Here is a 57,671-nt window from a genome sequence, read left to right on the forward strand (position 1 = left end):
ATGGCTGGAGTGGTGGACCTTCATGTTGCAAGCCAGGAATCCCGATTCGACGAGCACTTTCCCGCCGTAGCCGGAGGTAAGACCGGGAATCTATAGCTCAAAAAGCACACATTTTGTCGCTTAACCCGCAGGTCAAGACTCAGTAAATATTGCATGAGTGAATCTTAAGTGTATCCTTAGGCGTAAAAGTTGGCATACGCCTGTCTACGGCATTATTGTCAATAGAGAATAAATGGAGAGTTTTCCCAGCTCTCGTAAAGGCCTCAAGTACTTACTCACGTATTGGAGAGAACTATGCGCGGAAACAACAAGCCTGCACGCGGGCTGTTTTCCGGAATGAAAAGGACCGTCGTTGCCTCGGCGACGGCCCTTTCGCTTGCCGTCGGCGGTATGGCCGTCCCGGCGATCCCGACCCCCGCGGGAGACAGCCTGTTGCCGACGGCTTCGGCGCAGTGGACTGACGCTGACGTGCCCGATCTCGTAGATCCTTTGAAGGAATTGAACAAAACGCAAACTAAAGGGGTCGCGGGAAACACCTCTGCGTCTTTCGAAAATGCGGACCCTCTCACAAATTACGGAGAGAATTGGGCTCAGGCCCCAGAAGTATTGCGTGAGCTTTCTCAAAATGGGCAGACCGGGTATCGAGTTGAGATACTTGGAAGGGACGATAAAGAAATCCGTTTGCACGGCGTTGAGCTTTACGGCCCGTTAGAACTAAAAAAGGACGAATACAAAAGGGATTACTACGGGCCAGAGCAACAGAGTCGCGCCTTTGAGGAGGGGGAATACTACGTCTGGGTTGATGAGGCTCGCGCAGGCGAATACCGCGTCCTGGGCGACGGACAAGATCGCGTGTTCAAGGTTAAGGCGACCGCCACGCAAGACGAGGAATATGGCGCCGAAGGTTACGGCAACGGGTTGCGGCTTGAATTTCCGAGGGAGTTGACGATCCCGAAGAGCGGTGGCGGTTCAAACGTTAGGCTAAACATATTCGGCCCGGGCTTAGGCGGTCCGGAGCTTCAGCGACTGAACAATTATGTTAAGCATGTGACAGAGCCTCAACGAGCTGTGATTAACGGCGTTGTCAAGGGTGTACCTGCCGACGGCGCGCGTGTCCTTGTCAATGACCAGGATATGGGCCCCGTTGCCGACGGGAAGTTCTCGATTGAAGGCCTCGAACCAGGTTCGTACAAGGTACAGATCGGTGCGACCGAAACGACCGAGGAATCTGCGGCCCAGAACATCTCCGTGAGCGCTGGAGAGACCAAGAATCCGACATTCACCGTCAACGCGAAGACCGGCACCGTTTCGGGTTCGGTGATCGCGCCGAAGAGCTTTATCGATACCGCAGAGGTCGAGCTCCTGGACCAGGACCGTAACCCGGTCGGGCAGCCGGAGAAGGGTAGCGGGTCCTTTGCCTACACCTTCAGTGATGTGCCGGTGGGCGAGTACTACGTGAAGGTCTCCACGCTGGTTGACGGGTTTTACGGCGAAACGCTGGGCCCATTCAACCTGGGGCACAACGCGGACGAAACGCGTGACCTGACCATCAAGGCGAATGCCGCCACGATTCGTGGCAAGGTCGTCGATGAAAATGGAAACACTGTTGATAATGCGACAGTGAAGCTTCGTGGTACGAACCACGAAGACACCACTGGCAGCGACGGTCTGTTCACGCTGTCGGGCATCACGGATCTCGACACTGCGAGTGGCGAGTACACGCTTGAGGTCGGTCGAACTGAGAAGACCGAAGCGGCTACGAAGACGGTCACCGTGAACGTCGGTAAGCCGACGAACGCCGGAGATATTCAGGTCGAACTGCGTAAGGGCTCGGTCTTCGGTCGAGTCACCAATGAGGCTGGGGAAGCCGTCAACGGTGCGGAGGTACGCCTTGTCGGTGCTGGTCAGGATGTGAAACCAACGTCCACAGACGCTGATGGTAACTACACCTTCGGCGACGTAACTCCGGGTAAATACGACGTGAGCGTCGAGAAGACGCCGCAGAATGGGGAGGGCGGTGCCAGCGCTGTGGTGAGCCCGAACCAGGATGTCGAAGCAAACGTTGTGGTCTCGCGGAACAAGGGGTCCGTCTCCGGCACTGCAAAGTACGAAGGAACCAACGAAACTGCCTCTGACATCCCAGTTGTGCTGTACCGGGGTGCTGATGTAGTGAAGCGCACCACCACTGGTGCGGACGGTACCTTCAATCTCTCTGGCCTGGACGCGGGAGCTTATGACATTGAGTTCGAAGCAACTGAGTCCACGAAGAGCACGGGTAGGGGAGGCCTGACCGTTCCCGCAGGCTCCGGAACGAACGTCGATGCGACTATTCCGTACAAGCCAGCGAAGATTGGTGGCCAGGTCAACCTGGACGGCCTTCCCCTTAAAGGCGTCACGGTGACGGTCAAGGGTAACGGCGAAACTTTCACGGCGGAGACCGATGCTCAAGGTTTCTACGAGGTGCCGGATCCGAAACTCGGCGACGAGAGGGTTCTGAAACACGGCGACTACACGGCCTCGATCGCGGGGACCGATACCTACGACGGTATTACCGTCCGCCCGGAGTACGCAGGCCCGGGCAAGACTCTTGTTTTGAACCTCGACGCGGTTTCCCTGCCTGGCACCATCACCGGCACGGTTGTTGATGACGCGGGTAAGCCAGTCGAAGGCGCCAAGGTTTCCGCGGGCGGCAAGAAGGCCACGACGGACGCCGACGGCAAGTACACTATCCCCGGCGTCGTCCCTGGCGAGAAGACCGTGACCGTCAAAGACGGCGACAACTTCACTGGTAACTCCACCGACGTCACCGTGAAGCCGAATGAAACCACCCCGGCAAAAGACATCACGGTGACCCGAGCAAACGGCTCTATTGTGGGCAAAATTGTCGACGACGCCGGTAACCCCGTCTCCCCGGATAACGTCACTGTGACGCGACCGGATGGAACGAGAGTCCCCGCATCGGTGGTAAACGGCGAGTTCGAGCTCAAGGATCAGAAGCCGGGTCAGTACGAGATTCAGGTCGGTAAGACGAAACTGACGAAGCCGCACACCGAGAAGGTGAGTGTAGAGCCGAACAAGACGGCTACGCCCACGATCACGGTTGAGCGGTTTAACCCTGGATACACGGTCACCGTGCTCAATGATCTCGGCGAACCCGTGGAAAATGCCGAGGTAATCCTTTCTCGCGACGGCCGGGAGCTCGAGCGCAAGCCGGCAGACGCGAATGGCAATGTTGATTTCCCGAACCAGGCCCCTGGAGCCGGCTACTCTGTCGCCGTTGTTCCAGGCGAGGACTATGTAAACGTCAAGGACAACAAGCTGCCTGACCTGGTGGAGGACGCCAACGTCACCTGGAAGATCAGCGTGGCACCGCAGCCCGGGTCCGTTACCGGCACGATCACCGATGACGCTGGTAACCCGGTCACGGGAGCAACGGTTGTCATCGACGGTGAGCGTCGCGCCAAGGACGCGCCTGACGCCGAATTCAAGACCTCGACCACGACTGGCCAGGACGGTACCTACAAGTTCGCAAGCGTTCCTGCAGGTGAGTTCAGCGTTTCGGTAGAGCCCACCAACGCACGCAGCGGCGAACCCAAGGACGTCACGGTGCGCCCCAACCGTCCGTCGACCGCGGACATTCAGCTCACCCGGGCGCCGGGCAACCTCGAGGGTGTAGTCACCAACGATGCTGGCGAATCTGTCAACGACGCCAAGGTGATCCTCAAGGACGCCGACGGCAACGAGGTGGCCACCGCGCAGACGGACGCCAACGGCAAGTACCAGTTCAACGAGCAGAAGGCTGGCTCGTACACGGTTACCGTCGAGGCGGGCACCGCTCACGAGGAAAACACCGTGGACGCGACCATCACCCCTGCGAATACTGAAGTTGCTGATGTCCAGGTCAAGCGCACCAACGGCTGGGCCGAGGGCACGGTAGTGGACGAAACCGGTGCACCGGTTGAAGGTGCAACCGTCACCATTGACGGCGCTGACACCTACACCACCGATGCAAACGGCAAGTTCACCACGGATAAGTTGAACCCGGGCCCGCACGAGGCGACCGTTGCAAAGACTGACGAGTACGGCGGTTATGTCAGGGGCTTCGACGTGAACCCAGGTGTGAAGGCCGACGTCGCCCTGACGGTGAACCGTGCAACGGACACCGTCAATGGCTTCGTGAAGGACGACAGCGGCAAGCCGATCGCGGATGTGGACGTAGTGATCCAACGCGGCGGGCAGACCGTCGACACCGTCAAGGCCGATAAGGATGGCCTGTTCTCCATGGACTCCGTGACGCCGGGCGACTACACCGCGGTTGTTGCGGGCACCGACGAATACAAGGAAGGCAAGACTGCTTTCACCGTTGTCGCCGGTACCCACACCGACCCGGTTGAGGTCGAGGTGCAGCGTAACCCTGGTTCGGTCGATGGCTCCGTGAAGGACTCCACTGGTCAGCCGCTGGAAAACATCAGCCTGACGCTGACCCGTGGCGATGAAGAGCGCAACGCGGCAACCGCGAAGAACGGCTCCTTCAACTTCGATGGTGTTCCTGCAGGTCAGTGGACGCTCAGTGTCGACGCACCGAAGACTTACAAGAAGGTCTCCAACATCGTGGTGAACGTCCCGGCGAACGGGAAGGTCACTGAGGAGATCACGTTGACGTCGACAATCGGCTCCGTGCAGGGCGTAGTCACGGGCGCGAAGAACGCGCCGATCGAGGGCGCGACCGTTACTATCACGGACGTTGAGAACGGCGCAAGCTACGAATCCACCACCGACAAGGACGGTAAGTACTCGCGTGGCGACCTGTCTGTTGGTCAGTACCGCATCGAGGTCCGCGCGGCGGACTACGAGTCGCCCGAGGCGCAGGTAGTGGACGTCGCGCCGAGCGCGAACGTGCAGAAGGACTTCCAGCTGGAGAAGACGCCGGACACCCCGCAGACGGGTACCGTCAAGGGCTCCGTGCGTGACGCCGACGGCAACGCAATTGACAGCGAGGTCGCTGTCGTGCTGGAGAACGTGGACACCGGCGACGTCATCCCGGCAACGGTTGACGCCAACGGCGACTACACCGCGGCTGACGTGCCGGCCGGTAACTACAGGGCGAAGGCGAGCGCGAACGGGTACCGCCCGACCAGCGCGCCGAGCGTGACCGTCAACGTTGGCAAGACCAGCTCGGTCCAGGCGATCGAGATGGCGAAGGTCGCCGCCCAGGACGCCAAGGTGTCCGGCAAGGTCACCAACACGGCCGGCGACCCGATCGAGGGTGCCGTCGTGGAGATGGTTGATGACAACGACCCGGAGAAGTTCGTGGTGTTTGTCACCAACGAGAAGGGTGAGTTCTCCGGTGAAGCTGCCCTGGGCGCCTACACCGCGACCGTGTCCAAGGATGATGGCAACTACGTGGCCAAGAGCGGCTTGAAGTGGGACGTTACCGACGCCGACGGTCACTCCTTTAACGTCGTGCTCGACTCCAAGCCGAGCGATCACCCGAACAACACGGGTAACTTCGAGGGCGGCGTGCGTGACCAGGAGGGCAAGCCCGTCCCGGGCACCACGGCCACGGTCCGTCACCCGGACGGTTCCACCTCGGAGCTGGAGATTGACCCCACGACCGGTGACTTCACGTCGGACGACCTGGAGCCGGGCGACTACGTTGTGGTTGTGGATCCCGCCGACGGCCACCGCACCCCGCGCTACACCGAGGTGACGGTCAAGGACGGCGAGAAGGTGACGGTGCCGCGCATCATCACCCCGACGACCAAGAAACCGATCAAGGTGGACAAGGGCGAGCCCGGCACCATCAACGGCTGGCTCGTTGATGACCTGAACGAGCAGATCCCGGGTGCCAAGGTCATTGTGAAGGGCAAGGGCACGGATGCCGACGGCAACCCGACCGAGACCTTCCCGGCGGTGACCGTGGACAAGGACGGCCACTTCACCACCGACAAGCTGCCGGCCGGCGACTACGAGGTTGACCTCGAGCTGCCGGAGGGCTGGACCAAGCCGAAGGATTGGCCGAAGACGGTCAAGGTCACCGACGACAAGCCGGCGCACCAGGGCATTGTCAACGTCAAGGCACCGCGCTCTGAGATCAAGGGCCAGGTTGTTGACGGCGACGGCAAGCCGATCGACGGCGTGCTGGTCACAGTCACCGACTCCCACGGCGACACCAAGGAAGTTCCGGTGGACAAGAACGGCAACTACACCATGGATGTGGTGCCGGGCGACGCCATCGTGGAAATCTTCACGCCGGAGGGCGTGCAGAAGGTCGACCCGATGTACATCCCGGTCCGCCCGGGCAAGGATGTCGAGCTGCCGACGGTCAACCTGACCAAGAAGGCACTGAAGCTGGAGAAGCGCGTGCGCGGCTATGACGCCAACACGCCTGACGACGCTCCGGGCCTGCCCAACGACGAGGACCTCATCTACGGCTTCATTGTCACCAACGAGTCCGACGTGACGGTCCACGACATTGAGATCGAGGACCCGTTCGCGCAGGGTGCCATCAAGGCACCGAAGGGCTGGGACGGCACCCTGAAGCCGGGCGAGTACAAGGTGTTCTCCGCGGTCATGGCACCGCCGGTGGACAAGGGCGCGTTTGCCAACATCGCGGTCGCACGCGGTAAGGACGACCACGACAAGATGGTCGCCTCCACGCCGAACGAGGCCTACGTGAAGTTCATGGACATGAACATGCAGAAGAAGGTCAACGCCCGCTTTGCTACCAACGCGGACGACCCGGTCCACATGGCTGCGGACGAAGACCTCTACTTCACCTACGAGGTGGTCAACACCGGTTCCATCCGTATGGAGAACGTGACCCTGAACGACACAATCTACGAAGGTGACGAGGAGAGCTTCGACCCGAAGCACCCGGGCAAGGGCACGCCGATGGAGATCATCCCGCCGAAGGGCTTCAACGGCACCCTGATGCCGGGCGAGCGCGTCGTGTTCAAGGGCGTGCTGCCTCCGCTGGCCAAGGGCAAGCGCCACCACAACGCGGCAGAAGCCGCGGGCCAGGCCCCCGAGCCGCCGAAGCGCGCGAAGCCTGTCGACGGCGAGCCGGACTACGGCGAGGACGTCTCCGGTCTCCTGGTGATCACTCCGAAGGAGAACGTGGAGGGCAACGCCCACATCGTGGTCGAGGAAGGCGCAGCACTGCCGGCCGTGACCAACGTTGATGGCAACATTTGGGTTGACATGAACGAGGATGGCAAGCGCGATGCCAAGGACACCAACTTCGGTGGCATGGACATCACGCTGCACTCCCTCGACGGTCTGCCGGACGTGAAGACCACCAGCGACAGTGACGGCACGTTCAACTTCGCCGCCGCGCCTGCTGGCAAGTACACGCTGCAGATGCGCAACCCGGGCGGCGTCGTGCTCGCCGACCCGCTGGACCCGGACAAGAACGAGAACGGCATCGGTGCCGCGCTGGAGTCGAAGGAGTTCGAGATCACCGGCGACGAGGAGAAGATGGACGTTGACGTCCGACTCCTCGACCGCCCGATCGAGTACACCGAGACGACCACCCCGGCACCGGAGCCGGAGGGCAGCTCGCTGGGCAAGTGCCTGGCGGACACCTCCTCGGTCTCCAACCCGGCCACCTGGCTAATCCCGATCGGCATCTTGATCGCGGCCATGGGCGGTGCGGCGGTCCTGTTCGAGGACGAGTTCAACGCAGCAGTGGCGCAGTTCAACCAGGCCATGCCGAGTCTGAACATCCAGCGCCCGGAGTGGATGAACGAGATCTCCCGCCAGCTGGCGCAGATCGACCCGGCCGTCCCGGCGGGCGTCCTCGCGGCAGGCATCATCGGCCTGGGCGCGCTCGCGCTCGGCCTGACCTACGCCTCCTGCCAGTCCGGCGGAGAGATGGGCAGCAGCACGGGTGACGCGAAGGGCTCCTCCTCCAAGAAGGAAGAGAAGACCCTCACCACGGCCGCTGAGCCGACCAAGGTCAACGCCTAACGCCAGGCACCTCTGAGGCGAAAGCCCGTCGCGGAAACGCGGCGGGCTTTACGCTTATATACAGCTAAGAAACTGAGCGGCGCTGCGTATTGAGAACGCCTGCCAACACGGATACATTAGTAATGGTTTTTGGGCTGAGTGCGCCCGCAATAACGCTGAGAGGTACCACATGAATTTGAAGAAGCACACTGGCAAACTGAGCTGCGTCGCGCTCGCGGCAGCGGTCGCGGGCACGGTTGCCCTCACGCCCGTCGCGAGTGCGCAGGACCCATCGCTCGCTGCGGGTCTGGCAGACCTCGCCTCGAAGGCGAACGAGGCGCTCCCCTCCGTGCAGGAAGCGTCCGCCGGCACCGGCTCCTACCAGGCGCACTTCACCTCCGGCGGCTGGGCCTACACCGCACTCGCACTCAACCCGTTCAATGACCGGGTTTACGCGGTGTCGAAGGCCGAGCGGGGCAAGCCGGCCAACCACCTCCTGCGTATCCACCCTGTCACCGGTGAGGTGCTCGACATGGGGCCTTTGGCGCTTGACGACGCCACGTCGACCCCCACCATCACCTCCGCCGCCTTCACCCGCGCCGGTGACCTCGTGCTCAACACCGGCGACGCCATCCACACCCTGGACCTCTCACAGGATGCGGCAGGCAGCCCCCACGAAGGCGCCCTCACCTTTGACTTCCATGCACTGGAGCAGCGCGGCGAGACCGACGCGAAGGCACCGCACGCGTGGGGCTCCCTCGGGGGCGACGCAGATGCCAACACCCTCTACGCCGTCTCTACCGGCAAGGACCCCAAGACGAAGAAGGACGTCCCCTTCCTGTGGACGCTTGACGTGCGCGAGGCCACCGTCAGCGTCGAGCCGCTCGCCGTGGCGAAGGGCGTCGACGCTGCCAAGGTGGGTGACCTGAACTACGCCTACACCAACCGCGCCGGCAACCTGGTCTTCGCGGACGACAAGGCCTCAACCGTCGAGGTGAGGGACGCGGCCACCAAGCCGCTGCTCATCGCCGCGACCACCGAGGGCACCCGCGTCACCGACAACTACCTCAACCTGGCCAGCCTGCGTGCTGGGGCCTGGTACAAGCCGGTGACGGAGCCGCAGAAGCCGTCCGCAGAGCCGGCGACGCCCCGCGTCGCTACCGCTGTCCCGACGGAGCCGACCGTGAAGGCCGCCGAGCAGGCATCCCCGAGCGCGAAGGAGCCTGCTCCGGCGCCGGCCCCGGCCGTGCCTACGGAGGTGGCAGAAGTGTCGGAGCCGAGCTCGTCGGTAAGCACTGAAGCCCCGGCGCCCACCGCGGCCGAGGCGCGCGACGTGCTGGTGACCGTGATGGACGAGAACGCGCACGCGGTGGATGACTACGAAGTGATTGTGGACGAGGACCCCTCGATCTACGCCAAGACGGACCGCGAGGGTCAGGCGCGCCTGTCGCTGCCCGAGGGCATGGGCGACGTGAAGGTCGCGGCTGGTGACGAGCTGTTCCCTGTCGCTGCGGGCGAGACCTCGCTGCGCGTGCAGTTCAACGCTGGCGAGGCAGATGGGACCGCGACTGGCACCACTTCGGAGACCGCCCCGGTGACCACAACCACGACGACCGGGGCCGACCTCGAGGCGGCGAAGGTGAAGCTCACGCTGCTGGACGAGGACGACAAGCCGGTGAAGCGTGTGCATCTGGAGGACCGCAACGGCGACGATGCAGGGCGTACGAACAAAGACGGCGAGTTCACTGTCACGATTCCCGCCGGTAAGAAGAGCGTCCGCGTTCGGCTGGAAGAAGACGACGTCCCGAAGGGCTACAAGAACTCCTACTTCACCGTCGACCGCGACATGGATGGGGAGGAAATCGTCCTGAAGAAGGACTCCGCCTCTGGTGACGGCAAGTACCCGGAGAAGAACGCGCGCATCACCGTCGTGGACGAGGACGACAACCCGGTAGAGAGCGCCGTCCTGGTGTCGGGCGAGTCGATCCTCGGCGTCACCAACGCCAACGGCGTGGCCGACGTGGTGATCCCGTCCGGCGACGAGCGCTTCGTGCGCATCACCCTGGACGAGGTCCCGGACGGTTACAGCAACAAGGAGCTCGTGTTCAGCCGCGAAAACAACTCCGGCGAGATCGTGCTGAAGAAGAAGGGGAGCACCACCTCCACCAAGTCCAAGCCGAAAGAGATCCTGGAGGTCATGGATGAGGTGAAGCCGCTGCTGGCCGGAATCCTCGGCCCGGTGGGCGCCGCAGCCGGTGCGTTGGGTGGCGGCAAGGCCGGAAGCAAGACGACGGGCACCAAGTCCACCTCCACCTCCACCACCGGTACCTCCACGGAGAGCACCAGCTACTCCCGCGCGAACCTCACCGGCGGCGTGTCCACCGGGCGCACCACCAGCGTGGAGCAGAAGCAGTCCGTGGTGAAGCGCACGGTGAGCAACAAGAAGTCCGGCTCCTCCAAGGACGATTCGGACGAGACCACGAAGTCCTCCAGCCGCGATGGTGATCTGGCGGAGACCGGTACGCCGATGACCACCGTTATCACCCTCGGCCTCCTGCTGCTCCTGGCCGGTGGCGCCTACATGTACATGGGCCGCCGCCGCGAGGGCGAATAGCACCGGACGCAGAGGCGAACCCCCAGACACCGTGTCTGGGGGTTCTTCGTGTCTCAGGGCACTGCTAGAACACCTCGACGCGCCCGCCCAGGGATTCGATCTGCTGGAGCTGGCGCACCCACCCCGGCGCACCCGGGTGCAGGCGCATGACGGGCCGCGAGGAGATCTTCACCGGGGAGACGGACTCGCGGCGGGCGCCGGAGCGGGCGCTCATCCGGGTGTAGGCGCGGTGGCCGGACTCGGCGAGCTGCTTCATCGACGGCGTGGCGCCGGCGAGGTCGGCGCGTGCGGTGTGGAGGACCTCGATGTACTCGTCAAGCACGCGGACCAGGGATTCCGCGTTCGTCTCGCACATGTTGCGCACCAGGACCGGGTCGGTGCCCGCCACGCGCGTGCCGCCCTTGTAGGAGCCGGCGGCCAGCGACTGCGCGAGGGTCCCGCCCTTGTCGCCCACCAGGGCGAGCGCCTCCGCGAGCACGTGCGGCAGGTGGGAGACGCGGGCGACCGCCTCGTCGTGCGGGTTCACCCGCACCGGCACTGCCTCGGCGCCGGCGGCGGCCGCCAGCTTGCACACCTGGGCGAACAGCTGCGACCAGCACTCCGGCACGCGGTCCACTTCCAGGGCGTAGTCGTAGGTGACCACCCAGGCGGCGCGGGAGAACAGGCCCTCCTGGGACGCCACCCAGCCGGAGTGCTCGGTGCCCGCCATCGGGTGCCCGCCCACGTAGCGCTCGCCCATCCCGCGCGCGAGGACGAGGTCGTACACCGGCTTCTTCACCGAGACGACGTCCGTAAAGCCGCAGCTCGGGGCGTACTGGGCGATGGCGTCCAACACGTCGGCTACCGCCTCGAAGGGGACGGCGATGACGATGAGGGCGTCGTCGCGCTGGGCGCGCTGGAGGACGTCGATAAGCGAATTGGTTGCGTCGAACCCGTCGCGCTGCGCGGCGCGGGTGCCATTGCGGGAGTGGGTGTAGCCGTAGGCGGTGTGTCCCTGGGCTACGAGGTCGCGGAGGAGGGAGCCGCCGATGAGCCCGAGGCCGACGATGCAGACGGGCTTGAGGCGGGTGCTGGGGATCCGGGATGCGTCGCTGAGATTCACGCCCCTCATTCTAATGACAACGGCCCGCCGTGCCGACTACTGTGGGCGAACATGAGCGAGGATTACACGGGCGGCTGGGCCGTGACGGTGGCGCAGCACAACGGGGTGTGGAATGTCCGTGGGTACGCGGATGATTTTGGGGACATGGGGGCGTCGATAAGCGCGGTGCGTGCGCTGCGCAACGAGGGGCCGGCGTTTGCGATGCTCAACGTTGAGGACGATTACCTGGTGGTCGTGCGGCCCGGGCCGGTGCGCGCGCGGGTGCTGCTGTCGGACGCGACGATGGCCGTGGATGACGAGTTTGCGGAGTCCGTGCTCGCGGAGGCGGGGATCGACGCGCCCGACATCGACCCCGATGAGCTGGACATGGTCGACGCGTGGGGCGACGGTGACTTTGACATCTTTGCGGACCTCGGGGTTTCCAGCGAGCAGATCAGTGTGCTTATCGACGAAGACGCGGACCCCGAAGACCTCGCCTTCATGCTCGCCGACGAGCTCGGCTTCGGCGACGAGCTCGCGGACGCACTCGGGGATGCGGACTAGCGCACCGCAGCGCCGCGCCGAGGCCCGCATGCGCGAGGCGCTGGACCTGGCGCGCACGACCCCGGCCGGTGACGTCCCCGTCGGCGCGCTCGTCTTTGATGCGTCGGGGCGCGTCGTGGGCAGGGGAGTCAACCGCAGGGAGACGGACGGCGACCCGACCGCGCACGCCGAGGTGGAAGCGATCCGCGCCGCCGCCCGTGAGCTGGGCACGTGGCGCCTGGACGGCTGCGAGCTGGTGGTCACGCTGGAGCCGTGCACGATGTGCGCCGGTGCCATCCTCGGCGCACGCGTCGCCTCCCTGGTCTTCGGTGCGTGGGAACCCAAGACCGGGGCGGTGGGCTCGCTTTTCGACGCCCTCCGCGACCCCCACCACCTGCACACCGTCGAGGTGCGCGCGGGGGTGCTGGCGGAGGAAAACGCGGCGCTGCTGGAGGCGTTCTTCCGGGACCTTCGGTAAGCTGGGCTGCGTTAGCAACAGACTCGACCGAAAAGGAGACCGTCATGGGTTTTGAGGACAAGGCAGACCAGCTCAAGGGCAAGGCCAAGGAGGCAGCCGGCGAGGTTACGGACAACGAAAGCCTGGAGAACGAGGGCAAGGCCGACCAGCTCAAGGGCGGCGTGCGCGAGAAGCTCGAGGACGCTGGCGACGCAGTGAAGGACAAGTTCAACGAGGTCGCTGGCAAGGTCCAGGACCGCGTCGACGGCGAGAAGTAAGCCGCGGGCGGATTTGGTCTCCGGCGCACCCTACCGTTATTCTGTTTCACGGTAGCGTGTCCGAGCGGCCGAAGGTGCTCGCCTCGAAAGCGAGTGAGGGTCAAACCTCCGCGGGTTCAAATCCCGCCGCTACCGCCAAAGAAAAGTGGCGCATCCCCGGATGTTGGGGGTGCGCCACTTTTTGCGTTCGTACCTGTTTGAGCCTCTAGACTTCAATCTAGAGAGGCTAACTATATTGGCCTTACAGCGGTTCCATATCTATAGACTATGCGAAGTTTCCATAGCCAGAAATTGTGCTCACCCATAAGAACGCTGATACGACGAAAAACGCGGCGAATGTGAAGGCAAAAGCACGCCATGATCGGTCGCTAAGCCGATCCTTTTTCAACATGTAGACAGACATGGCTAATACGCCCAACACCACCAATGAAGGTAGAGGTAGCCCATAGAAAACGAAAGGTATTGGAAGCCATGTGGACAGGAGCACTCCGCCATAAAGGGTTGCGAAGCCCAAGACAATTCCAAAAAGCACTTCCGGAATGATCGTTCTTTCTTTCACAACAAATTCCTTACCAATCAGTTTATCTTGATCAGACCACCGTTCTTAGCCTGCGCATGACATTCATTGATGGCGCCTGAAGCGTCCTGGGTTTAGTTCCTACCTCTGCTAAGGAAGGATTGGCACTATACCCAGAGAGTATTCTGCCGAGCTCAAAGAGATGGCGGTCCATTGCCACTACCTGTACAAACAAAAGAGCCTGTTTGACGAGATCCCCGTGACGAGATCCGCGGTCCCTTTTCCCGCATCTTCGTCAACCAGTCCTCGTCAACTGAGTTGTGACCCCTTTGGCCCAGCGGGCCCGACCACTATGATTGGCCGAGTACTTGAAACGTACGCAAGACCTCTCTTTCCCAACACCCGAAGGGCCGTGTGATCTGTGGCGAAGCTCCTCTTCCGGCTAGGACGATGGTCCTACCTGCGCAAATGGCGGGTGATCGTGGCGTGGCTGCTCATCCTCGGCGCGACCGCGGCGGGCGCACTCTCGCTGATGCGGCCGTTTACCTCCGAGTTTTCCATCTCCGGCACACCCGCCATCTCCGCGCTGGACACGTTGGAGGAGAACTTCCCCGGGGAGGGCAACGTGGCCACCGCGCCGGGCGTCAACCTGGTGTTCGCCGCGCCCGACGGCCAGTCGCTGGACAGCCCGGAATACATGCGGGCGATGGACGACACGGTCGGCTACATCGAGGACAACCTCGAGGGGCTGAGCGGCACTGACCGCTTTGGCAACCCGGTCGAGGTCAACCGCGAGCTGCAGGACATGATCGTCACCCAGATGACGGACATGGGCCTGCCGGAAGAGACGGCGAAGGCGGACGCGCACAACCTGCGCACGGTCTCGGACGACGGCCGGATCGGCTACACCACCTTCGAGTTCGGGGCCGAGTCCTCCATGACGGTGGAGCAGGTAGACCGCGACGTGGTGAACCAGGCGATGCAGATCGGCCGCGACGCCGGCCTGGAGGTGGAGGCCGGCGGCGCCGGCTTCGGCGACCCGATCGAGATCAACACCACCTCCGAGCTCATCGGCCTCGGCGTCGCCTTCCTGGTCCTGCTCATCACGTTTGGCTCCCTCGCGGCTTCCACGATCCCACTCATCACTGCGGTGGTGGGCGTGGGCATCGGCGCGCTCGCCATCGTGCTGACCACGCACTGGGTGGACCTGAACAACGTCACCCCGGTGCTCGCCGTGATGATCGGCCTGGCGGTGGGGATTGACTACGCCCTGTTCATCCTGTCCCGCTACCGCCAGGAGCGCAGGACGCTGCCCGGGCCCGACGCGGCCGGCATGGCGGTGGGCACCGCCGGGTCCTCCGTCGTGTTCGCGGGCACGACCGTGTTCGTCGCCCTCGTCGCGCTGGTGTTGGCGGGGATCGAGTTCCTCTCCTGGATGGGCCTCGCCGCCGCGCTGACGGTGCTGGTCTCCGTGCTCGTGGCGCTCACGCTCCTGCCCGCGCTGCTCGGCCTGTGGGGCGACCGCGCGTTCGCGGGCCGCATCCCGGGCGTGGCCGGCCAGCCCGGCCCAGGGAAGCGCCCCGCGAAAGATTTGGACGAAAAGTCCATGGGCCGCACCTGGGTCAACTTCGTGCGGAAGTTCCCGGCCGTGGTCATGGCGTGCGTGGTCCTGGGCCTGGGCGCGCTGGCTTCACCGGTGCTGGACTTGGAGATGGCGCTGCCGTCGGATAGCACCTCGAACCTCGACACCACCCAGCGCAAGTCGGCGGAGCTCATGGCGGAAGGCTTCGGACCTGGCGTGAACGCGCCGTTCCTCGTCGTGGTGGACGCGCACGCGGCGAACCCAGACTCGGAGATCTTGCGGCCGTACATGGACGCGATCCCGGACGAGCAGGGCGGCGACGCTGAGAAGGCGGCGCTTGCTTCCTTCCTCTACGCCGTCGGCGAGGCCGGCACGGTCAGCGGCATCCAGCACGCGCAGCTCATCGGTGTCAACGACGACATGACCGCGGCGCAGATGGTGGCCTACCCGCAGGGCGGCCCGGAGGAGGAGTACACGCTCGAGGTCGCGCACGGCCTGCGCGAGACCCTGCACCAGGTCGAGGACGCCACCGGCGTGACCATTGGCCTGACGGGGCTCACGGCGGTGCAGATGGACATCACCGAGGAGCTCAGCGGCGCGATGCCGCTCTACCTGGCGATCGTGGTTGGGCTGGCGATCCTGCTGCTCATGATCGTGTTCCGCTCCATCCTCGTGCCCGTGGTCGCGGGCCTGGGCTTCCTGCTCTCGGTCGGCGCGGCCTTCGGCGTCACGGTCCTGTTCTGGCAGGAGGGCTTCCTGGGCCTGGTCAACACGCCGACCCCGATTCTGTCCTTCCTGCCAATCTTTCTTATCGGCGTCACCTTCGGTCTGGCCATGGACTACCAGGTCTTCCTGGTCACGCGCATCCGCGAGCACTACCTCAAGCTGCGCCGCGAGGGCGACCCCGACGCGGAAATCCACGCCGTCCAGCACTCCACCGTCGACGGCTTCGCGCAGGGCGCGCGCGTGGTCACGGCAGCCGCGATCATCATGATCGCCGTCTTCGTGGCCTTCATCAACCAGCCGCTCCCATTCATCCAGATCTTCGGCTTTGCGCTCGGCGTCGCAGTGCTTTTCGACGCTTTCTTCGTCCGGATGGCACTCGTCCCGGCCACCATGTTCATCCTCGGTCGTTCGACCTGGTGGATGCCCCGCTGGCTCGACCGGATCCTGCCGCACGTGGACGTGGAGGGCACCGGCCTGGAGCGCGAGTTTGAAGACCACCGCACCCACCCCGACACTGCAGAACTGGAGCCCGCCCGATGAACCCCACACACACCGATCTTTCCTACACCGTCGGCACTGAGCTCGAGCCCGCGCCGGGCCGCCACGGCCGCACGGGCACGATCCACACTCCGCACGGCGACATCCAGACGCCCGCGTTCATCCCCGTGGCCACGAAGGCGACGGTGAAGACGCTGACCCCGGAGCAGATCCACCAGACCGGCGCCCAGGCCATCCTGTCCAACGCCTACCACCTGTACCTGCAGCCGGGCCCGGACATCGTCGACGAGGCGGGCGGCGTGGCCGCGTTTGAGCACTGGGACGGGCCGACCTACACCGACTCCGGCGGCTTCCAGGTGATGAGCCTGGGCGTCGGCTTCAAGAAGGTGCTGGCGATGGACATCGCGGACCTGGACGAGAGCGACATCCGCGCAGCCAACAAGGACCGCATGGCGCGTGTCGACGACGACGGCGTCGACTTTAAGTCCGTCATCGACGGCTCCTCGCACCGCTTCACCCCTGAGGTGAGCATGCAGATCCAGCACCAGCTGGGCGCGGACATCATGTTCGCCTTCGACGAGCTGACCACCCTGGTGGACACCCGCGACTACCAGGAGCACTCCGTGGAGCGCACCCGCCGCTGGGCGAAGCGCTGCTTGGACGAGCACGACCGCCTCACTCTGGCGCGCGAGGGCAAGCCGCTGCAGTCGCTGTGGGGCGTGGTGCAGGGCGCGCAGTACGAAGACCTGCGCCGATCCGCGGTGCGGGGCCTGCTAGACCTGGACCGTGAGGCCCGAGAGGAGGGTAAGCGCGGGTTCGGCGGATTCGGCATCGGCGGTGCGCTGGAAAAGGAGAACCTGGGCACTATCGTCGGCTGGGTCACCGACGAGTTACCCGCCGACAAGCCCCGCCACCTGCTTGGCATCTCCGAGCCGGACGACATCTTCACCGCCGTGGAGGCGGGCGCGGACACCTTCGACTGCGTCGCGCCGACCCGCCTGGGGCGCCGCGGCGGCGTGTACACCCTGGACGGGCGCATGAACCTCACCGCGGCCCGGTTCAAGCGCGACTTCGCCGGCGTGGACGAGGAGTTCGGCGGCTACGTCTCGCAGAACTACTCCCGCGCGTACATTCACCACCTGCTCAAGGCGAAGGAGTTCCTGGCGGGCACGCTGTGCACCATGCACAACCTGGAGTTCATGATCCGGCTGGTGGACAACATTCGCGCCGCCATCGACGCCGGCGAGTACGAGGCGTACCGCGACGAGTTCATGGGGCGCTACTACGCCAAGCAGCGATAGACCAAGACAATTTCGCGGGGGGGCGATGTGGGAGAGCACACGGCAGTGGAAAATTGAGATCTACGACGGTGGAAATTTTTCCAGGTTTTTCGACCGCATAGGGGATGCAGAACGCGCAGTCGTACAGGCCGCGATCGAGCATGTTTTGAGGCGAAAAGGTATTGATATTTGTGCGGGAGAGTGGGGGAAACCTTGGACATGGACTATACGAGCCTAATGTTCACAGCTTTTTCATTCCCCATTCCCGTCCCCCACGATCAGCATCAGGAGAGGGGGGAGCGTAGCAATGGGAAATCTTTGAAGCGTGAAAGTAGTCCGTGAACGGCTTTTGCTCAAGATGCACGCATTCCTCAGAGTCCCATTCGAACGATGCCAATTCATGCCAGACCTCAAATTGTAGCCGCAAACAATGCAGATCCTTAAGGCCAAAAAAGCTGCATAGCTCTGAAATCGTAAACTCCGCAACGACTTCATCTTTGTACAGCTTAATCCGAACAACATGATGGTCAACGTCTACCGGTTCGCCACCCTCTAGGTTCCAGAGTGGGGCTTTTAACAATTTCATTAGAGCCTCCTTAATTAGACTCCCCTGTAAAGTCTCCCTGGCACCGTTCCAAGTTAAAGGAATGGGGATGGTGGTGCCACGTTATATCCAGCTCAACCTCTTGTGGCCAACACACTTCACTCACGTTCCCTTTCAATTGGGGTACGCCCCAGAGTTACATGTGATGTGCTGGCATGAATGAAACACGGCGAGTAGGAAGTCTAATTCAACCCCAACTTCTGCGGCCCGAGAATTTGGCTATCTCTCTGTTCGCACTATTTATTCCTCATTTTCCACGACTTGCAATGCGTTTTGCAGACCATCGATAAGCTGGTAAGAGCGCAGTCCGTGAATGGCTAAAGTTACTAATAGGAGAACAAAGCTCCAACTATTCTGGGAAAATGAAAGTATTAGTACGCCACAGATTTCGTGCTGCACTGAACCATCGGCGGGTGGAAAGGCGACGTTGACGATATGTGTTAAAACACATAGACCTGTGGATGTTCATAGCTGCAGGGGAGGTGCGGGTAATGCCCACAACGAAGTACGAAGAATTCATGAAGCCGTACAAAGAGCAAGCTTCGGTTGAAGCGAGGCGTGTGCACGAGGCGGCCGGAGATCGCAGCGCGTGACGCGATCGGCGCGACGCTAGCTGCCGCGCGTCAAAACAGGCGTCTTTCCCAGCAAGCGGTGGCCGACGGTGCCGGGATTCCGCAAGCCGAGTTTAGCCGGATCGAAAACGGGCTAGGGAACCCCACGGTTGATACTCTGCTTAAGATTCTCACCACGCTGGACTTGCAAATGACCCTGGAGTCGTCCTCCGTCTCTGTCTATAACCAGGGGAAATGAACTTTTTGCCGAAAAGTTAGTCGGCGATCGCGTCCAGCGGCGGGGTGGACGCGGCGCGCCGGGCGGGCCATAGCGCAGCCAGCGCGCCAACGATCACGGAGCCGCCCAAGACGGTGGCGATGAGACGGCCGGGGATGATGATCGTCGATAAGCCTTGGCTCTCCAGCACGGTCAGGAACGCCCAGCCGAGCCCCAGCCCGAGCAGGACGCCGAGGGCGGCACCGAAGACGGACATTTGCACCGACTCGAGCGTGATCATGGTGCGGATCTGGCGCCGCTGGGTGCCTACCGCGCGGAGCATGCCGATCTCCTGGCGGCGTTCGATCACCGAGAGCGTGAGCGTGTTGATGATGCCGAGGACGGCGATGATTACCGCCAGGGAGAGCAGCGCGTAGAGGATGAACAGCATCTGATCGATCAGCGTGGCGGCCTCGCCCGCGACGTCCTCGGCGGAGCGGACCTGCACTACGATGTCGTGGCGCACTGCGTCCTCCAGGTTCGAGCGCAGTTGCGTCTGGTCCACGGTGCCGTCGCCGCTTACGCCCACCATGAGGATGGTTTCCGCCTTCCACGTGGCCACCTGGGCGGCCGCCTCGCCGGAGACGACGAAGGTTTGCAGAATGTTGGAGTCCTCGAACAGGCCGCCCACGGTGACTTCGACGGTGTCGGTGGACACCCCGGGTGCTGCGAGCTCGAGGGGGTCGCCGACGTGCCAGCCGCGCTGCGCGGCGATTTCGGTAGGCGCGATGAGCGTGTTGCCGGACAGGTCGGCGGACCCTTCCACCATGTTGAGCTGCAGCAGGTCGGCGGTGTTGCCGTCGATCACGTCGGTGGCACCTGCGGGGCCGAGCTGATGGCCGTATTCGCCGTCGACGGTGACTGGGGCCTGGCTGTAGCTGGTCACGGTGCCGACGCCCGGTGTTTCGGCGAGCCGGTCCGGCAGGTCGCTGGGCACAGGGAACGAGCCGAGCTCCGGGCCGTAGAGGACGTAGTCTGCGCTGACCTCGCTCTTAGCTACGTCGTCGACGGAGTGCTTCATCGTCGCGCCGAGCATGCCAATCACCGTGACCAGGGCGATGCCCAGCATGAGCGCGAAGGCGGTGGTGGCGGTGCGTCGCGGGTTGCGGTGCGTGTTCGTGGACGCAAGCTTGCCGACGGCACCGAACGGCAGCCCGATGGCCCGTCCAAACGGCGGCACCACCGGCAGGCTGAGCGCCGGGCCGGCGAGGAACAGGCCGGTGATCGCGGCGAGCGCGGCTGCGCCTACCAGCGCGGCACGCCGCCCCGTCGAGCCGTCGTCCCACGCCATGCCCGCGGCGGCCGCGCTCACGCCGACGACGATGAGCAGCATGCCGCCGATGGTGCGCCACTTCAGCGGCTGCCGCGTGGCGGACTCGCTCGCGCGCATCGCCTCGACCGGGCGGACCTGTCCGGCGCGTCGTGCCGGCGCGAGCGCGGAGAGGACCGTCACGATGGTGCCCACGACGAGCGGTGTGGCGACGGCTTGCCAGGTTAGTCCTACGCCGGCGTCGGGAAGTTCCATGCCATTGGCGCGCATGGCGACCTTGATCGCAGCGACGAGTCCCACCCCGCCTGCGACGCCGAGTGCGGAGCCAATCACGCCTACCAGCGCGGACTCCAGTGCGACCGAGCGGGTGATTTGGCCCTTGGTTGCGCCGAGCGCGCGCAGGAGCGCGAACTCCTTGGTGCGCTGCGCCACGATCATCGAGAATGTGTTGGCGATGAGGAAGGTGCCCACAAGCAGTCCGACCAGCGCGAACGCGATGAGGAAGTAGCTGACAAAGCTTAAGGCTTCGCGGATTTTCGCGCTCGTGTCGTCCGCCACCGATTGGCCCGTGGCGATTTCCAGCTCGGGGTGCGCCGCATGCAGCTTCTCGACGATCGCGTCGTCCCCAACACCGTCCGCGGCGGCAACCGTGAGCGCGGGCACCGTGTCGCCGCGTGTGTAGAACTCGGTGTACGTCTCCGGGCTCACGCGGAAGAGGAGGGAGGATTTCTGCGCGAGCTCGTTGTCATAGAAGCCGGTGACGGTGAGCTCGTTGCGCCCGTCGCGGTCGACGGCAATGAGTCGCTCACCGAGTTCGATGCCGTAGTTTTCGGCACCGTTGGCGTTGAGCACGACCTCGCCGATCGCGTCAGGGGCGCGGCCTTCGGTGAGCTCGGTGGGCGCACCGACTGCGTCGTCCGGCCCGTAATAGAGCCCCAGGCGGGACGCACCCATCTGCATCTGGATAGCCGTTTCATCCTCGTGTGCTGCAACGATGGACTTTTCGGCGAAAATATTGGTGCGCGCCACGTCCGGGTGCGCTGCAATCTCGTCGGCATCTTCCCGTGAGATGGAGCCCTGGCCCTCGCCGGGGCGCACCACCGCGTCTGTGCCGTCAAGGACCGTGCCCACCGCCGAGTCGAAGGTGGAGGAGAGCATGGAGGTAAACATCAACGCGCCGGAGAGAAACGCGGTGCCCAGCACAACGGAAAGTACCGTGAGTGCGAGCCGGAGCTTGTGGGCGGCCACGTTTCGCAGCGACACCGTTGCCATCGGGGAGGCCATCTATCCCTCCATGGCGGACATGACCCGCAGGATCGTGTCCATGTCTGGGCGCGCCAGCGAGTCGACGATGTTGCCGTCGCGCAGGAAAATCACGCGGTCGGCGTAGGAGGCGGCCCGGGCGTCGTGGGTGACAATCACCACGGTTTGGCCGTCGCGGTCTACGGAGGTGCGCAGGATGTCCAGGACCTCGGCGGAGGAGTTGGAGTCCAGGTTGCCGGTGGGCTCGTCGCCGAAGATGATGTCGGGCCGGGAGACGAGCGCGCGGGCACAGGCGACGCGCTGCTGCTGGCCGCCGGAAAGTTCGGCGGGACGATGCGTGAGGCGTTTGGTCAGCCCGAGGCGCTGGGTGATCTCGTCGAACCACGCGCGGTCGATGGTGCGGCCCGCGATGTTGGTAGGCAGCGTGATGTTCTCCGCCGCGGTGAGGGTGGGCACGAGGTTGAAGGATTGGAAGATGAACCCGAGGCGGTCGCGTCGTAAAGCGGTGAGTGCCTTGTCGCCCAGGGCGGAGAGGTCGGTCTCGCCGATGTAGGCGGAGCCGGAGGTGGCGGTGTCCAGGCCGGCCATGACGTGCATGAGGGTGGACTTGCCGGAGCCGGAGGGGCCCATGATGGCGGTGAACTCGTCGCGACGGAACTCCACGTTGACGCCGTCGAGGGCGGTCACCTGCGCCTCCCCCTGGCCGTAGGTTTTGACCAGGTCGACGGCGCGCGCTGCTGGCGGTGTGGCCACGGTATTACGCCGCTACTACTGCGGGCGCAGCTCGAGGACGTTGATCATGCCGCGGAGCAGGATGTCCATTACTCGGGAGGTAATGCGGTAGCAGAAGTCCTGGTTGTCGTAGGTGAGGACGCCGATGGTGGCGAGCTGTGAGACGCCGTGGATGGACGCCCACAGCGCCATCATCTGGGTGTAGAGCACCCAGGTGGAGCGCGGTCCGTCGGACTGCGAGATCGCGTCGCGCACGATGTTCATCAGGAAGGTGAACGCCTTGCCCATGTCGAAGGGCTGGGCGGTCCCGCCCTCGTCGTCGAAGGAGACGGGGACGATGGAGCGGCTGGCAATCTCGATGAGGGCGACGAATCCGACCGGGTCGGTCAGCGCGTACTGCAGGTAGCCGAAGCCGGTGGCCTTGATGTAGGTCAGGCCCGGCGAGCCTTCGGAGACGAAGCTGCTCTGGCGCAGGATCGTCTGGGTGTTGGCCTCGTCGAGGTGGACCTCAAGTTCGTGAAGGAGGGCCGCGTCGCCGTCGAAAAGCTGGCGCGCGGTACTCACCGGGAGGCCGGCTTGCTCGGCGGCGGCCTCCAGGGTCATCCCGTCGACGCTGCGGGCGACGACGACCTCGGCGGCGCCGCGGAACAGGGCTTCGCGCGCCTCGTCCATGGTGTCACGCGGCATGTCCTTGGCCTTGGTGGTAAACGGCTCGAGGAGCTCGCCCTTGACGTGCTCCGGCTCGAAGGCCAGGATGTGGCCCTCCTTGATCGTGTCAGCGAGGCCGGACAGCAGAGTCTGCAGCGCCGCCTGGAAGGTCTGCCGCTTCGCAGTGGGGGAGAGGTGGCGCATGATGCCAAACGTGGCCAGGTGGGCGAGGCCGTGTATCTCCGAGAGGACCGCCATGGTCTCGCGGAGGATGAGGGCGTTGTCCACCGGCATGCCCATCTCCTCGGTGAGCTCCACCAGCAGCCGGATAATGCGCGTCGTCGCCGGCGGGAAGGTGTCCAGGTCCGCGGCGTTGTCGATCTGCTCCTCAAAGCTGGGGAACTGGTGCGCTACCTTCGAGCGGCTGTACGCGGCGAAGTAGGTGGGGTTGTCCAGTGCCTGGTTGAAGTAACCGGTGGCGTTGGCGCGCAGCTTCTGCGTGAGCGACGCGTCAGCGGGCAGCTTTGTCAGCTCTTGGTCGACGAAGCCACGGAGGCGCTCGTCAAGGAACGCGCTGACCTCGCTATACAGATCTTCGTCGGAGCTGAAGAGTGTCTTCGCTTCATCGACGGTGATGCCTGCCAGGTCAGCGGCTGCCGGGATGGTCAGCGCGTCGCGGCCCCCGCGGCCGAGGAGGCGAGTGGCGTGGTCCAACAGGTGTAGCTTGACGGAACCTGTGCGGCCTGTGGACGAGGCGGGGTGTTGTTCTGCATTCACCCTCGCCAGTGTACCTCGTCTTCGACACCTGTCCCACCAAACCGCCGCTTCTCATTCAGTGTTTATGCACAACTTATGTGTAGCTTGGGTGACTAAAGTTTCTTCATAGAAAAACGGGCCGCGCCCCGGGAAGGGGTGCGGCCCGTCAATACGGGAACCGAGGGCTACTCGGAGCCGAGCTTGCCGTCGATAGCATCGCGAGCCTGGTCGACCTTGTCGGCCTTGTCCTCGCCGAGCTTGCCCTTGGCAGCGTCCGCAGCCTTGTCCAGGCCCTTGTCGGTAGCTTCCTCGGAGTTCAGTGCATCCTTTGCCTTGTCAAAAACGCCCATTGTGCTAAATCCTTTCGTTCGGGTATTTGCTAATCCGTGGCCCCTCTCGGAACCAGTGGCACCCAACGTAGCGACCAATTGCGGACGCGTCGACCAATCTGGCGGATTTTAAGAGAATTGTTACTTCGCCGTGAGGTCCGCGTGGCCAGCATTGCGCTTCTCGACGCCACGCACCCACGCAATCGTCGGGTAGGTAATGGGCAACAGCACGACCTCCAGCAGCGTCTTCCACAGGAAGCCGACCAGGACGTAGTTGATGAAGTCGCCCGCCGTGCTGATGCCGATCACGCTCGCCGCGATCGCGCAGAACAGGAGCGTGTCCACGAACTCGCCCACGACGGTGGAGCCGATCAGGCGCGCCCACAGGTTGCCCGTGCCAAGGCGGTCCTTCATCTTCTGCAGGACCCACGCGTTGGAGAGCTGGCCCACCACGTAGCCGGCCAGCGACGCCGCCACGATCTGCGGCACGAGACCCAGCACGGAGGCGAACGTGTCCTGGGCGTCGTAGAAGTCCGCAGCGGGGAGCCAGATGGCGATGTAGAAGGAGACGACCGCGAGGATGGCGATGCCAAAGCCGGTGAACACGGCGCGGCGGGCCGCCTTGAAGCCGTAGACCTCGGCGAGGACGTCGCCGATGACGTAGGAGAGTGGGAAGAGGAAGAACGCGCCGTCGGTAAGCAATGGCCCCAACGCCACGCCCTTCTGCGCGGTGATGTTGGAGATGAGGAACACCGCGCAGAAGACGGCGAGCAGGATCGGGTATGGGGAGCGGGAAACTGGGGTATTTGGGGTTGTCACGAATGAGTATTCAACCATAAGTAGGCTCGGGGCATGTCTGCTGGGAGATACGCGCCCTCGCCGAGCGGGGACCTGCACTTTGGCAACCTGCGCACCGCTGTGCTGGCGTGGCTCTTCGCTCGCCGCACCGGCCGTGACTTCTCCCTGCGCATCGAGGACATCGACTCGGAGCGTTCCAGCGCGGAATCGGCCGCGCGGCAGATCGAGGACCTCGAGGCGCTGGGCCTGGACTTCGACCCGCCGGTGACCTACCAGTCCGACAACGGGGAGCGCTACGCCGCCGCGCTGGCCACGCTGGACACCTACGAGTGCTACTGCACCCGCCGCGACATCCGCGAGGCCGCGAGCGCCCCGCACGCCCGGCCCGGCCTCTACCCGGGCACGTGCCGCGACCTTACCGAGGCCGAGCGCGAGGCGAAGCGGGCCGAGCTGGCCGAGCAGGGGCGGATGCCGGCGCTGCGGCTGCGCGCCGGGGTCACCGAGTGGGCTGTGCGCGACTTCTATGCCGGCGAGGTCGTCGGGCCGGTCGATGACGTCATCCTGCGCCGCGGCGGCAACCTCAACCAGGCCCAGGCGGGGGATTGGGCGTACAACCTCGCCGTGGTTGTGGACGACGGTGAGCAGGGCATCGACCAAGTCGTGCGCGGCGACGATCTCACGTTCTCTGCGCCCGCGCAGGCCTACCTGGCCCACCTGCTGGGCTACGAGCAGCCCGAGTACGTGCACGTGCCGCTGGTGGTCAACGGGGAGGGTCGAAGGTTGGCAAAGCGTGACGGGGCGGTGACGCTGCGGGAGATGACGCGCGAGCGGCCGGTGGAGGCGGTGGTGGGGGAGATTGCGGCGTCGATAGGCTGCCCCGGCGTGGACAGCGTCGGGGAGCTGCTGACACAGTTCGACCCAGGGGCGCTACCGCGCGAACCCTGGGTCTGGAGGGGCTGACTACTCCTCGCCTTAATTGTCGCCGCGCTGTGCGAGCTGCTCGTCGATGCGCAGCAGCCCCGCGCCGTCATTGCCAACGAGCTCCAGCTTGTCGATGATGCCCTGCGCGCTCGACTCCTCTTCAACCTGCTCGGAGAGGAACCAGTTAATGGTGTCGCGGGACTCCAGATCCCCCACCTCGTCGGCGACGCGGGCGATGTGGCGAATCTCTGCCGTCACCTTCTGCTCGTGCTCAAGCGAAGCCTTGAAGGCTTCGAGCAGGCTCGCGATCTTTGGCGCGTCGAGCTCGATGCTGGCGAGCACCACGCGCTGCCCGCGGTCCTGGAGGTGCTTGGTGAACTTGGCGGCGTGCTCCACTTCTTCCTGCGCCTGCGCGATGAACCAGGTGGCAGCGCCGTCGAAACCGAGCTCTGTCATCTCGTTGGCCAGGTGGCGGTACAGGTACGCGGCGAGGTACTCCTCGGTGACCTGGGCGTTCATGACGTCGTAAAGCTTTGCGTCCATGGTGATTGGGCCTTCCTTCTACGGGGCTGATGTCGTGTGGCCCAGCCTAGCCGAAAACGGCGTACGAGTGCTGTGCCGCTACGCCACCTCTCGAAGACCCCCGGCGTCTTCATCAAACGGGGCTGTTGCCTGCCGGGGTGTGGGGGCTTCCGGTGTTTTTGGCTAGATGACGAGCGCAGGATGACGAGGATGCGGACCACGTCTCGCATCTTCGTCAAGGGGTTCTCGTCAAACAGGTCAGAACTCGCCCCGGCGCCCCGCCAGGCGCACGGCCCCCGGCAAAAATAAGGGGACCCCACGCACCTGCCAGAGCTCGCTGACCCTTGCTGCGTTCCCGCCCTGGGGGAGTTCACAAGATAAGCACCGCGTGGGATCCTGCCCCACACTGTAGCCAACAATTCCCGCGAGCTCCAAACCCCGCCAGAGCCCAATGCCTATCGACGCCCCGCCACACCCCTTGCCCAGCGGTTTTGGACCGGGTAGACGCATGCGCTAAAGTATTGCCACGACGCTGTGAGCGTTACTCATTGGAGGATTCGACTAGCGGCCTATGTCACACGCCTGGAACGCGTGCGGGTAGCAATACCCTCGTGGGTTCAAATCCCACATCCTCCGCCAACTCACCGGCACCCCGCAATCACGCGAGGTGCCGGTTTTGCGTTGCTGGGCGATCGCAGCCCCGTTGTAAGATCGGAGCAAAACGTTATCGCCTACCCACGATTGGATGCGTGAATCGCACATGGGACACACTCCGCTGACAGACCACACCCCGGAGCAGCTCGCTGAGCTGGCGCAAGAGGTCCGCGCGCAGTACGCCGACCTGCAGGCGAAGGGCCTGAAGCTGGATCTGACGCGCGGCAAGCCGTCGTCCGAGCAGCTGGACTTTGGTAACGAGCTCCTGGAGCTGCCGGGCAAGGACCGCTTCACGGACAGCTCCGGCGGCGACGTGCGCAATTACGGCGGCGGCGTGGGCATCCCGGACATCCGCAACCTGTGGGCGGAGGTGCTCGGTGTGGACCCGAAGCTGGTCATCGCCGGCGATTCCTCCTCGCTGAACATCATGTTTGACCTGGTGTCCTTCTCCTACATGTTTGGCAACAATGACTCCGCGCGCCCGTGGAAGGACGAGGAGCACGTCAAGTGGATCTGCCCGGTGCCGGGGTACGACCGCCACTTCTCCATCACCGAGCTGTTCGGCTTCGAGATGGTCACCGTGCCGATGCGCGACGGCGGCCCGGACATGGACAAGGTCGAGGAGCTGGCGAAGGACCCGCAGGTCAAGGGTATGTGGACCGTGCCCGTCTTCAGCAACCCCACCGGCACGGTCTACTCGCGCGAGGTGATCGACCGCCTCGCCGCGATGGAGACGGCCGCGCCTGATTTCCGCATCGTGTGGGACAACGCCTATGCCGTCCACACGCTCACCGACGAGTTCCCGGAGAACCCGAACGTGCTGGAGATCGCCGCGGCCGAGGGCAACCCGAACCGCTTCTGGTACATGAGCTCCACGTCCAAGATCACACACGCGGGCTCGGGCGTGGCTTTCTTTGCCTCTTCGGAGGAGAACCTTGCCTGGTACACCAAGATCGCCGGGGTGCGTGGCATCGGTCCCAACAAGCGGAACCAGCTCGCGCACGCCATGTACTTCCACGACGCGGAGGGCGTGCGCGTGGTGATGCGCAAGCACGCCGGTTCGCTCGGTCCGAAGTTTGAGGCGGTCGAGCGCGCGCTGGAGGAGCGCCTGGGCGGCTACGGCATCGCGGAGTGGACCAGGCCGGAGGGCGGTTACTTCGTGTCCCTGGACGTGCCGGACGGCACCGCGACCCGCGTGTGGCAGCTGGCCAAGGAGGCCGGCATCAAGCTCACGCAGGCGGGCTCCCCGTTCCCGCTGCACGACGACCCGCACGACCGCACCCTGCGCCTCGCGCCGTCGCTGCCGCCGCTCGATGAGGTCGTCGAGGCGATGGACGGCGTCGCGCTGTGCGTCCTCCTCGCCGCCATCGAGCAGCGTGAGGCCTAACCAGGCTGCCGAGTGGCTTGGGTCGTTGCTACCTCCCGAGCCCATGCTTATCGACGCCCCACCCGCCCCCTTCCCCGCCCTCGCCGCCGAGGGGATCGCCGCCACCTGCGGGTTCTCCGAGGTGGATACCGGACTCGCCCTCGAATCTGAGACGGGTACGGATGTGCGGTGCGAGATGGTGGTGCACGCGGGCGTCGATAAGCAACTGCTCGGTGCCGCACTGGGTGCCGCCGCGACGATGGTCCTGGAGCTGGGCGTGCCCGCGCAGCCCGGGGTGCTGCTGGAGCACCTGCTTGACCGGGTGGACCTGCCGGCTGGGGTGAGTGTGCGGCACGGGTGGCTGCGCGAGCCGCGCCTGTTCGAGCAGGGCACGCCCCTGGTGCGCGAGCCCGGGCGCCTGACGCTTCTGCTGGAGCTGGTGGCGCTTACGGACGACGAGTTCGCCATCGCCTCGGAGCAAGGCGGGGCCGTGCTCGAGCGGCGGATGCGGCGGCGCGGGGCCGCAATGGCCGACTGGCACCGCGATGCCTAAACTTGGGCGGCGTGGCTCTCTACCGGAAATATCGTCCCGCGACCTTTGGTGAAGTAATTGGCCAAGAGCAGGTGACAGTCCCGCTGTCGACCGCCCTGGACAACGGGCGCATCAACCACGCCTACCTGTTTTCAGGCCCGCGCGGCTGCGGCAAGACCTCGTCGGCGCGCATCCTCGCGCGCTCCCTGAACTGCGTGGAGGGGCCGACGTCCACCCCGTGCGGGGTGTGCGACTCGTGCCGCTCGCTCGCGCCGGGCGGGTCCGGCAACCTGGACGTGATGGAGCTGGACGCGGCCTCGCACGGCGGCGTCGACGACATGCGCGACCTGCGCGAGCGCGCAATGTTCGCGCCGGCGGAGTCGCGCTACCGCGTCTTCATCATCGACGAGGCGCACATGATCTCCCAGTCCGGGAACAACGCGCTGCTGAAGATCGTGGAGGAGCCGCCGGAGCACCTCATATTCATCTTCGCTACCACCGAGCCGGAGAAGATGCTGGGCACGATCCGCTCCCGCACCCACAACTACCCGTTCCGCCTGCTCACCCCGCAGGCGATGCGCGAGCTGCTCGAGCGCGTCGTGGCTGAGGAGGGCGCGCAGGTGGAGGACACCGTCTACCCGCTGGTCATTCGCGCCGGTGGCGGTTCGCCGCGCGATACCCTGTCCGTGCTGGACCAGTTACTCTCCGGCGCGGGCCCCGACGGGCTCACCTACGATCTGGCGCTGCCGCTGCTTGGCGTGACGGACCTTTCGCTTCTCGACGCCGCCGTGGACGCCCTCGCCTCCCGCGATGCCTCCGCCATCTTCCACACCATCGACAACGTCATCGAGTCCGGCCACGAGCCGCGCCGCTTCGCCCTCGACCTCCTCGATCGGCTGCGCGATCTGCTCGTGGTCCGCACCGTCCCTGACGCGTTTGGGCAGGGGCTTGTCGACGCCCCCGTGGACCGCGCCGACATCCTCCGCGCAGAAGCCGAGCAGTTCAGCCCCGCGCAGCTCTCGGCCCTAGCCACCGAGGTCAACGACCGCATCCAGGATCTGCGCGGCGCGACCTCTCCGCGCCTGCTGCTTGAGGTCATGATGGCGCACCTGCTCACCATCGATGGTGGGGCTGGGGCTCCCGCTCCCGGTTCTGCCGCCCCGGCGCAGCGGCCAGCGTCCGGCGGCTCTGCTGGTGGTGGCGCTGGTGGCGGCGCTGCGGCTGCGGCGGCGGCCGCTGCGGCGGCTGCCGGTGGGCGAGGCCAGGTGCGCAGCAAGTCCACCCCGCCGCCGCAGCGTGCCCCGCGGCCGGAGCCGCAGCAGCGCGAGCAGGCGCCGCAGGAAACTCCTCCGCAGGAAAAGCCGCAGCCCACCCCGCCCGCGGAACCCGCCAGGCCGGCTGCGCCAGCCGAGCCCACGCCGCAGGAGCCAAAGCAGCAGAAGCCCGCGCCGCAGGAGCCTGCGGCTGCTCGGACCCAGGATTCCCAGGACCCTGACGAGCTGTTCGAGCGCGTCCACCGCGATTGGACGCGGCTGCGCCAGTCCGTTGGCGAGCGCAACAAGGTCGCGGAAATCATGCTCACGGAGGCGAAGCCCCTTGGCATGGATGGTCAGACCCTCGTGATCGGCCACAACACGGGCGCGCTTGCAGAGCGCATCAACGCGGACCGCAACAACGCCGACATCGTCGCTGTATTTGAGGAGAAACTTGGACGTCGCGTGCAGGTGCGCTGCGTAGTGGGCACCGACCCGTCCGCAGCGAACCTGCGACCGCGGGCGACGCCGCGCGCGGAGCAGGTGTGGAATCCGAACCAGGGGACCTCCTCGAACGAGCCGGCACCGGAGGAGCCTGCGGGGGCGCCGACAGCACAGAAGAGCCAGAAGAACCAGAAGAACCAAAAGAACCAAAAGAACACAGCCAACGACTGGAAGGCTGCCGCGCAGGCGGCGAGCCGGAAGGCTGCGGAAAAGGCGCAGCGCGAGCGCGACGAGATCCCGCTGCCGCCCGAGCCGATGGACGACGAGCCCGACTACGACCCGTACGCCGACGGCGACGGATTGCCGCAGGACCCGGCGCAGGCTCCGTCACAGTCACAGTCACAGACAGCTCCGGCGCCGCAGCAGCCCGAGCCGGCACCGCAGCCGGCCCCGGCGTACACGCGCGAGGACGAGGAGCGCGACATGGCTGAACAGGCGTTCTCGGAGGAGGGCACGATCGATCACCGCGACGCCACCGAAGTGGCCATGGAGCTGTTGAGTAAGGAGCTCGGCGCGAAGCCGATGTAGCCGTTCGCTGGTAGCAAGCAGGCGCGGAAGCCGGCGCGGGAACGGGTACACTAGGCCGGGAACGCACCGCCCCAGACGGGGGAAACAATACTGAGAAAGGTTGCACACCATGACCGAGCCGAACATGCCGAACGATATGCAGGACCTCATCCGCCAGGCGGCGGAGGTACAGGCGCAGCTGCAGCAGGCCCAGCAGGAGCTGCTGGCTACTGAGGTCACCGGTACCGCCGGCGGCGAGCTGGTGAAGGTCACCATGACCGGCGGCGCTGAGATCACCAACCTGGAGATCAAGAAGGAAGCGGTGGACCCGGAGGACGTCGAGTCCCTGCAGGACCTTATCCTCGCTGCGTACCGGGACGCGCACACCAAGGCCGGCGAGCTCGCGCAGGAGAAGATCGGCCCGCTGACCGGCGGCTCCGGCCTGGGCCAGCAGGGCGGCCCGACCGGCGGCCAGTCCGCTGGTGACGGCGAGATCCCGTTCGGCGGCATCATCTAAGCACCGCACCGTTTTTACGTCTGTAGCGCCTGGCCGTGGGGCCGGGCGCTTTGGCGTGTAGTACCCCCGCAAACCAAAGCAAATCAGGGCAAACCAAGGAGGCAATGCCATGTTTGAAGGCCCGCTGCAGGACCTAATCGACGAGTTCTCGCGCTTACCCGGCGTCGGCCCCAAATCCGCCCAGCGCATCGCCTTCCACCTGCTGAAGACGGAGCCGGAGGACATTGACCGGCTGCGCTCCGCGCTGGCTGCGGTGCGCGACGGCGTGACGTTCTGCCGGATCTGCAACAACGTCTCCCGCGACGAGGTGTGCCGTATCTGCGCCGACTCCGGCAGGGATGCCACCACGGTGTGCGTGGTGGAGGACGCCAAGGACATCCAGGTCATCGAGCGCACCGGCGAGTACAGCGGGCGCTACCACGTGCTCGGCGGGGCGCTAGACCCGCTGGCCAACGTCGGACCGAAGGACCTCGCCATCGCCCCGCTGCTCAAGCGCATCGGTGGGGTGCTGCCGGACCGCGACGGCGAGGATTCGCCGCAGGTCAGCGAGGTAATCCTGGCCACCGACCCAGACACCGAGGGCGAGGCGACCGCGTCCTATTTGGTGCGCTTGCTCAAGGACTTCCCGGAGCTGACCATTTCGCGCCTGGCGTCGGGTATGCCGCTGGGCGGCGACTTGGAATTCGTGGACGAGCTCACGCTGTCGCGCGCGCTTAGCGGCCGGTTGAAGCTGTAAGCGGGACCCGCTACTTCAGCCGCTCGGCGCGCAGCGCGTCCACCACGTCCAGCTTCAGGGGGGCGAGCTCCGCGGTGTCCACGCCGAGGGCGCGGGCGAGGAGGAGATCCGCCAGCTGCGGGTTCCGGGCCAGGACCGGGCCGTGCATGTAGGTGGCGATCACGCTGCCCTGGACCGCGCCCTCGACGGTGCTGTCCAGGTTGCCCACGCCACGCGTGACCCGGCCGAGTGGCTGGGCGTCCGGGCCGAGGACGGTGCCCCCCATGTGGTTTTCAAAGCCGGTGAGGGGCTCGGTGAGGAGGTCGGTCGCCGGGGTGGTGGTGACTTCGCCGATGGCGCGGGTGGAAAGGGGGGTGGTCGTGGCGTCGATAAGCGAAATGCCCTCGACCGAGCGACCAGCAGCGTTGAAGGAGTGGCCGAGGACCTGCAGGCCTGCGCAGATGGCCAGGATCGGGGTGCCGTTGTCGGCGGCTCGCTGCAGGCCTGGCGACGCCTTGAGTCGCTCCGCGGCGAGCACCTGTGCCGAGTCCTCGCCGCCGCCGAGCGTGTAGACGTCGCAGTCGGCGGTGATCTCGTCGGTGAGCAGGAAGGGGCGGATTGCCGCGTCGAGGCCGCGCATGCGGGCGCGCTGGCGCAGGACGAGCGCGTTGCCGTCGTCGCCGTAGGTGCCCAGGACGTCGGGCAGAATCAGGCCGATTGTCAGTTGCTTAGCCACGGTAATCCTCCTGCTTGGCCAGGTCCCGCTTCAGATCGCGGAACGCGGTGTAGTTTGCCAGCACCTCGACGCGCCCCGGCGGGCAGGCGCGGATCGCCTCAACCACGTCGTGGACCACCTCGTGCTCGATGCCCGCGTACAGCAGGCGCACCGCCAGGTCCGTGCCGCGCTCGCCGGCAGACTTCACCGCGATGCCGTCGAAGTCCTCAAACTTCACGTCCCACAGCCAGGACACGTCCGCGCCGTCGCCCTGCTGGGCGTTGACCGCGATGACCACGCCGTCCGCGTCGCGGTCCAACATGGTCAGGGCCTCCTGCCAGCCGGCCGGGTTCTTGGCCAGCAGCAGGCGCACCTCGTGCTCGCCGAGTGTGACCGTGGCGTAGCGGCCGGCCACGTTGTCCACGCCTTCCACGGCGCTTACGGCCTTGTCCAGCGGGACGTCGTAGGCCTCGACGGCCGCGGCGACGGCCTGGGCGGCGTTGCCGCGATTCGCGCGGCCGGGCAGCGTCAGGTGCATGGGCACCTGGCCGGACGGGGTGGAAAGGCCCTGCGCATCTACCGTGTAGGTGGGGGAGGGGCGGCGGAACTCGGTGCCGTCCGCGAGCTTCTCGGTGGCGTACCAGTCGCCCTCCGGGGTGCGCACGACGTAGCCGGGCCCGCGCGGGTTGGTCACCGAGTCATTGACCCAGCCCGCACCCGCGGACACCCACACCACGTTGGGGTGGTCCCACGCCACCGACGTCATGAGGACGTCGTCGCAGTTGGCCACCACCGTCATCTCGGGGCGCTTTTCCACACATGCGCGCAACGCCCGCTCGATCTTATTGATCTCGCCCACGCGGTCCAGCTGGTCGCGCGACAGGTTGAGCAGCACGAGCGCGTCCGCGTCCAGGCTCTCCGCCACGTGGGGGACGTGGAGCTCGTCCACCTCGAGGACGATGTTGGCGGCGTCGCCGCCCGCCATGAGGGCGGAGATGATGCCGGCGTCCATGTTGTCGCCGCCCTCGTTCGTGGCCACGGTGTACGTCGTGCGCAGCGCCTGGGCCAGCATGCGGGTCGTGGTGGACTTGCCGTTGGTGCCGGTGACCAGCACCGTGGGCCGCCCGCGGCCCAGGCCGTCCATAATGTTCGGGTCGATCGCGCCCGCGACCAGGCCGCCGATCATGCCGCCTGCGCCGCGCCCGGTGGCGCGGGAGGCGGTGGTGGCGAGCTTCGCCGCTGTGAGCGCGGCGTTCGTGCGGATGCGTGCAAGGCGTCCTCTCGGATTCATGCGCTCTACGTTAGTGCACGCGCTCTGCAGAACCCATCTGCTCCACGGCGGTGAGGAACTCCTCCCCGGTCAGCAGCGGGATGTCCTTGCGGTGCCCGTGCATCGCCTTCCCGCGGAGTTCGTCCGGCGACGCGCCCCTCGCCAGGGCGTCCGTGACCACCACGGAGCTCTCGCGGGTGAGCTTTTCGGTGTAGGTCAGGCCGGCGCGGACGGCGGCGTCGATAAGCGTGTCGGGCTCGAGCGCGATGTCGTCGGTGATCACAACCTCCATGCCCTTGCGCAGGCCGGTCTCCCGGGAGTACTTGCCGGGGTTATCCGCCGCAGCGCCGGCTTTCTCCGCGTCGACGCGCACGGTGGAGCGCTGCAGGCCGAAGCGGTCCGCGGCGAGCTCGTCCGGCGCGCGGCCCGGCACCTCGCCGTGCTCACGGAGCTGCATGTACATGGCCACCAGCTTGAGGGTCTGCTCGCGCGAGATCTCCGCCTCGGGGCGGGCGGCGCGCTCCGCGTTGGCCACCGGCGACTCGGAGGCCACGCCAATCAGGTCCGCGACGGCCCCGATGCGCAGGTCCGTGGGCACCACGCCTTGCCGACGCGCCGCGGCCAGCAGGTCCACGATCTGGGTGGGGTGCGGGACGTGGCCCACGCGCTGGCGGCGGCGCCCGTTGCGCTTCTTGCGCGAGCGGTTGGCGCGGGCGGCGGCGCTCATGGCGCGGCGCGCCTCGCTGACGATGAAGCCCCAGGTAGTGGGGGTGTCGAAGGTGACGAGCACGCGGTCGTCGAGAAGCTTGTCCAGCGACTTAAGGAAGCGGGTAAAGCGCGGGGCCTGGGCGACCTCGTGGGTGCTCAGGCCGTGGGTGTGGCGGGGGCCCGGGTCGCAACCGGGGTTGATGACGGCGTGGAATTCCTCGCCGACGCGGCCGCCGTCATCAAAGGTCACGGCATCGATGGTGAGGATCCGCCCGGTGGACGGGTGGATGCCCGTCGTCTGCGCGGAGAGCGCAACGTAGGGGTAGGACTCGTTCGATGTCATTGTTCACATAGTAGTCGGGCCGCGGGCGGTGAGGCCCGCGCCCTGGCCTACTGGTCCAGCACTGCCGGATCCTGCGGGTCCTCCACGGAGGCAACGACGGTGTCGTCGTAGCTCGTCGGCGAGATGCGCGCCGCGGCGCTGTTGCCACTGTTCCACTGGGTGCTGATGGCAATGACGCCCGCGATGGTCAGCAGGATCAGCAGCGTGCCCGCGGCGATGCAAGCCGGGTGGAGGCGGCTCGCCGCCGCCGGCTTCTTCTCCGTGTCCTCCGCGACCGCTGCGGCTGGCTGGTCCGGGGTTTGCTCCGCTGCGAGCGCGGCTGCTTCCGCGTCGTCGTCGGCGCGGAAGCGCGGGAAGCGGCGCCGGGGCTGATCGGGTTCCGTGACGGTCTCCTCGGGCTCGCCGATGAGCGTGGTGGACGCGGCCACGGCCCCCGCAGGTTCCTCAGCGTCGTTGGCGTCCTCAGCGTCTTTGGCCACCGTCGCCGCGGCGACCTCGCGCGACGCCGGGTCCACCTCGGGCTCCGTCGGCGCGGGCTCGTCCAGCAGCGGGGAGGGGGCTAGTGGGGTCGAGTCGCCGGTGAGCTCGCCCGACGCGAGGGAGGGGCGCCCGCAGGATGCCTCGTTGGGGGCGCCGACGGTGGCGAACTCCGGAATCCGCTGCGCCTCCGGCAGCGGGAGGAACGGCACCGGCGAAACTTCATTCGGGGTACCGGTCTCGTCCACCCCGCTGAGGTTGACGGTGAGCTCGACGCCGTTGGCGGTGGGCGCATGGTAGCCGCGCACGACCACGATGAGGCCGCGCTGCTCAAGGTTGCGCAGCGTCGGGGTGATCTCGGACGCGGTGCGCGGGTCAAGCGTGCCCACGCCGCCCTTGCCCAGGCAGGCGATGACGTCGCCGGCCTCGTCGAAGCCGAGGCGGACAAGTAAGCTCATCCGGTCATTCATGTCGCGCTCCGCAGCGTCCGGCAGGTAGGACACGACGCGGGGGCCGGTGCCGTCCAGCAGTGCCCAGGGCTCGGTCGGGGGCTCGTTGGCGGGGATGCACAGGCCCGGGCGGGGGAGGCGGAGGGTGAGGTTCACGGTGCCGCCAGCATGCGACTCGGCCCTTGCGGTGACCTCCGGCGTCAGGCCCGCCTCGGCGATGTGGGCGAGCTCCTGGTACTCCAGCGCGTCGTGCTCGGCCATCGCGCCCAGAATTTTGCCGTCAGCGGCGATGTAAAAGCCTGCGTCCTCGCCGCGCTGCAACAGAGTGACCTGGAAGTCGGCGTGCCCGTCGCGAGCATTCGCCAGGTAGTTGCGCACAAGCGCCTGATCCACATCGCAGGTAGGAATGCTTCGGACGGCGCCGATCCCGTGGTCAGGAACCACGTAGCTCGGGCTTTGCATGATCCTTCTCCACCTTACTGTTCGGATTGGAAATACGGGCGGGATGTTGTTGTGTCACGTTGCTCTTAGCTGGCAGCCTATCTCAGAGCGCGGTGATGTTCGACGTGCCGGGTGTCTCCCCAGTGCAGAACTTGCGCTGCGCTGCAACTGCCGGTTCTGGATCAAGTATATGTGTCGCCGTAATCGGGACGAAGTGTGCCTGTTGAACAATCGTGTAATTTACGGGGTTTACGTGCAATAACGCGCGTTCTGCTAGAAATCGGCTGAGAGAGCGCCGGGAGGCGAGTGGTCCGACGTGCGTGAACCACTTAAGAGACTCGGGCACATACTCAGGATCCCCGAGCCGCGCCGCCACCCCCGAAGCGGGGCAGCAAAACGTTGGACTCGCGATGGTGATCGGCTACACGCCGCCAGCCTTTCCCGCAGTCAGGCCGCGGTTCACAGCCGAGGTGATCGCCTTGAGCGACGCGCGCGTCGTGGACGCGGCGATGCCAACACCCCAGGCTGTAGCTCCGTCGACGTCGGCGTAAATGTAGCAGACCGCGTCGGCGTCGTCGCCCGCCGTGCGCGAGCGCTGCGAGTAGTCCTGCACCTCAAAGTCGATGCCCAGGGACTCGAGCGCGTTTGCAAACGCGGCGATCGGGCCGTTGCCGGTGCCGCGCAGCTCGTGGCGCTCGCCCTTATAGTCCACCGTCACCTGGACCGCGGAGTCGTCGTCCTCCGCGACCGCGCCGGTGACCTCGTAGTCCACCAGTTCCAGCGGGGAGTCCAGGTCCAGGTAGGCGCCGGCGAAAATGTCCCACATGTTCTTGGAGTTGACCTCGCCGCCCTCGCTGTCGGTGATGTTCTGCACCACCGCGGAGAACTCGGGCTGCATCGCCTTCGGCATGTTGATGCCGTGGTCCGTCTTCATAATGTAGGCCACGCCGCCCTTGCCGGACTGCGAGTTCACGCGGATCACGGCCTCGTAGGTGCGGCCCACGTCCTTCGGGTCGATGGGCAGGTACGGCACCTCCCACACCGTGTCGCGCAGCTCCTCCCAGGTGACATCGTTGGAGGAAGCGTTCGGGTGCACGCGCTGCGCCAGCGCGTCCAGGCCCTTATTAATCGCGTCCTGGTGCGAGCCGGAGAAGGCGGTGAAGACCAGGTCGCCGCCGTACGGGTGGCGCTCCGGGACGCGCAGCTGGTTGCAGTACTCCACGGTCTGGCGGATCTTGTTGATGTCCGAGAAATCGATCTGCGGGTCCACGCCCTGCGTGAGCATGTTCAGGCCCAGGGTGACCAGGTCCACGTTGCCGGTGCGCTCGCCGTTGCCAAACAGGCAGCCCTCGATGCGGTCGGCGCCGGCCAGGTAGCCCAGCTCGGCGGCGGCAACGCCCTCGCCGCGGTCGTTGTGCGGGTGCAGCGACAGGATGATGGACTCACGGTGCGCCAGGTTCCGGTGCATCCACTCGATGGAATCGGCGTACACGTTCGGGCTGATCATCTCCACCGTGGACGGCAGGTTGATGATCATCGGGTCCGCCGGCGTCGGCTCCATGACGTCCACGACCGCGTCGCAGACCTCCTTGGCAAAGTCCAGCTCGGTGCCCGTGTAGGACTCCGGCGAGTACTCCCAGCGCCAGCGAGTATCCGGGTAGTCCTCCGCGATGGACTTGATCAGCTCGGCTGCATCGGTGGCCAGCTTCTTAATTGCCGGGCGGTCTTTGCGGAAGACCACCTCGCGCTGCAGCTTAGAGGTGGAGTTGTAGAAGTGGACGATGACGTTCTTCGCGCCCTCGCAGGCCTCGAAGGTGCGGCGGATCAGGTGCTCGCGCGCCTGCACCAGGACCTGGATGGTCACGTCCTCTGGGATCATGTTCTTCTCAATGATCTCGCGCACGAAGTCGAAGTCTGTCTGCGAGGCTGACGGGAAGCCTACCTCGATCTCCTTGTACCCCATCTCCACCAGCAGGTTGAACATGCGGCGCTTGCGCTCGGGGCTCATCGGGTCAATCAGCGCTTGGTTGCCGTCGCGCAGGTCCACGGCGCACCACTGCGGCGCGACCGTGATCTTCTTGTCCGGCCAGGTGCGGTCCGGCAGGGTGATGTCCTCAACTTCTTCGGCGAACGCCAGGTACCGGTCCGCCGGCATCTGGGACCCGCGCTGCTTGTTCCACGCCGGCTGGCCCTCGTTCTTGGGGCCGTTTGGGGTCTGGATCTCGCGGGGTACGTAAAAGTCGTTGGCGTTGCTCATTGGTCTTCCTTCCACGGGTGGGCGTTTGCACTATTCACGGCCGGCAAACACGAACTCCGCGACGGGGTGCCGGCCGTGTTAGTGAAGGGCCTGATTCCCGCCGCGGCGTAGAAGGAGTAGCTGCCTGTGTGACATGCCAGACATCTTACATAGCCCAGCTCCTGTGTCACGCGGATCACATATTTATATGCAGGGGGTGCTTATCGACGCCACCGCTACCGAATACTCACGCGCGTCACCATCGCCGCGCTGAACAGCATGCCCGCGATGAGCAGCACCATCGCTGTCCAACCGAGGGCCCCGGACAGCGAGAACTTTTCGCCCAAAAGTACAAGTCCCAAGGTCAGAGCCACGAGCGGCTCGACGACCTTCATCGCCGGCAGCGTGGTCGCGAGCTTGCCCGCGCCGAAGGCGAACTGCTGCACGACGGTGCCGATCACGGCGCAGGCGAGCATGGCCCAGAACTGCCAGGAGGCGAGGATGCCCAGGACGCCGCCGTGGACGTAGGCGTCCACGGCCACCTTGGAAAACACGGCCAGGTAGCCGAAGATGGCGCCGCAGAGGATGCCAAAGGCGAGGCTTTGGACGGCCGCGGAGTAGGCGCGGGCGAACGCGAACGTCGAAAAGAGCCCCACGAGCCCGATGCCGACGGCGGTGAGCCACTCCCAGGTGTGCGGCGCGCGCTCGCCGGGCAGCGGGCGGCCGACGACGACCACGACGCCGACGAACACGGTGAGCAGGATGGCCCAGAACGAGGTGGCGGCGGACATGCGGCGGCGCTCGACACGCGCGGAGAGCAACAGCGTGAGCATGAGGGAGAGCACGAGGACTGGCTGCACGACGAGCAGTGAGCCGAACGCGAGCGCGACCGCTTGGAAGCCGTACGCCGCGAGCGCGAGCGCGAGGGAGAACCACCAGGCGGGGCGCTTGAGGGCGCTGAGCGGGGAGTCATTGACCTCCCCTTGGTCGCGTCCGGCGCGCAAGATTTGGTGGCGCCAGACGGTGCCCACCGCGATCAGGAGCGCGGACGTGAATGCGAAGCCGACCGCAAGATAGTTGTTGTGCACGCAGAATTATATTAGTGCGATACCTCGAATCGTGAGTTTTCGCCCGCTAAGGTTGGATGACGGGTTTGCAACGTTTGCGCGGCCCCAGAATTGTCACCTGAATGGAAGGCGTACAACACCAATGGCACTGATCGTCCAGAAGTACGGAGGCTCATCCCTCGAAAGCGCGGAGCGGATCCGCGCCGTCGCTGAGCGAATCGTTGCCACGAAGAAGGCCGGGCACGACGTCGTCGTGGTGTGCTCCGCAATGGGCGACACCACCGATGAGCTCCTGGACCTCGCCGCGGAGGTCAACCCGACCCCGCCCGCGCGCGAGATGGACATGCTGCTCACCGCGGGCGAGCGCATCTCCAACTCGCTGGTGGCCATGGCAGTGGCCTCGTTCGGCGTGGACGTGCGCTCCTTCACCGGATCCCAGGCCGGCGTGATCACCACCGAGCGCTACGGCAACGCGCGCATTATAGAGGTCACCCCGGGCCGCGTGCAGGAAGCGGTGGACGAAGGCAAGGTCGCCATCGTCGCTGGCTTCCAGGGTGTGAACCGCGATACGCGCGACATCACCACCCTGGGCCGAGGCGGGTCCGACACCACCGCGGTGGCGCTCGCTGCGGCGATGAACGCGGACGAGTGCGAGATCTACTCGGACGTGGACGGCGTGTACACCGCGGACCCGCGCATTGTCTCGGACGCCCGCAAGCTGGACAAGCTCTGCTTTGAGGAGATGCTCGAGCTGGCCGCGTCCGGGTCGAAGATTTTGGTGCTGCGCAGCGTCGAGTACGCGCGCGCGTTTAACGTGCCCATGCGAGTCCGCTCGTCTTACAGTAACGACACCGGCACTCTCGTCGCCGGAGCATTGGAGGATATTCCCATGGAAGAAGCAGTCCTGTCCGGCGTCGCCACCGATAAGTCGGAGGCAAAGATCACGGTGCTCGGCATCCCGGATACCCCGGGCGAGGCCGCGAAGATCTTCCGCACGCTCGCGGACGCGGAGATCAACATCGACACCGTGCTGCAGAACATCTCCACCCGCGAGGAGAAGAAGACGGACATCACCTTCACCCTCCCGGTGGCGGACCGCCCGCGCGCCATGACCCTGCTGACCAAGCTGCAGCAGGACGAGGGGTGGACCGACGTGACCCACAACGATGAGATTGGCAAGGTCTCCCTTGTCGGCGCGGGCATGAAGTCGCACCCTGGAGTCACCGCTGACTTTGCCGAGGCGCTTCGCGACGCCGGCGTGAACATCGAGATGATCAACACCTCAGAGATCCGCATCACCGCCGTGATCCGCGAGTCCGAGCTAGACAACGCGTGCCGCGCCATCCACGATCGCTTCGACCTCGGCGGCGACGAGCCGGCCGTGGTCTACGCCGGCACCGGCCGCTAAGCTCACGCCACACCGTATATAACCGCAACGCTTTCAAGGAGCTGTTTTCCCCATGACCACCATCGCCGTCGTCGGAGCAACCGGGCAGGTCGGGCGCGTAATGCGCACCATCCTCGCGGAGCGCGATTTCCCGGCAGACACCGTCCGCTTCTTCGCCTCCCCGCGCTCTGCGGGCAAGAAGCTGGACTACCGCGGCACCGAGGTGGTCGTGGAGGACCTGACCCAGGTCACCGAGGACTCCGTCAAGGACATCGACATCGCCCTGTTCTCCGCCGGTGGCTCCACCTCCAAGGAGTGGGCCCCGGTCTTCGCCGCGGCTGGTGTGAAGGTCGTGGACAACTCCTCCGCGTGGCGCAAGGACCCCGAGGTTCCGCTCATCGTCTCCGAGGTCAACCCGGACGACGCGAAGACCCTGCCCAAGGGCATCATTGCCAACCCCAACTGCACGACCATGGCGATCATGCCGGTGGCGAAGGCGCTGCATGACGCAGCCTCGCTCACTACCATGCGCGTCGCCTCCTACCAGGCCGTTTCCGGTTCTGGCCTAGCGGGTGTGGAGGCCCTGGCGGGCCAGGTCGCGGAGATCGGCGACCGCAACACCGAGCTCACCCTGGACGGCTCCGTGCTCGCCCCTGAGGACCTCGGCCCCTACGTCGCCCCGATCGCCTACAACGCGGTCCCGCTGGCGGGCAACCTTGTTGACGACGGCACCGAGGAGACCGACGAGGAGCAGAAGCTGCGCAACGAGTCCCGCAAGATCCTGGGGATCCCCGAGCTCAATGTCGCCGGCACCTGCGTCCGCATCCCGGTCTTCACCGGCCACACAATGGTGGTCCACGCCGAGTTTGCCAAGGCGATCACGCCCGACGAGGCGCGGGCCGTGCTTGCGGACGCGCCGGGCGTCTCCGTTGTGGACGTGCCCACGCCGCTCGACGCCGCGGGCAAGGACGAGTCCCTGGTTGGGCGCATCCGCCAGGATCAGACAGTTGAGGGCAACCGTGGCCTGATCTTCGTCGTTTCCGGCGATAACCTGCGCAAGGGCGCGGCGCTGAACACGATCCAGATCGCCGAGCTGCTGGTGTAGCAATACGGTCGTCCTGCGATAGGTCACGAGCAGGGCGACAAACGGTTGCAATTCCATAAAGAGAGTTGCCTGTAGCTGAGATTTCGCCAAAAATGGTGGCTATGAGTATTCGACGCCGACGCAACCGTGCCCAATTCGCGGCACACGCAGCAGTCGGCGCTCTGCTCCTGGGGGCTATGGGGGCCGTCACGCCAGCGCCTGGCGCGCTGGCGGCGGAGACGGGCAAGTGGTCGAACACCACGATCAAACCCGGCCAGACGCTGTTCTTGGTAACGGCGAAGGAGAGCGGGGCGTCGCTGCGCATGAATTCTGAAGACCCAAGCACGCTGCCCGCGGGCTGGAGCGCCATTTCCCGGCCGAACGGGCTGCGCCTTGCCGCGCCGCAGTCCGCCAATGGAAGCGATTACGCCACGGTCCAGGTGACGGAGGGCGGCGCCGTGGTTGATGAGTTCAAGGTGCGCCTGGACACCAGCGGCACCGGCAAGCGCGCCCGAGCCACCGTCACGTCCACGCTGGCGCCCGCGCCGGAAACCAGCGAACGCAAGCAAGAACAGGACGAAAAAGCCCCCGCGACAAGCGCGGGGGAGCGTCCGACCCCGACCCCCGTGGCTGCGCAGCCCGTCGCGGTGGTGGCTACCTCGGAGGTGCCCACGACCTCGGCTGAGCCGACCAGCGAGACGGCGGTACTGCCCGCCGCGCTACCGGGATCCGAGACCGGTGCGGCGTCCGAGGGCTGGTTCAGCGGGATCGTGTCCCGCGTGAACAGCCTCTTTGACCGCTAGGCGGCCGCTACAGGCGGGTGCTGCCGTTCCCGTTGCCCGTGTCGGCGTCGTCGCCGGCCTCGGCCTCCTCGGCCTCCTCCTTGGCAATCATGTCGTCCACGGTGGTGTCGTTCCACGGCTCGTCCGGGTTCTTGGCGTACTCCTCCTTGGACTGCGGCTCCGTGTAGGACACGTAGACCACGTCGCCGTCGGGGTCCTCGGGGTCGTATTCGACCTCGTCGTCGTCGATAAGCTCCTGGCCCACCTCGTCCTCGAGGGCCTCGGTGAACTCCTCCTCCTCGATGACGGATTTGCTGGTCAGGTATTCCAGCTCCTTCTCATCGTTCTTGGTAAAGCGCTCGCGCGGATCCAGCTTGAGGCGGGTCAGCTCGAGGGCGCGACGGCGGCGGTTGCCCTCCTTGCGCAGCTTCTGGGCGCCGCGCAACCATGCCGCAGCGACGACGACGATGAGCAGGATGCCAATGTAGCCCAGGACCGGGTAGACGTACGCAACCAGCGTCTTAAAGCCGACGAAGGAGAGCGCGAAACCGACCAGGCAGGTCACGCTGAAGATGATCGGGTACTTATCCTCGCGGCCGCGCGAGAGGCGCTTGCCCAGCGCGTAGAACATGCCCATCGCGGTGGCGAAGATCATGCCGAAGACCACAAGCGCCATGATGGTGCCCAGGATCGGGTTGATGTCATTGATCAGGGTCAGCATCGGCATGTCCTCGCCGGAGACCGTGTCAATCTTGACCATCAGCGCGGTGGCCAGCAGCATGAGCATGACCAGGTAGCCCATGCCGCCAATGAAGCCGCCCAGGCCCGCGGCGCGGGTGTCCAGGTAGTTACCGCCGATCACGAGGGCCATCGAGACCACGCACATCACGTTGAGGCCCGTGTAATTCAGCGCCGCCATCCACCAGTTCGGCAGGGTGGTGTTGACCTGCTCTGCGGACATGTTGATGCTGTGCCAGTCAATGTCGGTGGTGATGAGGGTGTACGAGCAGCCGAAGATGACAAAGGCCAGCAGGAACGGGGTGAGCGAGCCGATCGCGGCCGTCACCTTGTCCACGTCGAGCATGCCCACACCCAGTACGAGCGCGAGCATGAGCACCGCGCCGATCCAGACGGGGATGCCAAACTGCTGGTTCAGGTTCGACCCCGCACCGGCGAACATGACGAAGCCGATGGAGAACAGGGTGGTGATGGTAGCGATGTCCAGAATCCAGGACATCACCTTGCTGGAAATATTTCCCAGCACTTCCATGTGCTCGTTGGCCTGGAAGTACGACCCGAGCTGGAGGATGGACACGCCGGCGATGAGCATGAGCACGGAACCGAGGATGGCGCCGTAAATGCCGTCAGTGCCGAACGCCGAGAAGTACTGCATTGCCTCCTGGCCGGATGCGAAACCCGCGCCAACTACCACGCCGATAAAGGCGAAGGAGATACCTATTGCGTTTTTAAGCATGAAATCTTTCCGTAAGAAATCAGGAATGTTCGGATAAACCTTTGCAATAGTATCGTCATTTGCTCTCAATGGCAGTTAAGCGGGGAGCATGCTTTGCGACGCCACGCTGCCCACAGCTACCGCTCGCTGACGACAGTGCTGCCGCCGTCCTCCCGCTCCGCCTCGTCGTCGGCCCACTGAGCCGCGAGGTCTTCCTCGCTCGGGTTGCCCTTCCACGGCTCGTCAGGGTGCTTGGCGTAGTCCTCCTTGGATTGCGGGTCCGTGTAGGTGACGTAGACCACGTCGCCGTCTCGGTCCTCGGGGTCGTATTCGACCTCGTTGTCGTCGATAAGCTCTTGACCCACCTCGTCCTCGAGAGCGGCCTCGAGCTCCTCGTTGTCCACGATGGAAGCCTGGATGATGTAGTTCAGTTCCTTCTCATCGTTTTTGGTAAATCGCTCGCGGGGGTCGAGCTTCAGGCGCATGAGCTCGCGGGCGCGGCGGCGGCGATTCCCTTCCTTGCGGAGCTTCTGCGAGCTGCGCAGCCACGCGGCGGCGAGGACAGCGACGAGCAGGATGCCCAGGTAGCCCAGGATCGGGTAGACCACGGACACCAGCGTCTTGAAGCCGACGAAGGAGAGCGCAAAGCCGATCAGGCAGGTGGTGATGAAGATGGGGCGGAACCGCTCCTGGCGGCCGCGGGCCAGGCGCTTGCCCAGCGCGAAGAACATGCCGAGTGCGGTGGCGAAGATCATGCCGAAGATGACCAGGGACATGATGAAGCCGAGGACCGGGTGGATGTTGGTGATAAGGGTGAGCATGGGCATGTCATCGCCCGCGATGCTGCCCACCGCGGCGAGCAGACCGCAGGACAGCAGGAGCAGCATGACGAGGTAGCCCATGCCGCCGAGGAAGCCGCCCAGGCCCGCGGCGCGCGTGTCCAGGTAGTTGCCGCCAATAACCAGGGCCATGGAGGCGACGCAGATGGCGTTGAGTCCCGTGTAGTTCAGAGAGGAGATCCACCAGTTGGGCAGTGTGGTGGAAACCTCCTGGGCCTGCACGTTGAGGTTGGACCAGTCGAGGTCGCTGGTGCACAGGGTCCAGATGCAGCCGAAGATGACAAAGAACAGCAGCAGCGGGGTCACGGCGCCGACTGCGGCGGTGACCTTGTCCACGTCCATCATGCCGATGACCAGCACGAGCGCGAGCATGAGCGTCGCGCCGATCCACACCGGCCAGCCGAACTGCTGGTTCAGGTTGGCGCCCGCGCCGGCGTACATGACAAAGCCGATGGAGAACAGGGTGGTGATGGTGGCGATGTCCAGGATCCAGGACATGACCTTGCTGGACACGCTGCCCAGCACCTCCATGTGCTCGTTGGCCTGGAAGTACGAGCCGAGCTGGAGGATGGAGACGCCGGCGATGAGCATGAGCGCGGAGCTTAAGGCCGCGCCCCAGATGCCCTGCGTGCCGAACGCGATGAAGTACTGCATTGTCTCTTGCCCGGAGGCAAAACCGGCGCCGACGAGGACGCCAATGAACGCGAAGGCAATGCCAATGGCGTTTTTGAGCATGGGAGGCTCACTACTTTCAAGAATGTTCGTATGATTTCCGCACACAAGTGTAGCGTGATCTAGCTCACCGTGTGTGATCGTGCTTATTCCGACTCGGTGTGGTGAATGAGGTCACGCCTCGCGCGTGCGACGCGGGAGCGGATCGTGCCAACGCGCACGCCGGTGATCTCCGCCGCCTCCTCGTAGGTGTAGCCCAGGACTTGGGTCAGCACGAGGGCTTCGCGGCGCTCGGGGCGGAGGCTGTCGAGGAGGAGGCGGGCGTCGATAGCCTCTGACCAGGCGTTCGCATCATCGGGGCTGGCTTCCTGCGCGGCCACTTCGTCGTACTCGGCGGCCGATTTGCGTGGCCGCGCCATGTCGTGGCGCACCGAGTCGACCCACGCGCGACGCGCGAGCGAGAGCAGCCAGGTGCGTGCCGACGAACGCGCCTTGAACCGAGGGAGCGAGCCGAGGACGCGCAAGTACGTCTCCTGGGTGAGGTCGTCGGCGTGCTCGGCGCCGGCAAGGTGGGCGAGCAGCCGCCAGACGTCGTCTTGTGTGGCGGCGATAAATTGGGTCAGCGCGGCCTTGTCACCGCGACCCGCTTTGAGCGCGAGGTCGGTGACGTAGGCGTCGTTAGTGCTGCTCACGAATGCTTAGGCTACCAGCGCGCGCGAAATTCCCTAGGCTTGGCGGGGCACGTGCTACCGACAGTCAAGGAGGAGCCACCAGTGGTTGAGAAGAGCAAGGCAGAAGACATCGTTGCCAAGGGCGAGCGCCCCGCGGGCAACGGCCGCACCACCGAGTTGAGTGGGCAGCCGGTCGCCTCGGAGCACCTGTCGATCGTCCAGGGTCGTCGTGGGGCCAATGTGCTTAACGACGTCCACCTGATTGAGAAGCTGGCCCACTTCAACCGGGAAAACGTGCCGGAGCGTATCCCGCACGCGAAGGGCCACGGCGCCTTCGGCGAGCTGCACATCACCGAGGACGTGTCGAAGTACACCAAGGCGAAGCTGTTTCAGCCCGGCACCGTGACCCCGATGGCGGCGCGCTTTTCCACCGTCGCCGGTGAGGCCGGCTCCCCGGATACTTGGCGCGACGTCCACGGCTTTGCGCTGCGCTTCTACACCGAGGACGGCAACTACGACATCGTGGGCAACAACACTCCGACGTTCTTCATGCGCGATGGGCTAAAATTCGCCGACTTCATCCACTCTCAGAAGCGTCAGCCCAACTCCGGCCTGCGCGACGACGAGATGCAGTGGGACTTCTGGACCCGCACGCCTGAGTCCGCGCACCAGGTGACCTACCTGCTGGGCGACCGCGGCACCCCGAAGACCTCCCGCCACCAGGACGGCTTCGGCTCCCACACCTTCCAGTGGATCAACGAGGAAGGCACCCCGGTGTGGGTGAAGTACCACTTCAAGACCCGCCAGGGCTGGGAGTGCTTCACCGACGAGGAGGCCACCGAGAAGGCGGGCACCGACCCGGACTTCCAGCGCGAGGACCTCTTCAACGCCATCGCAGACGGCGACTACCCGATCTGGGACGTGAAGGTCCAGATCATGCCGTTCGAGGAAGCGAAGGACTACCGCTTCAACCCCTTCGACCTGACCAAGACCTGGTCGCAGAAGGACTACCCGCTCATCCCCGTCGGCTACTTCGTGCTTAACCGCAACCCGAAGAACTTCCACGCCCAGATCGAGCAGCTCGCGCTCGACCCGGCCAACCTGGTCCCGGGTGTTGGCCTGTCCCCGGACCGCATGCTGCAGGCCCGCGTGTTCGCCTACTCCGACCAGCAGCGCTACCGCATCGGCGCGAACTACAAGGACCTGCCGGTCAACCGCCCGCTCAACGAGGTGAACACCTACTCCGAGCGCGGCAGCATGGCGTACTTCTTCAACGAGGAGAACGAGCCGAACTACGTGCCCAACCGCACCGAGAAGGGCGCCGGCTACCTGGACAACAACGAGGATTCTTCCTCCAACTTCACCGACTACGGCCAGGCGGAGAACCTCTACGTCAACCCGGATCCGGAGGGTACTGGCCTGGTGCGCGACGCTTACGTCAAGCACGCCGAGGACGACGACTTCGGCCAGGCCACCACGCTCTACCGCGACGTGTTCGACGACGCGGCCAAGGAGCGCTTCGTGCACAACATCACCAACAAGATGATGGCAATCAAGAACAAGGACGTTGAAGAGCGCGTCTACGCCTACTGGGGCAAGGTCGACGCTGACCTGGAGACCAAGGTCCGCGAGTCCCTGGCCAAGAAGCGCGCCGAGCAGGAGAAGTAACTCCTCTTTCGCTGCGTAAGCCAGCGTAAGCCACATGCCCGTTTAGTCTGCGGCCGCAGACTAAACGGGCATGACTTTTGTCATGTGCAATCGGTGACAAACGCTTCTACCAGCCGGGATGCATATTCGGCAGGGTAGAAGTCATGGAAAACGTCATCGAAGTAGATAATTTGCAACGCCGGTACGGCGAGTTCACCGCAGTCGACGGCATCAGCCTCCATGTCGCCCGCGGCGAGGTGTACGGCCTGTTGGGCACCAACGGTGCGGGCAAGACGTCCACGCTGGAAATCCTGGAGGGGCTCGCCGCACCGAGCGCGGGCGAGGTGCGCGTCTTGGGGATGGACCCGGTGGCAGACCGGGTGCGCCTCCGCCCGCACACCGGCATCATGCTGCAGTCCGGTGGGCTGCCGCGCGCCCTTTCCGTGGAGGAAACGTTGACCATGTGGGCGGGCACGTGCACCGCCCCGCTGCCAATCGACGACGTGCTGGCAGATGTCCAGCTGACGCATAAACGTGAGGTGACAGTCGGGGCGCTGTCAGGCGGCGAGCAGCGGCGCCTTGACCTTGCCTGCGCGCTGCTGGGAAGTCCGGACGTGGTGTTCTTAGATGAGCCGACGACCGGACTCGACCCTGAGTCCCGCCGCCGCGTGTGGGAGCTGCTGCGCGGACTGAAGGACCGTGGGGTGACGATTGTGTTGACCACGCACTACCTCGAAGAGGCCGAGTTCCTCTGCGACCGCATCGCGATTATGCACGGCGGCCGCATCGAGGTCGAGGGCACGACCACGGAGTTAGCGAGCACGGTGCCCTCCACCATCGAGTTCGTACTGCACAGCACATCAGCCCCTGCGCTGCCAAACCTTCCCGGGGCGCTGGTGCACAGCACCGACATTTCCGAGGGCACGAAAGTATCGGTGCACACTTCCAGACTGCAGGACGACGCCTCCGCAATCCTGCAGTGGGCGCGCGAGCGGAACCTCGAACTGGCCCAATTTGTAGCGCAGCCCGCGAACTTGGAACGAGTCTTCCACAGTGTCGCAGCAACGCAGCGTACCCACACCACCCGAAAGGATGAAGCAGCATGAGCACGACCACGATGAACCCCACGAACCACGCCGCGCGCAGGCTGCGGGCCCTCGGCCGCGCCGAGTGGCTGCAGTTCACCCGCAACCGGCTGCTTGTCTTCGCCGGCCTCGTTTTCCCGCTACTGTTGCCACTCTTCCTGTGGTTGGTCGGGGACCAGTCGGTGGGGTCGACCGCGGCGGCATCTGAGGTGTTCGTGTTGTTCGCGCTGAGCTTCGGCGTGTTCTATCCCGCGCTTTCCATGGCGGTGACCAGGCGCGACGAGGGGGTGCTCAAGCGTCTGCGCACGGGCGAGTCCCGCGACTGGGAGCTTCTGACTGCCATTTGTCTCCCGCTTGCTGCGCTCACCCTCGTGCTGGCGGTCATCGTGGTAGTCGCGTTTTCGAGCATGTCCATGGTGCTGCCGATTGACCCGCCGGTACCCCACGTGTGGCCGAAAAACCCGTTGATCATGGTGATTGCGATGCTGCTCGGCGTGGCGGTCTCCCACGGGTTGGCCATGCTGACCAGTCGTTTTACCCAGAACGCGGAAGGCGCGCAGATCACGTCGATGCCGGTACTGATGCTCGTGATCTTCTCGCAGACCGGTATACGTGAGCACCTTCCGGAGTCCCTTGCCAACTTCATCGACCGGACACCCTTTGTGCTGGCAAGCGACGTCTTTCGCGATGGTTGGGTCGGCGAAGGCTCGTTCGCTTCGCTGCTGGCAGGCGCGGCAACGCCGATGCTCCTGCTCGCGGTGTGGGCCGCGGTGCTGATCTCGGTGGGGTATCGGCGCATGCGCTGGGAAACGCACCGCGAGGTGTGAGACCACTGCTACGCTCGGAGCACACTATGACGCAAACACCGCCCCGCACCTCGGCGAAGCAGCCAGAACCGAAGTACTCGTCGCGGTTCCTCACGCTCAACCGCTGGTCGCTCATAGGGATGCTGTGGCTGTTCGTCGGGACCTTTTCCTCGGTCATTGTGAGGCGCTCGGGGGCAACCCTCGCCGAGACGTTCGTTGGCGTGGGCATTGCGGTGCTGGCGAGTCTTGTCGGGACGGTGGTGCTGAAAACCAGGCCAGAGTTGCGTCTGGAGGCGCGCGAGCACAGCAGCGGCTGGCTGCGGTGGGGGATGCTCGCCCACCTTATTGTCTTGGCGGTGTGCGCGGTGGTGCTCCTCTTTGGCCCGGCGGAGTGGAAGGCGGCCTCAGCGATCGCGGTCGGGGCGGCGTTCTTTAGCATCCAGCTTGCCTTCCTGCCCTTCATGGCCAAGCAGCGGATGTGGACGACGCTTGCCCTCGCGTGCGCGCTCGCGAGCGTATTCCTGTTCGGCTCGGTGGAGATCGCTGCGATCGTTGTGGTGTACAGCATCGCGTGCGTGGTCATGGTCCCCTTCACCACGTGGTTTTCCCGCGCGATCATTGAAACGGAGCGCGCCCGCCGTCTGGAGTCGCAACTCGCCGCCGCGGAGGAGCGTCTGCGCATGTCGCAGGATCTCCACGACACCATGGGGCAACATCTTGCGGCGCTGACGATCAAGTCGCAGCTTGCGCTCGCGCTCGCCGAGCGCGATGATCCGCGCGTGCCCCAGGAACTGCGTGAGCTGCACCAGCTCACGCAGCGCGCAGCCGTCGATATGCGCAGTGTGGTGAACAACTATCGGACCCCGGACCTCGCCACCGAGCTCGAAAGCGCGAAGCAGGTGCTCGGCGGCGCCGGGGCCGAGGTTTCCATGGCCGGAACCAGCCACAACGTGCGCCCGGACCTGCGGGTGACCGCCGCGTGGTTCGTGCGCGAGACCACGACCAACATCTTGCGCCATTCCCAGGCCACGGCGGTGTCGATTGCGCTGCAGTCGGACGCGATCACTGTGGTGAACAACCATCCGCGCCCTGGAGAGGGGAGCGGTACAGGCTTGGAGGGGCTGCGTCGGCGGGCGGCGGCGCATGGGGCGTCGATAAGCGTGGAGCGAACAGCTGAATGCTTCCGCGTGCGACTGGAGGTGGGCGCATGATCAGGGTCGCGCTGATTGATGATGAAACGTTGGTGGCCGATTCCCTCGCCATGCTCATCGGCTTGGAGGAGGACATTGACGTGCTGCACGTCGCTTACTCGGGCGCGGGATTCCTCGAGTGGTGGCGGTCGCTGCCCGCCGCCGCGCGCCCGGATGTAGTGGTCACCGACCTGCAGCTTGGGCAAGGTGGGGCGGATGGCATTGAGGTCGCCTCGCTTATCGACGCCCACGTGGTCGTCGTCACCAGCCACGCGCGGCCAAGCGTTGTCCGGCGGGCCCTCGACTCTCAAGTGCTCGGCATCTTGCCCAAAACGGCCGCGGCCGGCGAGCTCGCTGCGGCGGTCCGTGCGGCGCACGCAGGCAAACGCTACATCGACCCGGAGCTGGCAGCCGCCACGATTGCTGCCGGGGAATCGCCGCTGACTGCGCGGGAGGCCGAGGTGCTCGAACTGGCGGGCCAGGGCGGGTCTATCGAGGCGATCGCCAGCGCAGCGCACCTGGCCACCGGCACAACGCGGAACTACATCTCTTCCGGCATCGCAAAGACCGGGGCGGAAAACCGCTTCGAGGCGTACACCATCGCCCGCGAACGCGGCTGGCTGTAGCGCCTACTGCGGCACGTTGCGCGAGGTCTTGTCCTTCGGGTCCACTACGGTGACGCCGTGGATGGCGCGGCCGATGACGAAGGAGCCGACGGAACCGATGATCCACACGCCGGCGATGGCCAGGATCGCGCGGATGAAGGCGTTGATGCTGAATCCCTCGGCGGACCAGCTCATCAGCAGGTTCGCCACGATCAGCAGCGGGAAGGCGAGGCAGACGAGGGGACCGAGCAAGTTCGCGCGGGTGAGCGCGTCGGGGGCGCGCAGCTGCAGGGAGGCGGTGGCCACCACGAAGATGGTGGAGATGATGACCAGGACAGCGACGATGATTTCGATGATGCTCATTAGCGGCGTCCTCTCGAGATGATGCGGGCCATGGAAATGGTGGGGATCACGCCGCAGACCAGGGCGGCCAGGACGGCGATCTCGTAGGTGATCATGCTCTGGTTGAACAGGGTCCACACCAGGTAGATGGCGATCATGGCGTAGAACACAAGGTCCGCCAGCACCGAGCGGGAGAGCTCGTCTGTGGTGACGATGATCTTGGCCAGGCCCGCGAGGAGGCTCAGCGCCATAATGACGATGCAGACGGTCATGATGGTCTGGAACATGGGTTAGTCCATCCTTTCTGCGGCGGGCAGTTGCTCGGCGTGCTCCTGGTCAAGGTCGGGGCCCAGGTGCGCATACGGCTTCCACAGGACCTTGGAGGCGTCGAGAGGCGTGTCCTTAAGCTCCGGTTTGAGGTGTTCCTCCATGTCGGCGAGGTCCTCGATGACGCCGAGGGGGTCGTCGCCAAACGCGGCCTGCACGATGAGCAGGTCGCTCCCGCCCTCAGACGCCGCGTGGCGGAACCCCAGCGAGAGCGTGCCCGGGGTGGCGGTGATGGACGTGGAGAACCAGAAGCGCTCCCAGTCGGTGCGCACCCGCATGGGGTAGAAGATCACGCAGGGGTGCAGGCCGGAGTCTGGTTTGAAGGCGGCGACGGTAGCGTCGATGCCCGCGGCGTAGATTTCCTTGATCAGCCAGGCGCCGTATCCGATCGCGTGGCCGATGCGTTTCAGTGCAGATTGCTGTGCCATGTTAGTGCTGGCCTCCCTGCAGCGAGTCGAGGTCGGGGATACCGATCGGGTCGGTGCCCAGAACGGCGGTGGAGTAGGCGTCGACGTCCAGAAGGTCGTCGACAGCCGAGGTGGTGATGCCCCACAGCTGGCCCGCGCCGATGAACATCACCAGCGAGAGCACGATCAGCGCGAGCGACGGAAGCAGGAACTTCCAGCGCACGTTGAGCGCGTCCGGGTATTGCTGCATCGGGCGGCCCCAGAACACTTCCTTCCACACGCGCATCATGGACAGCAGCGCGCCGAAGGAGGCGATGATGATGGCGGCGATGACCACCCAGGTGCGCCAGTCGTGCGCGCTGGCGGCGGCCATCGTGATGGTCACCTTGCCAAACAGACCCGAGAACGGCGGGAAGCCGACGATGGAGAAGGCGCCGGCCGCGAAGACGGTTGCGGTGAAGGGGTCGCGCCGGGCCAGGCCGGAGAGCTTGCCGATAGCGCCGGTGCCGTAAGTCTCCTCGATAGCGCCCGAGTTGAGCACGAGCGAGGCGACGGTGATCATGTGGTGCAGCGTGTAGATCAGGCCGGCGGCCAGCGCGTAGCGCGCGTCCGCACCCGCGCTGGTAAACGCCAGCATGATGAGGATGAACGGCATACCGTTGACCATCTGGTAGGCCAGCACGCGGCGGATCGTGTGCTCGCCCAGGCCCGCGAAGCCGCCGATGAGCATGGAGATCACCATGACCGCGATGATCAGGGTGTTCCAGCGCGGGTCCATGTCAAAGATGACGACCCAGATGCGGAAGAGCATGTACACGGCCACCTTGGTGTGCAGCCCCGAGAAGAGGCCCATCACCGCAGCGCTTGACGACGGATACGTCCTGGGCAGCCACGTGTGGACCGGGAAGACACCCGCCTTGGCGGCGATGGCGATGACCACCAGGCCCATCGCCACGGTGACCGGGCCGTTGCCGGCCGCGGCGCCGCGCAGGGCGGCGATGTTCACCGCGCCCGCGACGCCGTAGAGGTAGCCAACGCCCATCACGAGCATCGTGGATGCGGCCAGGTTGACCAGCACGAAGGCGCGCGCGGAGAGCAGGCGGCTGCGCGTACCCGTCATGGCGATCAGGCCGTAGGAGGGCAGCAGCATGACCTCGATCATGACGAAGAAGTTGAACAGGTCGGCGGTGAGCAGCGCGCCGGAGACGCCGGTGATCAGCACGAGGGTGAGCGGCGTGTAGAACCGGGCCTGCGTCTCGCCCGCGGCGATTGCGAACCAGTTGGCGGTCAGCGCCACGATCATGGTGGTCACGATCATCACGGCCGAGAACTGGTCGGCGGCGAAGGAGATGCCCACGCCGCCTTGGTAGAGGCCGATGACGTGGGAGATCGTGCCGTGGGAGGCGGTGTAGGTGTAGAGCCACACGCCGAGTCCCAGGTTGATGGCTGGGATGAGGAGCGAGAGGGCGTCGTTAAGCGTCTTGCTCGGGCACAGCGCGGTGACGGCCGCGACGATGAGGGGCAGGGCGACAAAGACGGGGAGGATCGCGTCGACTGACATCAGTTGTTTGCCTCCAGCTTCTTCGGGTTGAGGCGTGAGTTGCGGCCGGCGGTGGACAGGGCGGACGGGGAGAGCTGGTTCGGGTCGAACTGCTCGCCCTCGCGGGACTTGCCCACCGTCTTGGGCACGTCGAAGGTGTCATCGTTCTTGCCCAGCGACGCGAGCATGAGCATGATCGTCGTGGTGGCCATCGCGATGACGATGGCGGTGAGGACGAACGCCTGCGGCAACGGGTCAGAGAGGTCGTCGAACGCGGTGCGCGACGGGAACGCCTCGCCGCGCCAGGCGCCGACCCCCGTGGCCAGCAGGGTGAGGTTGGAGGCGTGGCCCAGCAGCGACATCCCGAAGACGACGCGAACCATGCCGCGCTGCATCACGAGGTAGACGGCGCCGGCCACGAGGACTGCGACAGAAAGTGCCATGACCATGGTTTATAGCTCCTTTGTCTGCATAGGCTTGGGGTTGTCGGCGGGGTTGAGCGGGGCCGGGTGTGCGTCCACCGCGTCCTCCGGCTCCTCCGGGGCTGGCACGTCCGGGAGCGGGTTTTCCGGCTCGTCGCGGGTGTAGTCCAGGTTGTCGCGCTCGGTGCCCGGGCGGAGGTAGCCGCCCAGCGCGTTGATGGCCTGGGTGACCATGCCGAGCACGGCGAGGTAGATGCCGAAGTCGAAGATCAGGGACGTCGTCATATGCTCCCCGGCGATCTCGCCGTGGATGGCGTACATGAAGCCGCCCTCGAGGAAGCCGAGGAAGCCGGAGCTGATGGCGATGATGATGCCCCAGCCGGTCAGCGCGATCGGGGTGAACGGCTTGACCACCTCGGTGTCCGCGCCGCGCGACAGGTAGTTCAGGCCGAACGCCGTGGCCAGCACCAGGGCGGCGACGAAGCCGCCGCCGGGCGCGGTGTGGCCGCGGAAGAAGATAAGCACGGACAGGACGACGAGGATCGGCACGACCAGGGCCGCGCCCTTTCGCACGGGCAGCGAGTTGAACTGCGACTGGCCGAACGGGCGCGGGCGGGTGCCCGCCTCGAACATGTGGCGCGGCATGGACTGGGTTACCGCGGCGATGACCACGGCGGCCATGCCCAGCACGGAAAGCTCGCCGAGGGTATCAAAGCCACGGAACTCCACGATGATCACCGCGACGATGTTGTCCGCCCCGGTGACCTCGCCGCCCTCGGTGAGGTACCAGAGTGCCAGGTCCGAGCGGTCGTGGCGGCCGAGCAGCCCGTAGACGCCAAAGAAGGCGACCACGCCGGCGATGACCGCGAAGATGGCGGCGAAGAGCTTGCGCCGGTTGTTGGTCTGCGGGAACATGCGCGGCTGGTAGCGCAGCACCACCATGATGACGATGACGGTGAGCGACTCCACCAGGAACTGGGTGAGCGCCACGTCGGGCGCCCCCAGCATGAGCATCTGCAGCGACATGCCCACGCCCGCAGTGCCCAGCAGGACCGCGGAGGCGAGACGGGAGCGGGTGAGCACCATGCCCACCACGGACAGGGCGATGATGGAGAACGGGATGAGGTCCCACCACACGTCGATGCCCTCGGCGCGCGGTGCGAGCGGCATGCCGTCGACGCCGTCGGTACCCAGGAGGGTGGTAAGCCCAAGCAGGACCACCAGGGTGAGGATGGGCAGCAGGTGGCGCGACGGGTTGAAGCCGTTGGCCATCTGCCCCAGGCCCCTGCCCACGGCACCCAGCCCGGAGACGGTGGCGGCGAGGAGGTCGTTGCCGCTGGTGGGCAGCAGCTGCTTGTTCTCTACCGAGGCGAACATGCTGCGGCGGGCGAACGCAACGAGCGCGATGCCGATGACCAGCACGGCCATGGAGACGATGAACGGTGCGTTCACGCCGTGCCATAGCGCCAGGTGGGAGTGGTACTCGGTGTTGCCCGTGATCGTGTGGACCGCGGCGTCGAGCGGGCCGTCGACCCAACCGAGTAGGAAGGGCACGACGAGCGACATCGCGCCGGGCAGCGCGGCGGGCAGCCAGAGGCTGACGGGCGCCTCGTGGACGCCGCGCATGTCCTTCGGGCCGTCGAAAAACGCCCCGAACACGATCTTGGCGGAGTAGATGAAGGTGAGCAGCGCGGCGAAACCGGCGATGAGCAGCAGCGCCATGCCATACTCGGTGTCCTCGAACGCGGCGAGGATGGACTCCTTGGAGATGAAGCCGAACAGCGGCGGGATCGCGGCCATGGAGGCGGCCGCGATGACGGTGGAGGCGAAGGTGAACGGCATCTTGTCCCACAGCTTGCCCAGGCGGCGCATGTCGCGCGAGCCCGCCTCGTGGTCCACCACGCCGATGAGCATGAAGAGGGAGGACTTAAACAGCGCGTGCGCGAGCGTGTGCGTGAGCGCCGCGGCCAGCGCGATCGGGGTGCCCACGCCGATGGCGGCGACGATCCAGCCCAGGTGGGAGACCGTGGAGTAGGCGGTCAGGTGCTTGAGGTCCGTCTTGGTGATGGCAAACAGCGCGCTCATGATCGCGGTGCCCAGGCCGACCACGAGCAGCAGCCAGTTCCACGCGGCGACGTCGGAAAAGATCGTGGAGAAGCGCAGCAGCAGGTAGATGCCGGCCTTCACCACGGCCGCGGCGTGCAGGAACGCGGAGACCGGCGTGGCCGCGGCCATCGCCTCCGGTAGCCAGAAGTGGAAGGGGAACTGCGCGGCCTTGGTAAAGCCGGACACCGCCACCAGGATGGCAACGGTGGTGGTCAGGCCCGGGTTCTCGCGCCACACATCCGACGCGAGCACCTCCGTCAGGCGCGTGGTGCCAGTGCTTATCGACGCCACCGCCAACGCCGCCAGCAGCGTCAACCCACCAAAGAACGTGAGCATCAGCGTGCGGTAGGACCCG

The 57,671-nt window shown here is 65.4% G+C and carries 46 protein-coding genes, 2 tRNA genes and 1 other RNA gene (1 of these 49 running past the window's edge); 24 read left to right on the forward strand and 25 right to left on the reverse strand.

Features of this window, described 5'->3' with window-relative positions:
- Window positions 1-1,047: 1,047 nt before the first annotated feature.
- Window positions 1,048-7,971, forward strand: coding sequence for a carboxypeptidase regulatory-like domain-containing protein (locus tag CKJ85_RS10735; RefSeq protein WP_158221645.1), 6,924 nt, complete (start codon window positions 1,048-1,050; stop codon window positions 7,969-7,971).
- A 169-nt stretch (window positions 7,972-8,140) separates the two neighbouring features.
- Entirely contained in the window at window positions 8,141-10,564 is a 2,424-nt protein-coding gene (locus tag CKJ85_RS10740) for an LPXTG cell wall anchor domain-containing protein (protein WP_095554312.1), read from the forward strand.
- 64 nt (window positions 10,565-10,628) lie between these two features.
- On the opposite strand, the gene CKJ85_RS10745 is transcribed toward CKJ85_RS10740, so the two are convergent.
- Window positions 10,629-11,675: a prephenate dehydrogenase gene (locus CKJ85_RS10745; protein WP_095538035.1), complete on the reverse strand. Its 1,047-nt coding sequence runs from the start codon at window positions 11,673-11,675 to the stop codon at window positions 10,629-10,631.
- A gap of 42 nt (window positions 11,676-11,717) precedes the next feature.
- On the opposite strand from CKJ85_RS10745, the gene CKJ85_RS10750 reads away from it, so the two are divergent.
- From CKJ85_RS10750 to CKJ85_RS10765, 4 genes are all read left to right on the forward strand, one after another.
- Complete coding sequence (locus CKJ85_RS10750) at window positions 11,718-12,209, forward strand: tRNA adenosine deaminase-associated protein (protein WP_095275246.1); 492 nt, start codon at window positions 11,718-11,720, stop codon at window positions 12,207-12,209.
- Window positions 12,199-12,666, forward strand: coding sequence for a nucleoside deaminase (locus CKJ85_RS10755; protein WP_233127049.1), 468 nt, complete (start codon window positions 12,199-12,201; stop codon window positions 12,664-12,666). Before CKJ85_RS10750 ends, CKJ85_RS10755 begins: the two co-directional genes overlap by 11 nt.
- Window positions 12,667-12,710: 44 nt before the next feature.
- A complete protein-coding gene (locus CKJ85_RS10760) occupies window positions 12,711-12,923 on the forward strand; it encodes a CsbD family protein (RefSeq protein WP_095275245.1) in 213 nt (70 codons plus the stop codon).
- Between the two features lie 50 nt (window positions 12,924-12,973).
- Window positions 12,974-13,061: transfer RNA gene (locus CKJ85_RS10765), tRNA-Ser, on the forward strand.
- Between the two features lie 127 nt (window positions 13,062-13,188).
- On the opposite strand, the gene CKJ85_RS11925 is transcribed toward CKJ85_RS10765, so the two are convergent.
- A complete protein-coding gene (locus CKJ85_RS11925) occupies window positions 13,189-13,482 on the reverse strand; it encodes a hypothetical protein (RefSeq protein WP_109561210.1) in 294 nt (97 codons plus the stop codon).
- A 379-nt stretch (window positions 13,483-13,861) separates the two neighbouring features.
- Here CKJ85_RS11925 and CKJ85_RS10770 point away from each other — a divergent pair, with 379 nt between their 5' ends.
- Together CKJ85_RS10770 and tgt are read left to right on the forward strand one after the other, a co-directional pair.
- Window positions 13,862-16,288, forward strand: coding sequence for an MMPL family transporter (locus CKJ85_RS10770; protein WP_095554313.1), 2,427 nt, complete (start codon window positions 13,862-13,864; stop codon window positions 16,286-16,288).
- Window positions 16,285-17,547, forward strand: a complete 1,263-nt coding sequence (gene tgt / locus CKJ85_RS10775; protein ID WP_095554314.1) for a tRNA guanosine(34) transglycosylase Tgt — start codon at window positions 16,285-16,287, stop codon at window positions 17,545-17,547. The genes CKJ85_RS10770 and tgt overlap by 4 nt, the downstream gene beginning before the upstream one ends.
- 220 nt (window positions 17,548-17,767) lie before the next feature.
- Here tgt and CKJ85_RS12045 read toward each other — a convergent pair whose 3' ends face one another.
- Entirely contained in the window at window positions 17,768-18,112 is a 345-nt protein-coding gene (locus CKJ85_RS12045; protein WP_158221646.1) for a hypothetical protein, read from the reverse strand.
- 576 nt (window positions 18,113-18,688) lie between these two features.
- Between CKJ85_RS12045 and CKJ85_RS12410 the strand changes: the two genes are divergently transcribed.
- The gene (locus tag CKJ85_RS12410) at window positions 18,689-18,940 is read left to right on the forward strand and encodes a helix-turn-helix domain-containing protein (RefSeq protein ID WP_369825041.1); all 252 of its coding nucleotides are present in this window, start codon (window positions 18,689-18,691) and stop codon (window positions 18,938-18,940) included.
- 16 nt (window positions 18,941-18,956) lie between these two features.
- Here CKJ85_RS12410 and CKJ85_RS10785 read toward each other — a convergent pair whose 3' ends face one another.
- The 5 genes from CKJ85_RS10785 to CKJ85_RS10805 form a co-directional block, all read right to left on the reverse strand.
- A complete protein-coding gene (locus tag CKJ85_RS10785; RefSeq protein ID WP_095554315.1) occupies window positions 18,957-21,512 on the reverse strand; it encodes an ABC transporter permease in 2,556 nt (851 codons plus the stop codon).
- Window positions 21,513-22,244 carry an ABC transporter ATP-binding protein gene (locus CKJ85_RS10790; RefSeq protein WP_095554316.1) on the reverse strand — a complete coding sequence of 244 codons (732 nt, stop codon included), beginning with the start codon at window positions 22,242-22,244 and terminating at the stop codon, window positions 21,513-21,515. It lies immediately after the preceding gene.
- A gap of 15 nt (window positions 22,245-22,259) precedes the next feature.
- Window positions 22,260-23,648: a TetR/AcrR family transcriptional regulator gene (locus CKJ85_RS10795; RefSeq protein WP_095554317.1), complete on the reverse strand. Its 1,389-nt coding sequence runs from the start codon at window positions 23,646-23,648 to the stop codon at window positions 22,260-22,262.
- A gap of 164 nt (window positions 23,649-23,812) precedes the next feature.
- Window positions 23,813-23,977 (reverse strand): antitoxin, encoded by a 165-nt coding sequence (locus CKJ85_RS10800; RefSeq protein ID WP_095275241.1) that lies wholly within the window; start codon window positions 23,975-23,977, stop codon window positions 23,813-23,815.
- Window positions 23,978-24,097: 120 nt separating this feature from the next.
- A complete protein-coding gene (locus tag CKJ85_RS10805) occupies window positions 24,098-24,793 on the reverse strand; it encodes a queuosine precursor transporter (protein WP_095554318.1) in 696 nt (231 codons plus the stop codon).
- A 15-nt stretch (window positions 24,794-24,808) separates the two neighbouring features.
- Here CKJ85_RS10805 and gluQRS point away from each other — a divergent pair, with 15 nt between their 5' ends.
- Window positions 24,809-25,714: a tRNA glutamyl-Q(34) synthetase GluQRS gene (gluQRS, locus tag CKJ85_RS10810; RefSeq protein ID WP_095554319.1), complete on the forward strand. Its 906-nt coding sequence runs from the start codon at window positions 24,809-24,811 to the stop codon at window positions 25,712-25,714.
- 12 nt (window positions 25,715-25,726) lie between these two features.
- Here gluQRS and CKJ85_RS10815 read toward each other — a convergent pair whose 3' ends face one another.
- The gene (locus CKJ85_RS10815) at window positions 25,727-26,218 is read right to left on the reverse strand and encodes a ferritin (RefSeq protein WP_095275238.1); all 492 of its coding nucleotides are present in this window, start codon (window positions 26,216-26,218) and stop codon (window positions 25,727-25,729) included.
- 281 nt (window positions 26,219-26,499) lie between these two features.
- Window positions 26,500-26,598, reverse strand: an RNA gene (gene ffs, locus CKJ85_RS10820) — signal recognition particle sRNA small type.
- Between the two features lie 149 nt (window positions 26,599-26,747).
- Here ffs and CKJ85_RS10825 point away from each other — a divergent pair.
- From CKJ85_RS10825 to recR, 6 genes are all read left to right on the forward strand, one after another.
- A tRNA-Ser gene (locus tag CKJ85_RS10825) sits at window positions 26,748-26,836 on the forward strand.
- 106 nt (window positions 26,837-26,942) lie between these two features.
- Window positions 26,943-28,238 (forward strand): aminotransferase class I/II-fold pyridoxal phosphate-dependent enzyme, encoded by a 1,296-nt coding sequence (locus tag CKJ85_RS10830; RefSeq protein WP_304441677.1) that lies wholly within the window; start codon window positions 26,943-26,945, stop codon window positions 28,236-28,238.
- Between the two features lie 25 nt (window positions 28,239-28,263).
- Entirely contained in the window at window positions 28,264-28,770 is a 507-nt protein-coding gene (locus CKJ85_RS10835; RefSeq protein WP_233127051.1) for a suppressor of fused domain protein, read from the forward strand.
- Between the two features lie 11 nt (window positions 28,771-28,781).
- A complete protein-coding gene (locus tag CKJ85_RS10840; protein WP_095554341.1) occupies window positions 28,782-31,034 on the forward strand; it encodes a DNA polymerase III subunit gamma and tau in 2,253 nt (750 codons plus the stop codon).
- A 109-nt stretch (window positions 31,035-31,143) separates the two neighbouring features.
- Complete coding sequence (locus tag CKJ85_RS10845) at window positions 31,144-31,530, forward strand: YbaB/EbfC family nucleoid-associated protein (RefSeq protein ID WP_095275234.1); 387 nt, start codon at window positions 31,144-31,146, stop codon at window positions 31,528-31,530.
- Between the two features lie 109 nt (window positions 31,531-31,639).
- Complete coding sequence (recR, locus tag CKJ85_RS10850) at window positions 31,640-32,266, forward strand: recombination mediator RecR (RefSeq protein ID WP_095275233.1); 627 nt, start codon at window positions 31,640-31,642, stop codon at window positions 32,264-32,266.
- A 10-nt stretch (window positions 32,267-32,276) separates the two neighbouring features.
- On the opposite strand, the gene CKJ85_RS10855 is transcribed toward recR, so the two are convergent.
- From CKJ85_RS10855 to CKJ85_RS10880, 6 genes are all read right to left on the reverse strand, one after another.
- Window positions 32,277-32,981, reverse strand: a complete 705-nt coding sequence (locus CKJ85_RS10855) for a type 1 glutamine amidotransferase (protein WP_095554321.1) — start codon at window positions 32,979-32,981, stop codon at window positions 32,277-32,279.
- Complete coding sequence (locus CKJ85_RS10860; RefSeq protein ID WP_095554322.1) at window positions 32,974-34,251, reverse strand: MurT ligase domain-containing protein; 1,278 nt, start codon at window positions 34,249-34,251, stop codon at window positions 32,974-32,976. The genes CKJ85_RS10855 and CKJ85_RS10860 overlap by 8 nt, the downstream gene beginning before the upstream one ends.
- 10 nt (window positions 34,252-34,261) lie before the next feature.
- Window positions 34,262-35,281: a DNA polymerase III subunit epsilon gene (locus CKJ85_RS10865; protein WP_095554323.1), complete on the reverse strand. Its 1,020-nt coding sequence runs from the start codon at window positions 35,279-35,281 to the stop codon at window positions 34,262-34,264.
- Window positions 35,282-35,328: 47 nt separating this feature from the next.
- Window positions 35,329-36,669, reverse strand: coding sequence for a hypothetical protein (locus CKJ85_RS10870; RefSeq protein WP_095554324.1), 1,341 nt, complete (start codon window positions 36,667-36,669; stop codon window positions 35,329-35,331).
- Window positions 36,670-37,069: 400 nt separating this feature from the next.
- Window positions 37,070-38,905 carry a 2-isopropylmalate synthase gene (gene leuA, locus CKJ85_RS10875; protein ID WP_095554325.1) on the reverse strand — a complete coding sequence of 612 codons (1,836 nt, stop codon included), beginning with the start codon at window positions 38,903-38,905 and terminating at the stop codon, window positions 37,070-37,072.
- A gap of 215 nt (window positions 38,906-39,120) precedes the next feature.
- Complete coding sequence (locus tag CKJ85_RS10880) at window positions 39,121-39,972, reverse strand: DMT family transporter (protein WP_095554326.1); 852 nt, start codon at window positions 39,970-39,972, stop codon at window positions 39,121-39,123.
- Window positions 39,973-40,093: 121 nt separating this feature from the next.
- On the opposite strand from CKJ85_RS10880, the gene CKJ85_RS10885 reads away from it, so the two are divergent.
- The 3 genes from CKJ85_RS10885 (at window position 40,094) to CKJ85_RS10895 (ending at window position 43,225) form a co-directional block, all read left to right on the forward strand.
- Window positions 40,094-41,359 (forward strand): aspartate kinase, encoded by a 1,266-nt coding sequence (locus CKJ85_RS10885; RefSeq protein WP_095275226.1) that lies wholly within the window; start codon window positions 40,094-40,096, stop codon window positions 41,357-41,359.
- A 52-nt stretch (window positions 41,360-41,411) separates the two neighbouring features.
- Window positions 41,412-42,443, forward strand: coding sequence for an aspartate-semialdehyde dehydrogenase (locus tag CKJ85_RS10890; protein WP_095554327.1), 1,032 nt, complete (start codon window positions 41,412-41,414; stop codon window positions 42,441-42,443).
- A gap of 101 nt (window positions 42,444-42,544) precedes the next feature.
- Window positions 42,545-43,225 carry a hypothetical protein gene (locus tag CKJ85_RS10895; RefSeq protein WP_143340200.1) on the forward strand — a complete coding sequence of 227 codons (681 nt, stop codon included), beginning with the start codon at window positions 42,545-42,547 and terminating at the stop codon, window positions 43,223-43,225.
- Between the two features lie 7 nt (window positions 43,226-43,232).
- Here CKJ85_RS10895 and CKJ85_RS10900 read toward each other — a convergent pair whose 3' ends face one another.
- The 3 genes from CKJ85_RS10900 to CKJ85_RS10910 form a co-directional block, all read right to left on the reverse strand.
- Window positions 43,233-44,678, reverse strand: coding sequence for a hypothetical protein (locus tag CKJ85_RS10900; protein ID WP_233127052.1), 1,446 nt, complete (start codon window positions 44,676-44,678; stop codon window positions 43,233-43,235).
- A 116-nt stretch (window positions 44,679-44,794) separates the two neighbouring features.
- On the reverse strand, window positions 44,795-46,231 hold the full coding sequence (locus CKJ85_RS10905) for a hypothetical protein (RefSeq protein WP_198947167.1): 1,437 nt from the start codon (window positions 46,229-46,231) through the stop codon (window positions 44,795-44,797).
- A gap of 83 nt (window positions 46,232-46,314) precedes the next feature.
- Window positions 46,315-46,860: an RNA polymerase sigma factor gene (locus CKJ85_RS10910; protein ID WP_095554329.1), complete on the reverse strand. Its 546-nt coding sequence runs from the start codon at window positions 46,858-46,860 to the stop codon at window positions 46,315-46,317.
- An 81-nt stretch (window positions 46,861-46,941) separates the two neighbouring features.
- On the opposite strand from CKJ85_RS10910, the gene CKJ85_RS10915 reads away from it, so the two are divergent.
- From CKJ85_RS10915 to CKJ85_RS10935, 5 genes are all read left to right on the forward strand, one after another.
- On the forward strand, window positions 46,942-48,507 hold the full coding sequence (locus CKJ85_RS10915; RefSeq protein WP_095554330.1) for a catalase: 1,566 nt from the start codon (window positions 46,942-46,944) through the stop codon (window positions 48,505-48,507).
- Window positions 48,508-48,650: 143 nt separating this feature from the next.
- Entirely contained in the window at window positions 48,651-49,592 is a 942-nt protein-coding gene (locus CKJ85_RS10920) for an ABC transporter ATP-binding protein (RefSeq protein WP_095554331.1), read from the forward strand.
- Window positions 49,589-50,398: an ABC transporter permease gene (locus tag CKJ85_RS10925; protein ID WP_095554332.1), complete on the forward strand. Its 810-nt coding sequence runs from the start codon at window positions 49,589-49,591 to the stop codon at window positions 50,396-50,398. The genes CKJ85_RS10920 and CKJ85_RS10925 overlap by 4 nt, the downstream gene beginning before the upstream one ends.
- A gap of 26 nt (window positions 50,399-50,424) precedes the next feature.
- Window positions 50,425-51,588 carry a sensor histidine kinase gene (locus tag CKJ85_RS10930; RefSeq protein WP_095554333.1) on the forward strand — a complete coding sequence of 388 codons (1,164 nt, stop codon included), beginning with the start codon at window positions 50,425-50,427 and terminating at the stop codon, window positions 51,586-51,588.
- Entirely contained in the window at window positions 51,585-52,193 is a 609-nt protein-coding gene (locus CKJ85_RS10935) for a response regulator transcription factor (RefSeq protein WP_095554334.1), read from the forward strand. Before CKJ85_RS10930 ends, CKJ85_RS10935 begins: the two co-directional genes overlap by 4 nt.
- A 3-nt stretch (window positions 52,194-52,196) precedes the next feature.
- Here the strand turns inward: CKJ85_RS10935 and CKJ85_RS10940 are convergent, their stop codons facing one another.
- The 6 genes in view from CKJ85_RS10940 to CKJ85_RS10965 are tightly spaced (at most 3 nt apart) and all read right to left on the reverse strand, a layout consistent with a single transcriptional unit that may run on beyond the window.
- Window positions 52,197-52,535 carry a Na+/H+ antiporter subunit G gene (locus tag CKJ85_RS10940; protein ID WP_095546852.1) on the reverse strand — a complete coding sequence of 113 codons (339 nt, stop codon included), beginning with the start codon at window positions 52,533-52,535 and terminating at the stop codon, window positions 52,197-52,199.
- Complete coding sequence (locus tag CKJ85_RS10945; RefSeq protein WP_095535923.1) at window positions 52,535-52,801, reverse strand: cation:proton antiporter; 267 nt, start codon at window positions 52,799-52,801, stop codon at window positions 52,535-52,537. Before CKJ85_RS10945 ends, CKJ85_RS10940 begins: the two co-directional genes overlap by 1 nt.
- A gap of 3 nt (window positions 52,802-52,804) precedes the next feature.
- A complete protein-coding gene (locus CKJ85_RS10950; RefSeq protein ID WP_095554335.1) occupies window positions 52,805-53,269 on the reverse strand; it encodes a monovalent cation/H+ antiporter subunit E in 465 nt (154 codons plus the stop codon).
- A 1-nt stretch (window position 53,270) separates the two neighbouring features.
- Entirely contained in the window at window positions 53,271-54,809 is a 1,539-nt protein-coding gene (locus tag CKJ85_RS10955; RefSeq protein WP_095554336.1) for a monovalent cation/H+ antiporter subunit D family protein, read from the reverse strand.
- Complete coding sequence (locus CKJ85_RS10960; protein ID WP_095275212.1) at window positions 54,809-55,237, reverse strand: cation:proton antiporter subunit C; 429 nt, start codon at window positions 55,235-55,237, stop codon at window positions 54,809-54,811. The genes CKJ85_RS10955 and CKJ85_RS10960 overlap by 1 nt, the downstream gene beginning before the upstream one ends.
- A gap of 3 nt (window positions 55,238-55,240) precedes the next feature.
- Window positions 55,241-57,671, reverse strand: partial view of a DUF4040 family protein gene (locus CKJ85_RS10965; RefSeq protein ID WP_095554337.1) — the 3' portion only. Its footprint extends 482 nt past the window's final position; only the last 2,431 of its 2,913 coding nucleotides appear in the window; the start codon falls outside the window, past its right edge — the gene reads right to left on this strand; it ends in the stop codon at window positions 55,241-55,243.

It is taken from the genome of Corynebacterium sp. NML 150383 (genome assembly GCF_002285085.1).
GTDB classification, from domain to species: domain Bacteria; phylum Actinomycetota; class Actinomycetes; order Mycobacteriales; family Mycobacteriaceae; genus Corynebacterium; species Corynebacterium gottingense.

Coding starts and splice junctions, on each gene's coding strand:
- CKJ85_RS10740 (WP_095554312.1), top strand. CDS start 8,141: ATGAATTTGAAGAAGCACACTGGCAAACTGAGCTGCGTCGCGCTCGCG.
- CKJ85_RS10745 (WP_095538035.1), bottom strand. CDS start 11,675: ATGAGGGGCGTGAATCTCAGCGACGCATCCCGGATCCCCAGCACCCGC.
- CKJ85_RS10750 (WP_095275246.1), top strand. CDS start 11,718: ATGAGCGAGGATTACACGGGCGGCTGGGCCGTGACGGTGGCGCAGCAC.
- CKJ85_RS10755 (WP_233127049.1), top strand. CDS start 12,199: ATGCGGACTAGCGCACCGCAGCGCCGCGCCGAGGCCCGCATGCGCGAG.
- CKJ85_RS10760 (WP_095275245.1), top strand. CDS start 12,711: ATGGGTTTTGAGGACAAGGCAGACCAGCTCAAGGGCAAGGCCAAGGAG.
- tgt (WP_095554314.1), top strand. CDS start 16,285: ATGAACCCCACACACACCGATCTTTCCTACACCGTCGGCACTGAGCTC.
- CKJ85_RS12045 (WP_158221646.1), bottom strand. CDS start 18,112: ATGAAATTGTTAAAAGCCCCACTCTGGAACCTAGAGGGTGGCGAACCG.
- CKJ85_RS10785 (WP_095554315.1), bottom strand. CDS start 21,512: ATGGCCTCCCCGATGGCAACGGTGTCGCTGCGAAACGTGGCCGCCCAC.
- CKJ85_RS10800 (WP_095275241.1), bottom strand. CDS start 23,977: ATGGGCGTTTTTGACAAGGCAAAGGATGCACTGAACTCCGAGGAAGCT.
- CKJ85_RS10805 (WP_095554318.1), bottom strand. CDS start 24,793: ATGGTTGAATACTCATTCGTGACAACCCCAAATACCCCAGTTTCCCGC.
- gluQRS (WP_095554319.1), top strand. CDS start 24,809: ATGTCTGCTGGGAGATACGCGCCCTCGCCGAGCGGGGACCTGCACTTT.
- CKJ85_RS10815 (WP_095275238.1), bottom strand. CDS start 26,218: ATGGACGCAAAGCTTTACGACGTCATGAACGCCCAGGTCACCGAGGAG.
- CKJ85_RS10830 (WP_304441677.1), top strand. CDS start 26,943: ATGCGTGAATCGCACATGGGACACACTCCGCTGACAGACCACACCCCG.
- CKJ85_RS10845 (WP_095275234.1), top strand. CDS start 31,144: ATGACCGAGCCGAACATGCCGAACGATATGCAGGACCTCATCCGCCAG.
- recR (WP_095275233.1), top strand. CDS start 31,640: ATGTTTGAAGGCCCGCTGCAGGACCTAATCGACGAGTTCTCGCGCTTA.
- CKJ85_RS10860 (WP_095554322.1), bottom strand. CDS start 34,251: ATGAATCCGAGAGGACGCCTTGCACGCATCCGCACGAACGCCGCGCTC.
- CKJ85_RS10865 (WP_095554323.1), bottom strand. CDS start 35,281: ATGACATCGAACGAGTCCTACCCCTACGTTGCGCTCTCCGCGCAGACG.
- CKJ85_RS10870 (WP_095554324.1), bottom strand. CDS start 36,669: ATGCAAAGCCCGAGCTACGTGGTTCCTGACCACGGGATCGGCGCCGTC.
- leuA (WP_095554325.1), bottom strand. CDS start 38,905: ATGAGCAACGCCAACGACTTTTACGTACCCCGCGAGATCCAGACCCCA.
- CKJ85_RS10885 (WP_095275226.1), top strand. CDS start 40,094: ATGGCACTGATCGTCCAGAAGTACGGAGGCTCATCCCTCGAAAGCGCG.
- CKJ85_RS10890 (WP_095554327.1), top strand. CDS start 41,412: ATGACCACCATCGCCGTCGTCGGAGCAACCGGGCAGGTCGGGCGCGTA.
- CKJ85_RS10895 (WP_143340200.1), top strand. CDS start 42,545: ATGAGTATTCGACGCCGACGCAACCGTGCCCAATTCGCGGCACACGCA.
- CKJ85_RS10900 (WP_233127052.1), bottom strand. CDS start 44,678: ATGCTTAAAAACGCAATAGGTATCTCCTTCGCCTTTATCGGCGTGGTA.
- CKJ85_RS10905 (WP_198947167.1), bottom strand. CDS start 46,231: ATGCTCAAAAACGCCATTGGCATTGCCTTCGCGTTCATTGGCGTCCTC.
- CKJ85_RS10920 (WP_095554331.1), top strand. CDS start 48,651: ATGGAAAACGTCATCGAAGTAGATAATTTGCAACGCCGGTACGGCGAG.
- CKJ85_RS10925 (WP_095554332.1), top strand. CDS start 49,589: ATGAGCACGACCACGATGAACCCCACGAACCACGCCGCGCGCAGGCTG.
- CKJ85_RS10930 (WP_095554333.1), top strand. CDS start 50,425: ATGACGCAAACACCGCCCCGCACCTCGGCGAAGCAGCCAGAACCGAAG.
- CKJ85_RS10935 (WP_095554334.1), top strand. CDS start 51,585: ATGATCAGGGTCGCGCTGATTGATGATGAAACGTTGGTGGCCGATTCC.
- CKJ85_RS10940 (WP_095546852.1), bottom strand. CDS start 52,535: ATGAGCATCATCGAAATCATCGTCGCTGTCCTGGTCATCATCTCCACC.
- CKJ85_RS10945 (WP_095535923.1), bottom strand. CDS start 52,801: ATGTTCCAGACCATCATGACCGTCTGCATCGTCATTATGGCGCTGAGC.
- CKJ85_RS10950 (WP_095554335.1), bottom strand. CDS start 53,269: ATGGCACAGCAATCTGCACTGAAACGCATCGGCCACGCGATCGGATAC.
- CKJ85_RS10955 (WP_095554336.1), bottom strand. CDS start 54,809: ATGTCAGTCGACGCGATCCTCCCCGTCTTTGTCGCCCTGCCCCTCATC.
- CKJ85_RS10960 (WP_095275212.1), bottom strand. CDS start 55,237: ATGGTCATGGCACTTTCTGTCGCAGTCCTCGTGGCCGGCGCCGTCTAC.